Genomic DNA, 57,671 nt, shown 5'->3' with positions numbered 1-57,671 from the left:
AATTATGCTTTTCATTAATTTCATACCCTAAACCTATAAAATAATTTTGAGCCGAAAACTGAGTTCCATCAGCATACATACTACCTTGAGCATTTCCTAATAAAACTGAAGCTGAAAGACCATTTTTCATTTTACCAGTAGAGTAAGATCCAACAGTTTTAATGTAGTCGTTATTACCTAAAGTAGCTGTAAATGAACCCCCTTGTTTCATATCTGAAGTTCTAGTAATAACATTTATAGTACCTCCAACAGAAGATATCGCTAATTTAGAAGATCCTAAACCTCTTTGAACTTGCATTGCAGAAGTCACATCAGATAAACCTGCCCAGTTACTCCAATACACCGCGCTGTTTTCCATATCATTAACCGGCATACCATTTACCATTACGGCAATGTTTCTTTGGTCAAAACCACGAATATTAATCCTAGAATCTCCAAAACCTCCACCAGACTTAGTAGCATAAACTGATGGTGTATTTGCTAGCATTTCTGGAAACTCTTGATTACCTAATTTTTCTCTAATTTCTGCAGCCTTAATTGTTGACACTGCAACAGGAGTTTTTCTATCCTTAGCAACATCAATAATAGTTGAAGTAATAACAACTTCTCCTAATACATTCCCTTCGTCAGACAAAACAATAGTCCCAAGATCTGCTTGACCATCAACAATAGTAAAAGGGATAGTTTTAGATGTAAATCCTAAAAACGAAACAACAACATTACCCTTAGATGATGTTGAATTTAGCGTAAAAGAACCATCAAAACTAGTTGAAGTTCCTGTAGAAGTTCCTTCAATAACAACATTTGCACCAGGTAGTGCACCATTATTATCTTGAATAATTCCTGAAATTTTACCTTGAGCAAATACTGTTGTAATACTCAAGAAAAAGAAGGCTGTTAAAAGCCATTTTTTCATATTCCTCATTTGTGCTATTTAATTTTTTGTTTGGAGCAAAATTCAAACAAATTTTTCAGCTCAATGTTAATTTAATGTTAACATTATGCACGCATATGAAGAATCAAAAAACGACTTTATTGCGAAATTAACAACAATCAATGCCTTATATTTAATAAAATATTAAAAAAACAATTATCGCTGATTTTTTTGATAATAATTTAATAAATAACTTGTAGAAGAATCATGTTCTTTAATCAAGGAATTGTTAATTTCTTCTAAAATTGAATTGGCTAATTGCTTCCCTAATTCAACCCCCCATTGATCATAACTAAAAATATTCCAAATGATACCTTGAACAAAGATCTTATGTTCATATAAAGCGATAAGTGACCCCAAGGTTTCTGGCGTTAGAGATGTTATTAATAGTGTGTTTGTAGGTTTATCACCAGAAAAAACTTTGAAAGGCAATAAAAAAGCAGCTTTTTCTTTGTCAATTCCTTGCTTAGCAAATTCATCATTAACCTGTTCTTTTGCTTTTCCATTTAATAAAGCTTCAGTCTGAGCAAAGAAATTTGACATTAATTTATCATGATGGTCTTTATCTCCATATAATGGCTTAACAAAACCAATAAAGTCTGTAGGAATTAATTTTGTTCCTTGATGTATTAACTGAAAAAATGCATGCTGTGAATTTGTACCTGGTTCTCCCCAAATGATAGTTCCCGTTTGATAACCAATTAAATTACCGTTTCTATCAACACTTTTACCATTACTTTCCATAATTCCTTGTTGAAGATAAGGTGCAAATTTTTGCAAATACTGCGAATACGGGATTAAAGCTTCACTTTCTGCTCCAAAAAAATTATTGTACCAGATTGTTAACAATCCTAAAATTACAGGAATATTTTGATCAAAAGATGCTTCTTTAAAGTGTAAATCCATTTTATTAGCACCAGACAAAAGCTTATCAAAATTTTCAAAACCAATAGCCAAACTAATAGTCAGACCTACTGCACTCCATAACGAAAAACGACCTCCAACCCAATCCCACATAGGAAAAACATTAGCAGCATCAATTCCAAACTCTGTTACTTTAGCAATATTAGTTGAAACAGCAACGAAATGTTTAGCAACATCTTCTTGTTTTGCTGATTTTAAAAACCAAGACCTAATCGTTTCTGCATTTGTTAAAGTTTCCTGAGTTGTGAAAGTCTTTGAAACTACAACAAACAGAGTTGTCTCAGGATTAATTTTTTTTAGAACCTCATTTACATGGTCTCCATCAATATTTGACACGAAATGAACGTTTAAATCATTCTTGTAAAATTGTAAAGCTTCTACAACCATTGCAGGTCCTAAATCAGAGCCTCCAATACCAATATTAACTATATCTGTAAATTTTTTTCCTGTATATCCTTTTTTCTCTCCAGAAAGTACTTCGTTTGTAAATGATTGTATTTTAGCCTTAACCTCAAACACTTCAGGTATAACATTTTGCCCATCAACTAAAAAAACATCTGATTGTTTTGCTCTTAAAGCTGTGTGAAGTACAGCACGATTTTCAGTTTGGTTGATAGCATCTCCAGAAAAATAACTTTTAATTGCCTTTTCTAATCCTACTTCTTTTGCTAATTCAACTAATAAATTGATAGTTTTTGTATTGATTTTATTTTTAGAATAATCAATCAAAAAATCACCCCATTGTATATTGAATTTTTCTACTCTTACTGGATCATTAGCAAACATTTCCTGCATAGATAGATTAGCAATTTCTGAATAATGCTCTTCTAATTTTTTCCAAGCTGAAGTTTGAGTAGGATTTACAGATGGCAAAGACATATTTTTAGTGTTTATTAATTAAATCAATAACGAAGTTACAACTTTGATTTCTAAAAATCATCAATAAAACCAATATGTCAACGAGTTTTTTTACGAAAACGTTATAGTGTATAAGCAGAAAACCAGAACAAAACTATTGTTACGTTGCTATTAGAAATTATGGATTTTTACTTAATTCTTATTAAATCTCCATCATCAAAACCAACAGTAATTACTTCTGCATTTTTTAAAAAAGAATTTTCAAAACCTTTCGATTTTACATAATCACTTACTAGATCAGTAGATAATTTTAGAACTTCTTTCCAATCTTTATCTTTTATGATTGACTTATCCATTTCAAAATATTTATCAGTCGGTTCAAAATCTACTACTGTTGCCCAATCATCATCATTTTCTTTGTACTCCTTTGCTCCAATTAAGTACATCGTATATCCATTTTCGGTTTCAAATAATCCAAAATTGAAAGCCTTAATATTATTTTCAATTTTTTCGTTTGAATTGATATTCTTAACCCATTCTTCAAATTGATTATTTAAATTCATTGATAAATTGTTTTCTTGTCTAGAATTATTTTCTAAGCAACTAAGCATTAGTATATTTAAAAATAAAACAATTATTAAAGTTCTTATTTTCATATAAAAAAAGCACAACTATTTAATTGCTGCTATACTGTCCAGTTCTCTTTTTAATGGAGTCATAAAAGCAATAAACTTTGGCAAGTTCTTTTTATCCATAGGAGCAGAATTAGGAAGCTTTAGCTTTAAAGCATCAACTTGTTTGCCGTTTTTCCAAAACCTATAACACACATGAGGACCAGTTGCTAAACCTGTACTACCAACTTTACCAATTATCTGACCTTGTCTAACATGCTGCCCTTTTCTGACCAAAATTTTAGACATATGCAAATATTGAGTAGAGTAAGTTTTATCATGTTTTACCTTAACGTGATTCCCATTTCCAGCAGAATATCCAGCCAATTCGACTATTCCATTTGCGGTTGACATAATAGGTGTGCCATGAGGAGCAGCATAATCGGTTCCGTTATGTGGTTTGAAAAATTTTTGAACAGGATGATACCTTCTTTTAGAAAAACGTGAAGTGATGTTAATTGTTTTTAAAGGTGCTTTTAAAAAGAAATTCTTTAAGGCTTTTCCTTCTTCATCATAATAGTCAACTTTTCTATCTGATGGATTTTGTTTGAATGGAAAGGCATAAACTTTTTTCCCTTTGTATTCAAAGAAAGCACATTCAAGAGAATCTACACCATCATAAATAGTATCATTAATATATCTTTCTGTAAAAGTAACAGCGAACTTATCTCCTTTTTGAGATTTAAAAAAGTCTATAGACCACTTAAATACACTTGTTAATTTTGAAGATAAAGAAGCTGCCACACCTTCATTTTTCAGCGTTTCTGACAGGGAACCATTTAGCTCACCAGCCACTGTGCGTCTTTTAAATGTAACCGGTTTTAATTTTTTTTTAGCTTTAACAATAGAATCATTAAAATCAATTACATAATACGTTAACTGATCAGGCTGGTAGATAAAATATTGAAGTCGTTTTGATTTGTCTTTTGAAAGAAGCATGGTATAAGGTTTACCCAACCTCACTATCCTTACATTAAATGTATCTTTTACTTTAGCAATTACATCATAGATTTGCTTGCCGTTTAAATTTTGTTTTTGCAAAATACTTCCAAAAGTATCATCCTTTCTTATGGTATCAGATATAACACTGAAATCGTTTAACTTAAAACCAAAATCATATCTAATAGGTTCTACTTTTTTAACAGGTATTTTTTGCTCAACTTTGTCCTCTTTACAAGAAACAACAAATAATAAAACTAATAATAAGGCAATGTATTTTTTCAAAAGAAGCATTTTTATTCCCAAATTGCTGGGAAATTTGACAGAAATGCTAATATAATAATTTTTTAAACATTTTCACCCCAAGTAGCTAATTCATGTTCTGACCACAGCTCTGGAAAGAAAATCCTTCTTTGATATCTAGGATGCATATATTTTTTCCAATCGCTTCCTCCTGTTGCTTCGCCATCTCCTTTTCCATTATCAATATACTTTTTTGCAGCATTGTAGTGTCCCATTACCCAAGTGATATTCACAGTATAATCGTAATGACGCATAGCTTTTACCAATTCAGGATCTTTTTGATCTACTTCTGGCAACTCTTTAAACTTTCTCCAAAGATTAATAGTATTATATTCTTCCATGGTACGTAAAAACAAATCTTTGTATTTTTCTTCGAATTGTTTTAAGAAATAAGATTTTTCTCCAGTGTGATAATCTTTGCCCGCAGCTTGCCAATACAAATGCTCCAAAGCATGCTCATAAGGAGTATTTCTATCAATAGTTGCTCTAAATCTATAATCAATTAAGTTTATAAGGTCTGTCGAACAAAATTCAATTAATCGATATTGCGCACTTTGAAAACCGCTAGCTGGAGTCAAAGTATGTCTAAATTTCATGTACTGCTCTACTTCCATTCCGTCACCCATAATGGTAAAAGATGTAGTAAGCATATCAAAGTATCTACTAATTCTCATTAATCGTTCTGCAAAAAAAGCAGTGGTTAACTTCTCTGCATAAGAAACTTGTTTGATTTCCCACAATATCATTTTAAACAACAACTCATTGATTTGATGATACATAATAAATACATTTTCATCAGGCAAAGTAGTTCTTTGAATTTGCAAGCCTAAAAGCGCATCTGTTTGTATATAATCCCAATAAGTTATTGGTTTAGACCAAAGTAACCCTTCTAAATGAGCTTCGGTTTTTTGATTTATTGCTTTATATTTTTCGTCAATCTCGTTTACTAATGCAGAATAATCACTCATAATTTATTTTGAAATTACCATAAATGGATTTTTTAAACCTTTAAAAGCGTCCAAATCAGCTTTAAGTGAACCTACAGCTAAATCAGCTTTGATTCGTAAAGGCACTTTGTTTTCATCGTCTGATACCCAAACCGTCAGACTTTCTTCTTCTTTAAATACTCGGCCAGACTGAACTATTGGCTTAAATATCATTGTATTGACTTTACCAAATTTAGTTCTCAGCTTTTCTTTTCCAACGTATTTTAATTTGAATTTATAAATTTCATCATCAAAAAACATATCAATCATTATAGACTCACCTACTTTAAGTTTATCAATATTTGGATGATTTCTAAGATAATAAAATGAAGATACAATGTCCTGAACATTCTCGGTAACATTAAATGTCTTTTCAGTCTTATGCTTGTAATCTTTAACTAAAACAGTGTTTTTTTCTTGACTAAAAAATCCTTCTTGGTCTTTAGTATAACCTCCTTCATCAATTTTTCTTAGATATTGATATGGTTTTGTAGTTTCTTTATCAAATTGACTCTGATAATGATCATCTACTTTAAAAAAGAAACGTGACATACCTACCGTATAGCCATGACCTACAGCATAGAAAACCTTTTTACCACTTCTGTTAGCTTCTTTTAGTTCTAGTTCGGCATAACCCGCATTCACTAATCCGTAATGAATACGAAACTTAAACCATTCACCAACATCAAAAGCTTCTGGTTTTTGAGAAAAAACAGCTGTCGTAAATAATAGAGATAGAAATATTAATTTTAGTTTCATGTTCTTTGAATTTATATCCTTTTTAGGTAAAGAATACAATATCCATTCCAAAGTTAATAAAAAACAAAAAAACCCAGTCATTGCTGACTGAGTTTTTATGCTATTAACCAACCAAAAAACTATAAATTATGAAAATTTATCAATTAAGAGGGAACCACCCCTTTCAATTGCTCTGCAAAGATATAACAGGTTTTTAATTATTAATAGCAAAAAATCAACTTTAACATATTTTTATCAAAACAATAGTTACTACAACGTTTTCTTTTGACGATTATTCAATGAAAATGAATTTTTATTAATATAACATTAACAAAACTAAAAGTTAAAAATTAGAAAAAGACTAAAAATCAAGCCTTTATAAAAAGAAAAAATCCGAAAAAACTACATTTTTCGGATTTTGATAAATTTTATTGAATATTTTATAAAGTACCTCTAAGTTCTTGTTCTCTTTCTATAGATTCAAAAAGCGCTTTAAAATTTCCTGCTCCAAAACCACGAGCTCCCATTCTTTGAATAATTTCAAAGAAAAGTGTCGGACGATCTTCTACTGGTTTCGTAAAAATTTGAAGTAAATATCCTTCTTCATCAGCATCAATCATGATTCCTAATCTTTGAAGTTCATTGATATCTTCTTTAAATTTAGACATATGATCTTTCAATCTTTCTGGAATCGCATCGTAATACGCTTGTGGCGGTGTGCTTAAAAATTCAATTCCTCGAGCTTTCATTTCTGCCACAGTTGAAATAATATCATCAGTAGCGATAGCAATATGCTGCACTCCTTCATCTTCATAAAAATCTAAATATTCTTCTATTTGAGAACGCTTTTTCCCATTAGCTGGTTCATTGATAGGGAATTTTATACGCCCATTACCATTTGACATTACTTTAGACATTAGAGCAGAATATTCAGTAGTAATTTGTTTGTCATCAAACGAAAGAAAGTTTACAAATCCCATCACATCTTCAAACCATTTTACAGCTTCATTCATTCTATTCCATCCCGTATTGCCAACCATGTGGTCAATATATTTTAATCCAACTGGCTCTGGATTATAGTCTGATTTCCATTCACTATATCCAGGTAAAAAGATTCCATTGTAATTTTTGCGCTCAACAAAAATAAATACAGTTTCGCCATAAGCACCGTAAATACCGGCACGAACCACTTCACCATTTTCATCTTTTTCAACAACTGGCTCAAAATACGATTTTGCTCCACGTTTCGTAGTTTCTTCATAAGCTGAACGAGCATCTTCAACCCACAGTGCAATAACTTTTACACCATCTCCATGCTTTTTAACATGTTCTCCAATAGGTGAATTGCTATTTAAAGCGGTAGTTAAAACCAAACGGATTTTGTCTTGTTTTAACACATAAGAGGCTCTGTCTTTTACACCTGTTTCTAATCCTGCATAAGCCAGTGATTGAAAACCGAAAGCTGTTTTGTAGAAATGTGCGGCTTGTTTAGCATTACCCACATAAAATTCTACATAATCTGTTCCTAACAACGGAAGGAAATCTTGTGCTCCTTCAAATATTTTTTCTAATCCGTATTCTACTGATTTTATTTCTTGTGCCATATTTTTTACTTTTTAATTGAATCTACAAAAGTAGAATCAATGTAGATTGAATCATTTATATTATTTTCTTTAATTCTAAAAACAGAATCATTGATTTGTTGATTATTGTTTTCTTCTAGATTATTTTTAAAAACATCAAATAAACTAACTTGATAAATTATTACTACAACCAAAATAACTATAAAATATAAAGAGGATAAAATCGTCGCTATTATGCAAACAATTTTTGCTACATAAACATTTTGATAGCTTTGAGATGAATAATTAGTTGGATTTATTTCATATTCTTTAAGGCTTTTAATTGAAAGAACTAATCCTATAACCCCTAAAACCAACGAAACAAACACTAATAACCCACAACAAAAACCTAAAAATATTATTACTGAAGCAATTACTCCAAATATCAAAGCTGATGGGTCAGCAGGTAATTTATTATTCATTAGTCTAACCAAGATTGATAATACTTCTCATCTGCTATTTTCATAGCATCTTCGGTAACCATTAACGGTTTAAAAGTATCAACCATTACTGCTAATTCTTGTGTTTCTGTTTTTCCAATACTTCTTTCTGTCGCTCCAGGATGTGGACCATGAGGAATACCAGCTGGATGTAATGAAATATGCCCTGCTTCGATGTCATTTCTACTCATAAAATCCCCATCTACATAATATAGAACCTCATCACTATCAATATTGCTGTGATTATATGGTGCCGGAATAGACTCTGGATGATAATCGTACAAACGAGGTACAAATGAACAAATTACAAAAGCATCGGTCTCGAAAGTTTGGTGTACTGGAGGCGGTTGATGAATTCTACCAGTAATTGGTTCAAAATCATGAATTGAAAGTGCATACGGATAATTGAAACCATCATAACCAATCACATCAAAAGGATGTGTAGCATAAACCATTTCAAAGATTTCATCTTTCTTTTTAACCTTTATAACAAATTCACCTTTTTCATTATAAGTTTCTAATTCTTGTGGCTGACGTATGTCTCTTTCACAAAAAGGAGAATGTTCTAACAATTGACCAAACCAGTTACGATAACGTTTTGGGGTATAAACTGGACGATGTGATTCTACAATAAATAAACGATTATCTTCTGTATCAAAATCAATTTTATAAATCATTCCACGAGGAATAACTAAATAATCACCATACTTAAAATCTAAGTTACCAAGCATGGTTCTTAGTTTTCCAGTACCACGGTGAATAAAAATCACCTCATCAGAATCAGTGTTTTTGTAAAAATAATCAGTAGTAGATTTTTTTGGCGCTGCCAAAGCTATGTGACAGTCAGAGTTGGTAAGCACAATCTTTCTGCTTTCTAAAAAATCATCTGTTGGTTCTACTTGAAAACCACGAAGTCTATAGGATTGAATATTATTTGCTTTAGCAATTTTTGGCGCTACAGAATATTGTTTTCTGATTTCCTTAACCTGTGTAGGTCTATTTTCGTGATACATATTAGTTGACATTCCGTCAAAACCAATTGTTCCGAATAATTGTTCATAATACAAATCTCCATTCTCTTTTCGGAACTGTATATGACGCTTGTGAGGTATTTTTCCTAGTTTATGATAAAATGGCATTTCTTTTTAGTTTAAAAATTAGAATTAAAGTTTAAAGCATTGACTGTAAACTCTTGTTTTAAATCAAAAAAGACTAACGCTCATTCAGGATTTCTCTTGATGAGGAACTTTAAATGTGCTAATAAACCTTTGAAAGTGGTTTCCATAATACTACAAATATCGGAAAAATCTATTAGTTATTAAAACAAAAAATCCCAAATGAAAATTTGGGATTTAAATTATATTTAGGAACCTTATTATTGTTCTTTATTGATTTTACTATTCTTCTTACCATAAATAAAGTAAAATACAACACCTAAAGCCATCCAAACAACTAAACGCAACCAACTTTCTAGTGGCAGTGAATACATTAAATACAAACATACAACTACACCAGCAATTGGCACAAATGGAACTAAAGGCGTTTTGAAAGCTCTTGGAACATCTGGCATTTTTTTACGCATAACTAGGATACCTATACAAACTAGAACGAAAGCTAATAGTGTTCCAATACTCACCATGTGACCTAAATCTGATACAGGAACAAATCCCGCAAATAAACTCACAAACACTAAAAAGAAAAGGTTAGTTTTCCAAGGCGTTCTAAATTTAGGGTGGATTTCTCCAAAGAAAGGTGGCAATAAACCATCTCTACTCATAGTATAGAATACACGGCTTTGTCCCATTAACATTACCAACATTACCGAAGTATATCCTGCTAAAATTGCAATAATTAAACCATTTTGCAAGAAATCATATCCTGTTACTGCAAAAGCTGTTGCAGCAGGTTTAGCATCTCCAGCAAACTGATGATAAGGAACTAATCCTGTCATTACATGCGCAAATAATACATATAAAATTGTACAAACAACTAATGACCCTAAAATACCTATTGGCATACCTTTTTGAGGATTTTTAGCTTCCTGAGCTGCTGTAGACACAGCATCAAAACCAATAAATGCAAAGAAAACAGTTGCAGCACCAGCAGCGATACCTGACCAACCAAATTGCCCTTTTACACCAGTATTTTCTGGAATATATGGTGAATAATTAGCTTCATTGATGAATCCCCATCCTAAAACGATGAATAAAATAACTACAGATACTTTTAAAATTACAAGGAAATTATTTAAAGAAGCAGATTCTTTAGTACCTCTAATAAGCAAAAGCGACAATAAAGAAACTATAATTACCGCTGGTAAATTTATCATACCTCCTTCTATTACAGTACCATCACTTAATTTAAGTGTTTCCCAAGGAGAACAAATTAAATTTGGTGGCAAATGTATCCCGAATTTATTTAAAAGCTCTAAAAAATATCTAGACCAACTAACTCCTACAGTCGCAGCTCCCAAAGCATATTCTAAAACTAAATCCCATCCAATGATCCAAGCCATAAACTCTCCCATTGTAGCATAAGAATATGTATAAGCACTACCTGCTACAGGAATCATTGAAGCAAATTCTGCATAACACAATCCAGCAAATGCACAGCCAACAGCTGCTAAAACAAAAGATAATGTTACTGCAGGACCTGCATTTTCTGCTGCTGCAATACCTGTAAGTGAGAATAATCCTGCTCCGATAATAGCCCCTATTCCTAAGGCCACAAGAGCTTTCGAAGACAATGTTCTTTTTAATCCTTTTTCCGATTCGTCAGCTTCCGTAAGAAGTTGCGTAATCGATTTTCTTTTCCAAATTGACATAAAATTTAATTTTGGTTTAGTGCTCCCAAAAATAGGCTTTTTTGAAAACAATTGCACAAAAAAAAGGTTTTTCTGCTTTTTATTTAACAATATCCATTTTTAAAACCAAAAACCTACACTAACCCAAGTAAAATGTTTTTTAGTTTCTGGAGACCAACTATGCTTAATTTCTACTGGACCAATAAAAGTTTCTAGCCCATAACCAACAGCATAACCTGTATAGTTGGGTTTTGTAAGCCACTCTTGATTATCGAAAATTTTATTTCCAATGTTTGAAAAATTTGCTGTAAAATTCAAATGATTCTTTTTATAAAACTCATAATCAGCAGATGCACTTCCCTTTACATAGCTATTTCCACTTAAAGAAAGATAATCATAACCATAAAATGGTTTAAAATTTCCAAATCTATGAAAACCATATCCTCCCAGATTAAAATCAAAAATATTATTTACGTTTTCTCCAATAACAAATCCTCCCTCTGTTTGCAATTTAACCGAAACTGTTTTAAAGAAAGTTTCCACAATACCTATATCTGCTTTTAAAAGAGTGAACTTTTTAAAATCATTAGCATAATTTGAGGAGTACATATACACTTGAGCATCCCCTAAAAAATACCATCCTCTTTTAGGAAAAAACTTATTAGTAAAGGAATCAAACTTCATAAAACCAGCAGCAGATAAATAGTTACTTCTATCAATTCTTGGAACAAGATTTTCTGCTGTTTTTGAGTTAATTTCTATAAACTCATGCTTTAAACCAGCCCCAATAAGGAATTTTTGAAAAAAAATAGTTTGAACATAAGCTTGATTTGTTAGCTGATGATAATCAATATCAATCTCATCTAATCCTAATTTTGACTTTAACATACCGTTCTTAAAGTCATTTTTACTATTCTTTTTAAATTGATCGAAACTTGACTTTACTCCAAAACTCCAATGAAATCCATTATCTATATAATAATCTACATTATAGCGAATATTATCTCCGAGTATTATGTCTGCAGATGCAACATCATTTTTGAACATTAAATTTTTCTTACTGACATTTATTAAAGCAGCAGACTTGAATAAGTCATCATAATGTAACGCTAACTTGAGATATGTTCTAACGGGATTTTCACGAAGATTAATAATCAATGTTTCGGCCTCATTTCTTTTTTCTAACTTATAGCTAATAGAACTAAAATTTTGAGTAGCATTAAGATTATTCATTCCATTACTAAGGTCCTCATAACTTATTTTCTCGCCTGGTCTAAATCTTAATTTCCCTAAGACGTAGGATCTTGTATAATTTTTTAATCCGTTAACACCAATACCCTTTATGTCTAGACTATCAACTTTTGCTCTATTTTCTTTAATTGTTTTGTAATTAGTCCCTAAAGCCTCTAGTTTATCCTTTACTAATTGTGCAGCTTCAACCCCTTTTTGTATAATCGCTTCTCCATCTTCAAAAGAAATAACTGAGTAACCTTCTATATTTGGTTTAATGTAAACATCGGTTTGTGCAATTTTTTGTTTCATTCTTTCAATCATTTGAAAGTTAGATATCTGAACAACTACACCTGCAGCACCATTAATTTGGTTTATATTTTTAAGACCATCTTGAACATCGACACCAATAATTATATCTGCCCCCATTTTTTTAACTTCCTCTAATGGATAATTATTGGTTACACCTCCATCGATATAATAACTGCCGTAAATTTCTACAGGAGAAAATAATGATGGAAATGCTCCGCTTGCCGTAATGGCAAGAGGTAAAGAACCTTCTCTAAAAACTACTTCTTTACCATTTTCAACATTAGTTGCAATACATAAAAACGGAATTTTAAGTTTATTAAAGTCATTTTCATGTCTATACTTATAGGTAAGTCTACTTAATAAATTGTAATTGTAGAGTCCTTTTGACAATCCTTTAGGAACAGTTACTCTAAACTTTTGAAATGGCAAGGTTACCACATAGACTTCATCATTATATTTTTCATAGAATGTTTTATTTTTCCTTGGAATATTGTCTTGAATTAAAGCATCTGTGTTTACATCCCTAAAAATAGAGTCTAATTCATTAGCCGTGTATCCAGCAGCGTACAATCCTCCAATAATTGCCCCCATACTAGTCCCTCCTATGTAGTCAATTTTGATTCCTGCTTTTTCAATTTCTTTAAGCGCACCAATATGAGCCAATCCTTTTGCACCACCACCACTCAAAACCAAACCAATTTTAGGTTTTTTTTGTTCTTGGGAAAAAGCAGAAAAGATTAGAAAAAAGAATAAAACAAGTGTGAAAGATTTTTTCATTCTATTTTGATGAATTGGATTCCTTGTAAAATTCGATAATTTTTTTGGCTTTTGAAAGCCCAACAACCTCAGAAATCTCATTTTCAGTCGCTTTTGACAATCTTTTAACAGATTTAAAATGTTTGATTAACGTAATCATCGTTTTTTCGCCTATTCCAGGTATTAATTCGATAGAGGTTTGAATCGCTGCTTTACTGCGTTTGTCTCTATGAAAAGTAATTCCAAAACGATGTGCCTCGTTTCTTAAATGTTGAATTGTTTTTAATGTTTCCGATTTTTTATCCAAATACAATGGAACAGAATCTCCAGGATAAAAAATTTCTTCAAGACGTTTAGCAATTCCTATGATAGCTATTTTTCCTCGTAATCCTAACTCATCTAAACTTTTTAATGCCGATGACAATTGCCCTTTTCCTCCATCAATGATAATTAATTGCGGTAATGGTTCATTTTCATCGAGTAATCTTTTGTAGCGTCTATAAACCACTTCTTCCATAGAAGCAAAATCATTAGGACCTTCAACCGTTTTTATATTAAAATGACGATAGTCTTTTTTACTTGGTTTTCCATCTTTAAACACAACACAAGCCGAAACTGGATTTGTTCCTTGAATGTTAGAGTTGTCAAAGCACTCAATATGCCTTGGTTCTACCGACAAACGTAAATCTTTTTGCATTTGTGCCATGATGCGATTTGTATGTCGGTCTGGATCTACAATTTGAATTTGTTTTAATTGATCCAATCTATAATATTTCGCATTACGCTGAGACAATTCTAAAATTTGTTTTTTATCTCCTAATTGAGGCACGGTAACTTTTATTTTATCACCAAAATCCAATTCAAATGGCAAAATAATTTCTTTAGAATTAAGATGAAAACGCTCTCGTAATTCAACAACAGCTAACTCTAATAGTTCTTCATCTGTTTCTTCTAATTTCTTTTTAAGTTCCAAAGTATGTGAACGTACAATAGCTCCATATGATATTTGAAGAAAATTGACATAAGCCATACTTTCATCTGAAACAATTGAGAACACATCTATATTTGACATTTTAGGATTTAGGATTGTAGATTTAGCTTGGTAATTTTCAAGGACCTCTATCTTTTCTTTTATTTTTTGAGCTTCTTCAAACTTCATTTCCACGGCGAGATCAGTCATGAGTTTTTTGAACTCTTTTAAACTCTCCTTAAAATTTCCTTTTAAAATTTCACGAATAGCCTGAACCTGCTTTTCGTAATTAGTTATTGATTCATAGCCTTCACATGGGCCTTTACAATTTCCAATATGATACTCTAAACAAACTTTAAACTTCCCACTATCAATATTTGCTTTGCTTAAATCAAAATTACATGTTCGAAGAGGATACAATTCTTTTACTAAATCTAAAATTGTATGTACTGTTTTAAAACTTGTATAGGGACCAAAATATTCTGAGCCATCTTTGATCATTTTTCTAGTTGAAAAAATTCGAGGAAAACGCTCATTTTTAATACATATCCACGGATAGGTTTTATCATCTCTTAATAATACATTATAACGCGGCTGTAACGTTTTAATCAAATTGTTTTCTAACAAAAGTGCATCTGTTTCTGTTGGGACAACAATATGTTTAATACTTACAATTTTTTTTACCAAAACATTAGTCTTGGCATTATCATGCACTTTATTGAAATAAGAAGAAACTCTTTTCTTTAAATTTTTTGCTTTTCCTACATAGAGGATTTTTCCATCTTTATCATAATATTGATAGACTCCAGGATTATCAGGAAGAGTTTGAATTTGTAATTCTAAAGAAGAAAGCATCAGGTAAAGAATTTTAATTGTTGTTTTCTGATTTCAGAGACGAACAAAGTTAACTGAATTTTTCTTTTTACTTTTGCTCCCATGGATAAAAAAGAACTGCGCACTAAATACAAAAATTTAAGACAATCGCTCACTTTTGATGAAATCATGAATGAGAGTCTATTAATTGCAAATCATTGCATTGATTTACCTATATGGGATAAGACTTACTTTCATCTTTTTTTACCAATAGAAAAACAGAAAGAAATCAACACCGAATTCATTCTTCAAATTCTAGCAGGCAGAGATAAAGAAATAGTGATTTCTAAATCAAATTTTGAAGATTTATCTATGCAACATTATTTATTGACCGATAATACCAAAATAAAAGTCAATACTTTTGGAATACCAGAACCAGAAGATGGTATTGAAGTTCCAACAAGTAAAATTGATGTAGTTTTTGTACCTCTTTTAGCTTACGATAAAAAAGGAAATAGAGTTGGTTACGGAAAAGGTTTTTATGACAAATTTTTAAGTGAATGCAAGGCAGATGTTGTAAAAATAGGTCTTTCTTACTTTGATCCAGAAGATGTCATTGAAGATGTTTTAGAAACTGATATAAAATTAGATTATTGTATAACACCCTTTGGAGTTATAAAGTTTTAGTTATATTCGCAAAACCTAAAACTTAACCCATGAAAAATCTATTTTACAAAAGAAACCTAACTTTTGTCGCTTTTATTTTAGTAGCGACACTATTTTCAAGTTGTGTTCATGTTCATCACCCAAGACCTACAAGAACAGTAGTGGTAAAACACAAGAGAGTTCCTCCAGGGCAAGCTAAAAAAATATCTGGAGATAGAAGTGCCAGAAGACATGCACATGGAAATCATTAATAAAGAAAAAGACCTCATTTGAGGTCTTTTTCTTTATATACTATTATTTACCAAAAGCTCTTTTATTAAAGACTATCAAAATTCCAACACCTGTAGAAATAGCAACATCGGCTACATTAAAAATGGCATTAAAGAAAGTAAAGTTTTTACCTCCCAATAACGGAACCCATTCAGGCATAGGAAAATCTTTTATAATAGGAAAATAAAACATATCCACTACTTTTCCATAAAACCAGTTTCCATAAGGTTCTTTAGTAAACATTGTTGCTACTTCAAATGAACTTTCATTGAAAATACGTCCGTAAAAAACAGAATCTATAATATTTCCAAATGCACCTGCTAAAATTAAAGAAATAGCAATAACTAAAAGCTTTGATCCATTTTTTCTAACGGAGTCCCACAACCAATATCCTATTCCAAAAACTGCAAGAATACGAAATAAAGTTAAAGAAATTTTACCATAAGCTCCCGGTATCTCAGCACCCCAAGCCATTCCCTCATTTTCTATGAATAAGATTTTAAACCAACTAAGAACTTCAACCTCTTCATGAAGTATAAAGTGAGTTTTTACATATATTTTGCTAATCTGGTCAATTAATAAAACCAAAAAGACGATTAAATAGGCTTTCTTTAAATTCATTTGTAAATATTTATTGCTCTTTAGCTGTCAAATGTAATCGCTTATTTTTGATTATACTAAACCAACTAATAGCCAGAGCGATTTCATTATTGTTTATTTGAAGCACAAAAATAAACATTATTACATAAAAAACGCTCCAAAAAGGAGCGTTCAGTTCTTTTAATAAAAGATTAACGTTGCAAGTTCTTAGCTTCGATGCTCATTGTTGCATGAGGAACTAGCTTTAATCTTTCTTTATTTATAAGTTTTCCTGTCACTTTACAGATTCCGTACGTTTTATTCTCGATACGAATTAAAGCATTTTTCAAATCACGAATAAATTTTTCCTGACGAATTGCTAGTTGTGAATTGGCTTCTTTAGACATTGTCTCGCTTCCTTCTTCAAAGGCTTTGAATGTTGGTGATGTATCATCAGTCCCGTTGTTCAAGTCATTAAGGTAAGCACTTTTTATTAAGTCCAAATCCCCTTTAGCTTTTTCTAATTTTTTTTGGATCAATTCTTTGAATTCTGCTAAATCAGCATCAGAATATCTAATTTGTTCTTCCACCATAATTTCCTCTATTTTGAAATTAATATTTTAGTTCTTAGTTCATCAAACTCAATTTCTGTACCATTATCGATACTTTCTGCAAAAACTAGTTCTTCTGTTAAGGTTTCCGATTTAATGTAATCTGAATTAGCTTCTATCGCTTCTTGAATTATACCATCTTTAAGCATGGTAACCTTTATTTTATCAGTTACTTCAAAACCAGAATCTTTACGGATATTTTGAATTCTGTTTACTAATTCTCTAGCGATACCCTCTTTTCTTAATTCATCAGAAATTGTTATATCTAATGCTACTGTTATACCGTTTGAATTAGCAACCAACCAACCCTCAATATCTTGTGAAGAAATTTCCACATCTTGAGTTGTTAAATTAACATTATTTCCTGAAATAACAATAGAAATCTCGCCATTTCGCTCTATTTCTGCGATTTGTTCTTGCGAAAAACCTTGTATTTCTTTGGAAATCAGACCCATATCTTTTCCAAACTTTGGCCCTAAAGCTTTAAAATTTGGTTTAATTTGTTTCACTAATATACCAGAAGCATCATCTAAAAGCTCAACTTCTTTTACATTTACCTCTGCTTTAATCAAGTCAGAAACCGCTTCGATTTCAGCACGTTGAACTTTGTCAAGTACAGGAATCATAACCTTTTGCAAGGGTTGACGCACTTTTATCATCTCCTTTTTACGAAGTGATAAAACCAATGATGAAACTGTTTGTGCTTTCAACATTTTGCTTTCCAGTGATTTATCAACAAAGTTTTCAACCGAAACAGGGAAATCTGCTAAGTGAACACTTTCGAATTTTTCCTTAGTTGTAGCGGCATTCAAGTCCTTATACAATCTATCCATGAAGAATGGAGCGATTGGTGAAGATAATTTTGCTACGGTCACAAGACACGTATAAAGTGTCTGATATGCTGCAACTTTATCTGTTCCATACTCACCTTTCCAGAATCTTCTTCTACATAAACGAACGTACCAGTTACTCAAATTTTCTTGAACAAAGTCAGAAATAGCACGAGCAGCTTTTGTTGGCTCATAATCTGCATACGCCTCATCAACCAATTGGATTAATGTGTGTAATTCAGACAAAATCCAACGATCGATTTCAGGTCTTTCTGCCAAAGGCACTTCAGCCTCAGCATATTTAAATCCGTCTATGTTCGCATATAACGCAAAGAACGAATAGGTATTATATAATGTACCAAAGAATTTACGACGTACTTCCGCCACACCTTCAATGTCAAATTTCAAGTTATCCCAAGGGTTTGCGTTAGATATCATATACCAACGCGTAGCATCAGGACCATATTCTTCTAATGTTTTAAAAGGATCTACCGCATTACCTAAACGCTTTGACATTTTTTGTCCGTTTTTGTCTAACACCAATCCGTTTGACACAACATTTTTATAAGCTACTTGATCGAAAACCAAGGTTCCTATAGCATGCAATGTATAGAACCAACCTCTAGTTTGATCTACTCCTTCCGCAATGAAATCAGCTGGAAATGATTTATGACCATCGATTAAATCTTTATTTTCAAAAGGATAATGCCATTGTGCATAAGGCATCGCTCCTGAATCGAACCAAACGTCAATTAAATCTGTTTCACGCTTCATTGGTTTACCCGAAGCAGAAACCAACACGATGTTATCGACAACATTTTTATGTAAATCAACCAAATCGTAATTTGATTCATCCATGTTGCCTACTTGGAAACCTTTGTATGGGTTTTCAGTCATGAAACCAGCTGCAACCGCTTTTTCAATTTCATTATACAATTCTTCTACTGAACCAACACAAAGTGTTTCAGTTCCTTCTTCATTTCTCCATAACGGTAATGGAATACCCCAGTAACGTGAACGAGATAAATTCCAGTCGTTAGCATTTTTCAACCAATTCCCGAAACGACCTTCTCCTGTAGCTTTTGGCTTCCAGTTGATTGTTTCGTTCAAATCGAACATTCTATCTTTGATTTCAGTTACTTTGATGAACCAAGAATCTAATGGATAGTATAAAATTGGTTTGTCAGTTCTCCAACAATGCGGGTAACTGTGTACATATTTTTCTACTTTGAAAGCTTTGTTTTGCTCCTTTAATAAAATCGCGATTTCTACATCAACTGATTTTTCTGGTGCTTCACCGTCATTATAGTATTCGTTTTTAACATATTTGCCACCAAATTCACCTAATTGCGCAACAAATTTACCTTGTAAATCTACCAATGGCACTGGATTTCCGTTTTCATCCAATACTAGCATTGGCGGTACTTCAGGCGTAGCTTCTTTCGCTACTTTAGCATCATCTGCACCAAATGTTGGGGCTGTGTGTACGATACCTGTACCGTCTTCTGTCGTTACGAAATCACCAGAAATTACTCGGAAAGCATTTTCTGGCGTTTGATATGGTAATGCCCAAGGCAATAATTGTTCGTATTTGATTCCAACTAAATCAGCACCTTTACATTCAGCTACGATTTGATAAGGAATCTTTTTATCCTCAGATTTGTAATTAGTAAAATCTTCTTCCGTTTCTGCTACAAAATATTTTACACCAAATTGTTTTCCAACTAATGGCTTAGCAAGAATTACATTAATTGGTTCGAAAGTATATTGATTGAATGTCTTCACTAAAACATAATCTATTTTAGGCCCAACGGTTAATGCTGTATTCGAAGGTAATGTCCAAGGTGTAGTCGTCCAAGCCAAGAAATAAATAGTGCCAAAACCTTTCAAGAAAGCTGGTAATGTATTTTCGACAGCTTTAAACTGAGCTACAATTGTAGTATCAGTTACATCACGATACGAACCTGGCTGATTAACTTCATGAGAAGATAAACCAGTTCCTGCTTTTGGCGAATAAGGTTGTATTGTATAACCTTTGTATAACAATTCTTTATCATAGATTTGTTTAAGCAACCACCATACCGATTCCATATACTTAGATTTGTAAGTCACATATGGATCTTCCATATCTACCCAATACCCCATTTTTTCGGTAAGGTCATTCCAAACATCAGTATAACGCATCACGGTACGTTTACATGCTTCATTGTATTCAGTAACCGAGATTGTTTTTCCGATATCCTCTTTAGTGATACCCAATTCTTTTTCAGTACCCAATTCTACAGGCAAACCGTGAGTATCCCAACCTGCTTTACGCTTTACTTGGAATCCCTTTTGAGTTTTATAACGACAAAAAATATCTTTAATCGCACGAGCCATCACGTGGTGAATACCCGGCAATCCGTTTGCTGAAGGTGGCCCTTCAAAAAACACATACGGTGTAGCTCCCTCACGAGAAGTTATAGATTGGTCAAAGACGTTGTTTTTTTTCCAAAAATCAAGAACCTCAGATGCAACTGTTGGCAAGTCAAGTCCTTTATATTCATTGAATTTCATGCTAAATTGTCGTTTTGTAAAATCAATCCGCGAAAGTAGTGATTTATAAGGCAATAGCCAAAGAAAGAATGGTAAAAATTGGTTAAAAAACTAGGAATTCACTAAAAAAATGAATGATGTTATGAAAATACTTCTTTTAGCACCTCAAGAGACTTTGGTCTTTTAAATCCATCCAAGTGAATAGCATAATAATCTAAAAGTATTTTAAGCACTATTTGTCGTTCTGAAGAAGTAAAAAGTTTTAGATCTGAATCGAATTTAAGCTCCATTAATTTTTTGAGCAAAAGACTTTCATTTTGAGCAATCGAATTCATTCCTTGATGAAGCGAAAAATTACCTTCAACGATATCAAAAAAAGGAAAATCTACATCAGAATCATCAGGATAAAAACCTAAAAACTTGGTTACTTCTAACAATAAAATCAAATGAAAATTAGCTATTTCATCATGTGTATCTAACCAAATTAAAGCAGTTTCAAGAAAGGTAAAAAGTGATTCGTTTTTTTCTTCCTCTTTTATAGCATGATGCAAAACCTCTGAAAGAAAAATAACAATAGTGCTCTTAAAAATATTTGTTGTAATACTTGTGTATGGGAAAGAAATTTTGACCTCTTTAAAATATTCCAAAGACGCTTTATTTTTATGATTTGCCTCAATTTCAATGAGTGTTAATGGTTGAAAATAAGCTATTCTTTGATTCGATTTTTTTAAAGAAAAAGCACTTGGAACAAAGTAACTCTTTAAACCCTCTGAAAGAGTAAAACATTTAACTATCAACGATTTTTCTTGATACTTTAATGCACTCAAGACAATGGCTTTTGTTTTCACCAACATTAACGGACAATCATAACTTTTTTAACTTTGGTTTGCGCTCCATCTTCAGCTGAAACCATTACCATATAAACTCCAGAAGCTACTTTTTTACCACCAAAATTTTTAGTATCCCAAATTACTGTTCCCCCTTGAGATACAGCTTCAAAAACTAAATTCCCTTCTATATCAGTGATTTTGACATTTGACTTATCTATTAAGCCTGCGATAGAAACATTACCACTATATTCAGGTCTTACTGGATTAGGAAAAACAACAACATTTTCTAAATTTTCAGTTCCAGAGGTAGCATTACCTCTATAAGAAACCATCCCGCCTTCGGTAGCAATAAACACTTCTCCAGTGACTTTATTGATTTCTATATCGTTGATTGTATTATTAGGCAATGGAGAGTTTTCTTTTGTAAAAATATTGAACGTTTTTTGACCATCATCAGAAATATAAAAAACACCAGCACCGGCAGTTCCTATCCATTTATTATTAGCTCCATCAACAACAATATCAGTTATAAACTGATTATATAAAAGTTCTTGAGCTAATCCATCTTCTAATATAATTATTGAGTTTGAAGTCAATTGATCTTGATTTAAAAAAGAATCAACACTTGACATCACACGAAGTCCATAAGCGGTTCCTATCCAAAGTTTATTTTTATTATCAACAGCAACAGCCCTAACATCGCTTGTTGGTAAATTTCCAACGTCACTTCCTTCTGTTAATCTTAAACATCTATTATTGTAATTTTCATTAAATCCAATTATTCCTCCACTATTGGAACAAATCCATTTAGTTCCGTTTTTATCTATAGCCATTCTTCCATAGCTTACCACTGATGGGTTTTGTAATACTGGTAAGTTATATCCTTGCCACTGCCCATTAGACCTTAACACATGAAGTCCATTAGGAACTAAAGAGTTTGTCATCCATAGATTGTTGTTTTTATCAAAGGCAAGTCCATTTACTCTAATATTCTCCGTTGGTAGTTGAGGCAAAATTGTTTGTAAAGAACTATTATTTGCATTGTATATCAACGAAGGAACATTGTTTTGAAAGCTTAAAAGTCCCGAATGGTAAGAACTAAAAAAAACCTTTTTCTCATCATCAGGATGCGTTTCAATTCTAACAATAGATTTTGCACTAAATAAATCTGAATATGGTATTGAACTCCATCCAACTTTATCTTCAAAACGACTTACATTTAATGCATCCAAAGGGAATGGATTATAATAAATTGTATGATCTCCATATACTGTCCAAATTCCATTTGAAAAAGATTTCACTGCAAATATTCTATTTCTATCAGGACAATTAGGCGTAATATTTAGAAAAGAAGTACTATTGGACTGAGTTGTGGTTAAAACTCCTTTTTCTTGTGTTCCAATATAAACTTTATCATTTAGAACTGTCGCACAAGTAAACCTTGTTGCTGTATCAACTGAATTATCAACTCTAAAAATCTCATTTAACTGATTATTAAAAACATAAACATAGTTCTGTGTTGTTACCACAAAGTTATTTTCAGCAAATCTAGCATCAAGAGACATTTGATTAAAAGCAGTCAAAAACACAGGTGAATTTCCAACCAATTTATAAAGTTGATTGCTAACATTAATCAAAGCAATATCTGTATTTGTTGCCGTTACATTTAGCCAATTTCCTGAAGCCGTCATAGCCCACTGATTATAATCTACTAAATTGGGATTATTCACAGAAGCAGATAACAAACCATAACCATTAGCAACTGCATATATTGTATTATTAAAAACGGTTGTTTGAAATATTTGAATATTACTCCCGTTAGGACCTATAAAATAAGTATCCCCAAACTCTGATGTTGCCAAATCAAAAACACAGATCCCAAAATCTGTTGATATATATATCTTACCATTAAATTCATTAATATGATTAATTTTTTTCATATTAGGTGGTACAGAAGGCTTATTAACAATATCAACCACATTAAGCATTGAGCCATCTTTTTCATTAACAACAATTAAAAGTCCATCAACATGTCCAATAATTGTTTTTTTAAAAGCTTCGCTATGATAAATTTGGGATATTGTTTGACCAGAAAGACCTTCAACTGTAGTTATAGTTGATATCTCATTTGTAGCAACATTTCTTTTAAAATAAGAGTTTTCTGCAGCACCATAGAAACTTGTGGTACTTTGTGAAATATCTTTTATTGAATTGTATGAAAAATATCCTTTCCAAACATTATTCTGCTGGGAAATCATCAAATTAGAAAAGAAAAAAGAAAAAACTACTATTAAAAAATTTCTCATTCAAAAAGGGTTGATTACTCTACAAATATAGATAAAAACGACAGGTTTTGGATTTTAATATTTTAGACATAAAAAAAGTCCTGTTTAAAACAGGACTTTTCAAATCTTATGATTAATAGAGATTAAACAACCCCTTGAGCCAACATAGCATCGGCAACTTTTACGAAACCAGCAACATTTGCACCTTTAACATAGTCAACATATCCACTTCCGTCTGAACCATATTCAACACAAGATTCGTGAATATTATACATAATACGTTTTAAACGATCATCAACTTCTTCAGATGTCCAGCTTAAACGTAAAGAGTTTTGAGACATTTCAAGACCTGAAGTTGCAACACCACCTGCATTAGAAGCTTTTCCTGGTGCAAATAAAATTTTCGCATCTTGGAAAACAATAACTGCTTCTGGAGTTGAAGGCATATTTGCTCCTTCAGCCACACAAATACATCCGTTAGCCACTAACATTTTAGCGTCATCTCCGTTTAATTCATTTTGAGTAGCACATGGTAATGCGATATCACATTTAACTTCCCATGGCGTTTTACCTGCAACGAATTTAGCATTTGGATATTTATTTAAGTAATCAGAAATACGTCCGTAATTAACGTTTTTAATTTCCATTACATAAGCTAATTTTTCTTCATCAATACCTTCTGCATCATAAATATAACCCGAAGAATCAGATAAAGTCACTACTTTACCTCCTAATTGACGAGCTTTTTCTGCAGCATATTGAGCCACATTTCCAGAACCAGAAATTACAACAGTTTTTCCGTCGAAGCTTTCGCCACGAGTTTTTAACATATTATATGCAAAATATACGTCTCCGTATCCAGTAGCTTCAGGACGGATCAATGACCCTCCAAAAGTAATTCCTTTACCTGTTAAAACACCTGTAAATTCATTACGTAATTTTTTATACTGACCAAACATATATCCTACCTCACGTCCACCAACACCGATATCTCCAGCCGGAACGTCAGTATCAGCACCAATATGACGAGCTAACTCAGTCATGAATGCTTGACAAAAACGCATAATTTCAGTGTCCGATTTTCCTTTAGGATCAAAGTTAGACCCTCCTTTACCACCACCCATTGGTAATGTAGTTAATGAGTTTTTGAATACTTGCTCAAAAGCCAAGAATTTCAAAATGCTTAAATTTACAGAAGGATGAAAACGTAAACCTCCTTTGTAAGGACCAATCGCAGAGTTCATCTGAATACGATAACCTTTATTTACTTGTGTTTGTCCTTTATCATCAACCCAAGCCACACGGAACATCATTACTCTTTCTGGCTCAACCATACGCTCAAGCAACATTTTCCCTTGGTACTTAGGGTTTTTCTCAATAAATGGTATAACTGTTTCTGCAACCTCTCTTACAGCTTGTAAGAACTCAGGTTCATTAGGATTGTTTTTTGCTACCGATTCAACGAAAGCATCAATACTTTGTGACATAAATTTTAAATATTTAATACGTTTTAGAAAACGTTTTCGTTTGGAAGAGCAAATATACATTTTATAGAAATACACTCATACTTTTTTACTAACAAGTAGATACTCAAAATAAAAGAAAGATTAATTTTTTGTTTTTTTTAAGATTTTGTTTTGAGGTCATTGATGTTTTTATATATTTGTCGTATGATGAATTAAATATTCACTTATGACTAAATTTCTCAGCTTAACCGCCTTACTATTAATAGGATCTATCAACTCAATGCAAGCCCAGTTTGGGTTTTCGCATGAGATTGGCTTAATTGCGGGTCCTGTAGCTTTTCAATCGGATTATGGTGTTCGACATGATTTTGAAACCAATGCAGGTAATACTGGTATAGGTGTGGGTTTAATTCACTACCTAAATTTCTCGTATAGAGCAGACTGTAACTGTTATACACCTGAAAATTACTTCAATGATCACTTTAAATTAAGAACAGAGTTATCTTACAACAAAACCAAACTGAATCATTTTGGAGAATGGGTAACTCCGGAAAAGTTAGCTGTATCAGAAAATGCAAGAAAATTAAAACAAATGACAGGAAGCACTGCAGTAACTAATATTGGTATGCAGCTTGAATATTTTCCATTGAGCATTAGAGACTTTACAGCTAGCACAGGAAGTTACGCTCCATTTATCAGTTTAGGTGCACAATATAGTTTTTTCTCTCCCAAAGTTGAAACATCATATGGAGATGGAAACTTACTAAATCCAGACAATATCTACCCAAAATACTGGACCCCTTCTGAAGGAAAAAAACATGGCTTTTCTAACGACAAAGGAACAACATGGTCTGTTGTAGGTAGTGTTGGGACTAGATATAAATTAAATCCATTATCAGATTTAATTGTTGATTTAAGATGGCAATACTATTTTTCTAACTGGGTGGATGGTTTAAATCCAAATCCAAACTTATATCCTGAAAACAAATCTAATGATTGGAATGTTTGGTTAAATTTTGGATACATTTACTACTTAGATTAATCTAAAAAAACATAATAAAAAACCCCGAACTAATGTTCGGGGTTTTTTTATTTTAAGCTAAGGCTTGTTTTAAATCTTCAATCAAATCCTCTGCATCTTCTACACCCACACTTAAACGAACTAAATCGTCAGTAATACCTACTTCTTTGCGCTTATCTTCTGGAATAGAAGCATGCGTCATTAATGCAGGATGATTCGCTAAAGATTCTACCCCACCTAAAGATTCAGCTAACGTAAACACTTTTAATTTCTCCAAAAAGCTAATAGCATCTTGCTTTGCGCCCGATTTAAAAGTAAATGTGACCATTCCTCCAAAACCTCCAATCATTTGCTTTTTAGCAATTTCATGAAAAGGATGATTTTCTAAACCTGGATAATATACTCTTTCTACTTTAGGATGATTTTGAAGAAACTCAGCAACTTTCTCACCATTCTCACAATGACGTTGAACACGTAAGTGAAGTGTTTTTATTCCTCGTAATACTAAAAAGCTATCCATTGGCCCTAAAGTTCCACCTGTAGCAAATTGTTTGAAATGTAATTCATCCCCTAGAGTCTTATCTTTAATCACCAAAGCACCAGCAATAACATCGCTATGCCCTCCTAAATATTTTGTTGCTGAATGCATCACAATATCTGCTCCTAAATCTAAAGGCTTTTGAAGATATGGAGTAGCAAAAGTATTATCAACTGCAAATAAAATATTATGCTTTTTTGTGATTTGCGCAATAGCAGCTATATCAGCTAATTTCATAAGAGGGTTAGTAGGTGTTTCAACCCAAACTAACTTTGTGTTTTCGTTGATTAATTTCTGAAAACCTTCTAAATCATTCATATCTACGAAATGGAATTTTATGCCACTATCTTTATACAAACGAGTAAATAAACGGTAAGTACCACCGTACAAATCGTCCATAGCAATAATTTCGTCACCAGCCTTAAAAAGACGTAGTAAACAATCTGTAGCTGCTAATCCAGAAGCAAAAGCTAAACCTCTAACGCCATTTTCAATTGAAGCTAAAGCATCTTCAAGTGCTTGACGTGTAGGGTTTGCCGCTCGACTATATTCGTATTCTCCCACAGGTTGTCCTGGTGAAACCTGAGCAAAAGTAGAAGTTTGAAATACTGGTGGCATTACTGCTCCAGTTACTTTTTCATGGTGTTGACCACCGTGTATCGCTTTTGTATTAAATTTCATTGTTCATTATTTTTTACAAAGGTATTAACTTCGGAGTATTTTTTTTAACTTGCCTTACCATTTATAGATTTATTTGTCTTTAAATCTTCTTAATCGAATTAGCTTTAGATTTTATACATGAAAAAAATACTTTTGGTTGAAGATGAAGCACATGTTGTTTCGTTTATAAAAAAAGGACTTTCAGAAGAAGGATTTGAAGTTAGTGTAGCTTTTGACGGAAAAACAGGTTTGCAACTTGCTTTAGAAAACAATTTTGACATTATAATTCTTGATATCATGTTGCCCGAAATGAATGGTCTTGAGGTATGTAAAAACATTAGACTTAGAAATCAAATTGTTCCAATACTATTTCTAACCGCACTAGGCACCTCAGAAAATATTGTTTTAGGATTAGAAAATGGCGCTGATGATTATTTAGTTAAACCTTTTAAGTTTATAGAACTTATAGCCAGAATTAAAACCTTACTTCGTCGTACAACACGAATGACAAATTCCAATAAGGATAATTCAAACAACCAAGAGAATCTATTTACTTTCAATGATCTTAAAATAAATGATTATACGAAAACAGTAACACTAGCAAATGAAGAAGTGTCGCTAACCACAACGGAATACAAATTGCTACTTTTCTTTTTGAAAAATAAAAACAAAGTCCTTTCAAGAATGGATATTCTTGAAGCTGTTTGGGGAGTTGATTATGATTTAGGAACTAATGTTGTAGACGTTTATGTAAATTATTTAAGGAAAAAAGTAGATATAAAACCTGACTACAAAATTATTCAGACCGTAATAGGAATGGGTTATGTATTACGTGAGAACTAATAAGCTTTTGTCAAAGCAAAGGATTAAGTATGAAAAAACAATCTCGAATAATCTTACTATTTCTAGTTCCTTTCTTGATAGTAATTTTCCTCTTTAGCATCTTCATTTATTTTACAGTCTCTGATTATTCAGAAGACTATCTTTTTAAATTGCTAGAAGCAAGAGCAAACAAAGTTGCAAAAGAAAGATTTGAAGGACAAAAAAATTTAATTGACACTGAAGATCCCGACAAACTTCCTCATGAAAGAGACTTCTTTATACCTATAAACAATAAAAAAAGTTTTTTTGAGGAGTCCAAAGAAGTTGGCATACACGAAAGATTCTTTACAGATGTAATTAAACGAGGCGAAGCTCAATTTGTTACCAAAGATTATTTGTATAAAGGAATCAAATACAAAACAAATAAAGGTGACTATATAGTCATAACAGTTGCAGAAAATTATTTTGAAATTAACCAAGCAGAGAATCTAATTAAAACACTATTGTTTGCAATAGCAGCAGCATTCCTATTACTGCTATACATTGCTTTGTATTTTTCGAAGAATATTTTTAAACCCATATCTGCCATTACAGAAAAAGTTAAGGAAATTAGTTCAGAAAATCTTCATTTACGCCTTAATGAAGACAATGCTAACGAAGAATTATATGAATTGAGTAGTACATTTAACGATATGCTTGATAGAATAGAAACTTCATTTGAAACTCAAAATAATTTTATCAGCAATGCCTCACATGAACTAAGAACTCCATTAACAGCAATAATTGGTGAAACAGATGTTGTCTTGTCTAAACCCAGACAAACTAATGAATATATAGAATCCTTAAAGATTATTTTACAAGAAGCAGAAAAACTAGACAATAAAACAAAAGCACTATTATTTCTTGCTCAAACTGGATTTAATGGAAAAACTCAAAAATTTGAAAAAATTCGTATTGATCAGTTATTGTGGGATGTAAAAGAGAATTTAGACATCTTAAATAGCAAAAACAGAATTCACCTCGACATGGAGTTGTTACCTGAAAATCCATTAAAACTTAAAGTTAGTGGAAATACTCAATTACTTCACCTAGCCTTCAGCAACATTATTAGCAATGGATGTAAATATTCTAACTATGATCATGTAACTGTTTCGATAGGAGCGTCAGATGACAATGTTTATATAGTTATTAAAGACAAAGGAATAGGAATTCCTGAGAACGAAATAAAATACATCTATGATCCTTTCTTTAGAGCATCAAACACTAAAAATTATGAAGGATATGGAATTGGCTTACCACTTACAAGAAATATCATTCGAATGCACAATGGAAAACTTTTAGTCACTTCAATTGAAAACCAAGGAACTACTGTACAAATTACCCTACCATCAATTAAATCAGTAAACTAGAAAGATTTTTGACCTCTATTAACTTTTCTCTAAGACTTTCTAATCTCATTTTAATCTCAAGTAGTTATTTCTAATAACATTCTAATACAGGTTTAATAAGGTTCTAATACCGTGATTCTACATTTGCTTTGTAAACAACAAATAGTTAGAAGCATGAGAAAAACGATTTTAATACCCACAGACTTTACCGTTACATCTTTAAATACTTTAAAAGCTGTATTAAATAATAATCCATCAGATACTACTTTAGATATCATCCTGTTACATGGTATAACATCTAGTGATTCTATTAGAGATTTGCTATTCTTTTCTAAAATGAAACAAATCGAATCTTTAAGTAGTGACGAATTTGAAGAAGCCTATGAAGTACTTTGCAACAAATTTGATTCACAAATTAATTCATTTAAAATAGATTTATTTAGTGGATACAACCAAGCTGCTTTCAACAGTTACATAAAAACTAACAAGATTGAAAAGATTTTCATTTCTAACGGAAAACAAAAACTTTCAAACAGAAAAAGTTTTGACTTAGGCAGATTTATTAGAAAATCACCTGTAGAAGTTATTACAATAAACACTGACAAAACCTCTACTATAACAGAAAAAGGGGAAATTACCGAAGTTTTTCTAAAACAAGTATCAATAGGATAATTTTAAAGAATGAAGTCATTTTTAAAATATTTAATCCCAATAGCATCCATTATGATGCTTACTACTTTAATGAGTATAGCAGAAAACCCAGAAAAAAAATTAGAAGGGAGTTGGAAAGAGTCTGTTTGGGAATATGAGAAAGTAGATAAAAATGATACTAAAAACTCAGATTTTAAACATATTTCCAGCTACGTAAAGCAAATTGCAAGTCAGAATCTAATTATTCATAAAGCTGAGAAGTGGATTTTTCTCCCTAATCAAAAACTGATTCTAAAAGGAGAAAAAACTACTAAAGAAATATCATGGTCAATAAAAGGTCGTGGAAACATACTCGAACTTAAGTATGGCAATGACAACATTGAGCATTATAATTTAACTGAGTTGTCAAACGACAAACTTGTATTGAATTTCAATAGTGATACCGAACTAAGAGGTATAGCACGTTTAACATTCGAAAAAAATAAATAAAATGCTAAGAAAATATAGTAATAGTAGATCTCATTCAGACAACCTTAAGCTTGGTTCTTTGTCAGCCTTTTCTGCTGGAATGATAAACATAGGTTCGCTTCTACTGTTTTTTTCATTCTCTTCTAATGTAACTGGTCATTATGCCATTCTAGCCTCTGAAATTGTAAAAGGGAACGTATATCAAACCTTAGTTGTCTTTTCTTGGATATTTCTCTTTTTTATGGGAAGTTTTGTAGCAAATCTAACTGTTATACATCTTAACAATAAAAACAGTTATGTTGCTCATTCCATTCCTATTGTTCTTGAGATCATCTGTTTAGTTACAGTAAGTACATATGGTGATAATTTTTACAAAGAAACACTTTTTGAAACCGAAATACTTTTAAGCATTTTATTGTTTGCCATGGGACTACAAAACGGATTAACAGCAAGCATTTCGAATTTTTCAATAAAAACAACACATTTAACAGGTACTACAACAGATTTGGGTATTCTATTCTCAATGTTTACCAAAAAAGAATTTAGAAACAATAAGACATTAAAACAAAGGGCAAAGCTATTATCATCAATAACATTATTTTACCTATCAGGCGCTATAATAGCTGGATTTACCTATATCTCATTAGGATTTAAAATGTTTTATGTAGTAAGTATTGTACTTGTGTTTATTATTGTCTATGATTTATATAAAATACGATTAAAACAATATTGGCACAAAAAAAGATTATTCAAACTTAATCTAGTAGAATTAAAGGAAAACATTATCCCAGAAAAGGAAAAAAGAGTAGCATAAAAACTCCCCATTGTATGGGGAGTTTTTATTTTTTAAAGAAACTTTCTAATGTTCATCATAAAGCCTAAATGTAAACCTTCATGATAGTTATTAAATTCCATGGAATCTTTTAGTGATGCTAAATGAAAACCCGTTTGGGTTTGATATTCATTAAAATTTTGAAATTTTCCAGCTGCGTAATCTTGTTTTGTTTGTTCAACCAAAGAAAATAGCAATTTTTTGATTTCATCAACCTCTTCTTGAGTCACGTTTGATTCTGGTTTTGAACCATTTTTATACTTATTATTCATTTCATCAGAAACATTTATTGGAAGCCCAGAAAGACGATAAACCAATCCTTGTTGAGAAACTATAATGTGTCCAATATTCCAAATCAAATTATTACTAAATCCCTCTGGTATTTTATTAAGTTGTTCTAATGTATACCCATCAAGAAATTTCATGTAAATAGCACGATTTGTGTCTAAAATTTTAAAAGTTGCTTCCATAGTTATAAAAGTATAAAATCTTCTGTTTTAGGAAATCCATTCATTACGTCTTGTACAATTTCCGGTGTTGGCGTAGCTAGTTTTCTAAGTTTGGTATCCATCCATGCTCCATCAACAGAAATAACTGCACACAATTCATCTTTTTCATTTTTTAATTCATGTACAATTGTCCAACGAGAAGCATCTGGCTTCATTTTCCCTATTTTAGTACTAATGGTAATTTTATTACCTAAACGTATTTCTTTCCTAAAAATACATTCTTCTCTAAACAAAATTGGACCAATATGATTTTCCTGCATAGCTCTCATGGTCAAACCTTCTTGTTCTAGAACTTCTACACGGTGTTGTGCACCAAAATCATAGTAGGCACTATGACGCATATGAAAATTCGGATCTAAATCAGACCAACGAATTGAAATTTCTTTTGTAAAAATACCCATCTGTTAAAAAATTTACTCAAAAATAAACAGAATAATCGGCTTTATGATCGCTAACATTTAATTTAAATCTATTTTAACGAAAAGCTTATTTTTGCACAATAAACACTTCTGACTGATATGAGAAAAATATATTACTTAAAGACTTGCAGTACTTGCCAGCGTATTTTAAAATCGTTACCAAAACTTGACACTTTTGAACTTCAAGACATCAAAACAGAACCTATGACTGTTAAGCAAGTAGATGAAATGCAAGCAATGGCGGGAAGCTATGAAGTTCTTTTTAGCAAAAGAGCGACTTTATACAAAGAAATGGGTTTAAAAGATGAAAAACTCACTGAAGCCGATTTTAAAAGATATATTTTAGAACATTACACTTTTTTGTCTCGTCCAGTTATTATTGCTGATGGTAAAATATTTGTTGGAAACAGTGCCAAAGTAGTCGATACCGCTATTCAATTTTTAAGTAATGAGTAAAAGAACTTGGGCTCTTGTGGCCGCTACATTAGTATCAATAATTTACGGTGTCACTTTTACTATTGCTAAAGATGTAATGCCAAAGTATATAGATGCTTACGGATTCATTTTTTTACGAGTTGGCGGATCAATGCTTTTATTTTGGCTTTCAACACTATTTGTGAAAACCGAAAAAATAGAAAAAATAGATTTTCCTAGAATCACAGCAGCTTCATTTTTTGGAATTGCTTTCAATATGCTTACTTTTTTCAAAGGGTTAAGTTATACTTCTCCTATCATGGGAGCAGTATTGATGGTTACTACTCCTATGATTGTTTTGGTTCTATCAGCAATACTGATTAAGGAGCGAATGGAGAATCGAAAAATTACAGGAATACTTTTAGGACTTGCAGGTACTGTGACGTTGATTTTGTATGGAAAATCGATGGTTAATGCACCTAATGCAACTCTTGGAAATATTTTAGTCTTTGTTAATGCCGTCTCCTATGGTTTTTACCTCATCATTGTCAAAAAACTAATGGAAAAATACAAAGCTATTTCATTTGTAAAATGGATTTATTTTTTTGGGTTTATAATGGTCATTCCTTTTGGATGGGGCGAATTTCAGGCGGTTGATTGGGCCGTTGTTCCAGCAACTGCTTATTGGAAAATTGGATTTGTTGTTGTTTTTTCAACCTTCCTTACTTATCTCCTGAATTTACTTTCTATGAAAGAATTAAAACCTACAACAGTAGCTGTTTTTATCTATCTACAACCTCTTTTTGCATCTATTTTTGCCATTGGATTAGGAAAAGATGAATTGAGCTGGGTAAAAATTGGATCGGCATTGTTAATTTTCACTGGAGTATATTTAGTAACACAGAAAAAGCAATCAGTAAAAAATAAAAAGTAAAAAGTCTTATAAAGGGACATATCACTTGTCACTAATCACTATTTACTTGAAGTTTCATATCTTTACACCTTATTTTTCGCCTATGATACAATCAATGACAGGTTTTGGCAAATCATCTTTGCAATTGCCAACAAAAAAAATTACTGTTGAAATAAAATCTCTTAACAGCAAAGGTTTAGACCTCAACGTAAGAATGCCTTCTGTTTATAGAGAAATGGAATTAAGTTTGCGTAACCAAATTTCGCAACAATTAGAACGCGGAAAAATTGATTTTTCATTATATATCGAAGTAACTGGCGAAGAAACCTCAACCAAAGTTAATGCACCAATAGTACGAGCTTACATAGCTCAAATGCGGGATATTTTACCTGAAGCCGACGCAACAGAACTCATGAAAATGGCTGTTCGTATGCCTGATGCTTTAAAAACAGAGCGTGATGAAATAGATGAAAATGAATGGGCTGAAATTCAAAAAGTTATTACTGAAGCATTAGTAAATATCAATCAATTTAGAAAAGACGAAGGAGAATCACTTGAAAATGAGTTCCAAAGTCGCATTGCTAATATTCGCCAATTGATGAACGATGCAGTTTCATACGATGCTGAAAGAGTTGAAACCGTGAAAGGTCGATTAAGAACTGCTCTTGAGGAATTGCAAGCAAATGTTGACGAGAATCGTTTTGAGCAAGAATTGATTTTCTATCTAGAAAAATACGATATCACTGAAGAGAAAGTTCGCTTAGGGAATCACTTAGATTATTTCATAGAAACATTAAACGGAAAAGAGGCAAATGGACGTAAGTTAGGATTCATTACTCAGGAAATGGGGCGTGAAATAAACACCATGGGTTCTAAGTCAAACCACTCAGAAATGCAAAAACTGGTAGTGATGATGAAGGATGAATTGGAAAAAATTAAAGAACAAGTGTTGAATGTTTTGTAAAACTTTTTAAAAGTTTTTTTCTTAATGATAAGCGCCAATTCTTTGATAAAATATCTTAAAATAATTTTTTTTATATTATTTTTCCATACTGGCTTTTCTCAATGCTCATTCAATGTAGAAATATTAGATTGTTTTCAGAACAATGAAACAAACTTATTTGAATATTCTTTATTTAAAGAAGATTCTTTAATCGGAAAATATCATCAGAGTAAATATTTTGAAAAGTTCCCAAAAGGAAACTATCGAATTGTATTTGAAACTTTATATTCAGCCAATATCACTAAACATTTTACGTTAAATGATAAATTCCCAAAAACCATTAAACTTTGTATAGATGATATCCCAAAAACAATATCAGTTAAAGAAAAAGATTACTTAATTTCAAACATAAAAAACAATGAGAAAGTAACTTTAAAATTTTTATTTTCAGGATGTTTTAACGAAAAAGAATATATATTATCTTTTCAAAAAAAGAAAAATGATTTATTTTTAATTTATAACAACAAAAAAAGAAACATTACTTCAAAAGTAGGCATCATCAGAGAATTTGAAAAAGGACTTTTTAGTTTAAAAAAGACCAATATTATAAGCACATCAAATGCTTTATATTACATTGAAACAAAAAATTCAAAATTTAATTATAATGATCCTGGTATATGGAGTGGATTCAACAAAATGTTAATCAAATTAAATATTGAATAGAAAAACAATACCATGAACAAAGGCGGAAAGTTAATTGTATTCTCAGCGCCATCAGGATCTGGGAAAACCACTATAGTAAGACATTTATTAGGAATTGAAGAGTTAAATTTAGAATTCTCAATTTCGGCAGCTACTCGTGAACCTCGAGGACAAGAAGTTTCTGGAAAAGACTATTATTTCATGTCGATCCATGATTTCAAACAACACATCAAAGCTGAGGATTTTGTGGAATGGGAAGAAGTATACCGCGACAACTTCTACGGAACTTTAAAAAGCGAAGTGGAACGCATTTGGGCATTGGGCAAAAACGTGATTTTTGACATCGATGTAGCAGGCGGTTTACGTATTAAACATAAATTCCCTGAACAAACATTAGCTGTATTTGTAAAACCTCCAAGTGTTGACGAATTAAAACGTCGTTTAAAAGAACGCTCGACAGAAAGCGAAGACAAAATTAACATGCGTATTGCTAAAGCCCATGTCGAATTGGCTACGGCCCCTCAATTTGATACAATTATCAAAAATTATGATCTTTATGTGGCAAAGCAAGAAGCTTATGAATTGGTTAAGGAGTTTGTATCCAAATAGTGATTAGTAAAAAGTAATTAGTGATTAGTCGCAAAATGGGCGGTATAAATTCTTATAAAGATTTATTGATTTGGCAAAAAGGAATCACATTGGTTGTAAAAGTTTACAAATTAACAAGATCATTTCCACAAGAAGAACTTTACGCTTTAACCAATCAAATTAAAAGAGCCGCAATATCTATCCCTTCAAATATCGCAGAGGGTTATGGAAGAAATACTGATAAAGCTTTTAGCCATTTTATTGACATTTCAAGAGGCTCCTTAAATGAATTAGAGACACAGCTAATTATTGCTAAAGAACTACTGTTTATTACAGATATTGATTTATATAATGAAATTTTATTGCTAATTGAAGAAGAGTCAAAAATGATAAATGCTTTTTCTAAAACCCTTAAAGGCTAATTACTCTTCACTAATTACTTTTCACTAAAAAAATGAAAATAGGACTTTACTTCGGCACATTCAATCCCATCCATATTGGGCATTTAATTATTGCCAATCATATGGCAGAATACTCTGATTTGGACCAAATTTGGATGGTAGTCACACCTCATAATCCCCACAAACAAAAAAGCAGTCTGTTAGACGATTACCATCGTTTACACATGGTGCATTTAGCTACCGAAGATTTTCCTAAAATAAAACCCACTGATGTTGAGTTTAAACTACCACAACCCAATTATACTGTCAATACTTTAGCACATTTACAAGAAAAATACCCTGAATATGAATTTGCACTTATTATGGGAGAAGACAACCTTAACTCATTGCATAAGTGGAAAAATTACGAAGTAATTCTTCAAAATCATAACATCTATGTATATCCAAGGGTAAATTCGGGCGAGATGGATTCTCAGTTTTCTAATCACCCAAAAATCCACCGAGTAGGAGCTCCAGTAATTGAACTTTCTTCAACTTTTATCCGCGAAAGCATTAAAAACAAAAAGAATATAGTTCCTATGTTACCAAATAAGGTTTGGGAATACATTGATCATAATTTGTTTTATAAGAAGTAAATATGGGGCCAATATTTGCCATTGTAATTCATTTAGTACTAATTGCAATTTTAAGTGTTATTTTATCAATTCCTGCATCAATTCTAACGTATGTCTTAAGTAAACAAGGCAAAAAAAGAAAAGCCATTATTGCCTTTTGCTCTCCGTTTATTTGGCTTTACAGTATATATTTACTCGCCTTTATTGGTTCAATATTTGTATCTGAAATAAAAAACGTAGACGAAGGAATTGGAGATTATTGGTATGCACCAATAAATGAAAAATATAAAATATCATTTATTGATTTACCTGAACAGGCTTTCATTGAGAACGAAGAGACTGAAATAATTGCTGATATTGATGAAGTCCAATTAATTGAAAATAGCTTTATTGGAAACACATTTGATAATAAATTTTTTCACCTCAATCTCAAAACCAATAAAGTCACGAAAGTCAATACAGAAAAAGAACTTCAAGTTTTGGTGAAAAATCAAAAAATACAATTTATCAAAGCTTATGATTTTTACAATCAGAAAAGATGGGAAGTTGCTGGAACCAGTTATATTATAGTTGGTGTCATATCTTTACTATTTAGCTCATGTTTAGTTTTACTTTTTGTAAAATTGACTTTAAAAGGATTCTCTTATTTAAAAAAATATAATCCTTAACAAACCTTTACCATTTGTTCCCAAAATTCTTCCGTAATTTTATGACTCATAAAAAAAAGTAGTCATGACAAACTTCGAATTATACAATCCTACCAATTATGTTTTTGGTAAAGGACAAATCTCAAAACTAAAAGAATTAGCGCCAGCCAACACTAAAATACTACTAACCTATGGAGGCGGTAGTATTTTTAAAAATGGTGTTTATGAACAGGTTAAAACCGCATTAGCAGGCCATGAAATTATAGAATTTGGAGGAATAGAACCCAATCCTCGTTACGAAACGCTAATGAAAGCTGTTGAAATTATCAAAGAGCAAAATATAGGTTTCATTCTTGCTGTTGGTGGTGGAAGCGTAATTGATGGGACTAAATTTATTTCTGCAGCGGTAAAATACAATGGTAATCCAATAGAAATTTTACAAAAACGTATCTTAACCAAAGATATCAATGCTGTAATTCCCTTTGGAAGTATTTTGACTTTACCAGCAACTGGATCCGAAATGAATTCGGGAGGCGTAATCACTATCAACGAAACACAAGAGAAATTGGCCTTTGGTGGTAGTGCTTTATTTCCTAAATTTTCGATTTGTGATCCAACTGTGATTGAATCATTACCCAAACGTCAATTACAAAATGGTGTAGTAGATGCCTTTACTCACGTTTTAGAACAATACTTGACATATCCTCACGATGCTTTATTACAGGATAGAATTGCTGAAAGCATTTTACAGACTTTAGTCGAAATAGGCCCTTCGGTTGTAGAAGAACCAACTAATTACAAATTAGCCTCAAACTTTATGTGGTGTGCTACTATGGCTTTGAACGGATTGATTCAAAAAGGAGTCCCATCTGACTGGGCAACACATATGATTGGCCACGAATTAACAGCTTTATATGAAATTGATCATGCGAGAACTTTAGCCATCATTGGTCCTAATCTTTATCGTGTAATGTTTGACACTAAAAAAGAAAAACTAGCTCAATATGGTGAAAGAGTATTTGGTATTACTGGAAACTCAATTGAGGATAAAGCAGAAAAAGCTATTGAAAAAACCACCGAATTTTTACATAAAATGGGAATGCTAACTCGCTTGTCTGAAAACACGGATCAGTTTGAAAACACTGCCGATTTTATTGTAAAAAGATTCGAAGAAAGAGGTTGGTTAGCGCTTGGAGAAAAACAAAATATAACTCCTGAAAAAGTTCGTGCTATTGTAGAAATGAGTTATTAAAAGCGTTAGGGATGGAAGCGACATCCTTTTTACGTCAGTTCGAGTGCGAAGCATATCGAGAACAAGTAAAAAGATATAGTGTACAGCCCGACCCGAAGGGAAACGCCCAAAAAGTGTTTAAAATTTCAAAAGGCGTTCGGGTATACACCTGAACGCCTTTCTACTTAACACCAAAAACAAAACGTAACTTAACTTTATTTATATTTATTAACTTGCTAATTTTCCTGCAGTACTTTTAGCTCTAGCTCTAGGAGTTGTAACTCCTTTTTTCATGTACTGAATAAATCCTCTGCCCACAAACTCATAAGTAGTTCCTGATGCATTGTGGTATAATCGAATCCTACTATCATTTATAACGGTGAGTGTAAAAGATTCATTGCCCCAAAAATCATAATCTAATGTTAAAATTTTACTGTAGTAACTTGAAGTATTAGAAATACCATACAATCCTGTAAAATCCCAATAGATATTGTTTACTGGTGTACCAGGAGCATCTTGAGATGAACGGAAATTGTTATCACTTCCACCAGCAATAAACTGAATAAAATGCTCATTATCAAATTCATTCAATGCTCCATAATTACTTGTATACACTTTCTCCCAAGCTTTGTATTCTTGTAAAAAATAATGCAAGTTGTCATAAAACAATTTATTATAATCAAAAGAATTTCTTTGGTAACCGTTCAAATAATAGGTAACATTTTCACTTCTACTGTATAATTTGATTCGGTTAGAAGATAACTGATACACCTCAAGGTCATAAACCCCATAAATGTTATGGTACACTCTTATAGCATTAGTAAAGTAATCATAACCTCCTATTTGCACACCAAATCCTCCACCTGTAGAACCAATTCCTGCTAAATTATTATTAGCATACATAGTTCCATTAAGAAAAGACACTGTAAATGCTCTAGTTAAAAAAGGAACATCACCACTTCCAGTTGTTGCATCATAATCCACATACCATAAATCATAACCTTCCATAAGCTGTGGCAACGAAATTCCATTATCTACATATGTATCCTCAACATAAACATCGGTAACACACGCCGTAAAAAGCAACGGTGATAAAATGGCTATCAAAAGTATTTTTATCGTTTTCATAACTTCTGTTTTTTATAGTTTCATATATCATAAACCAATATGCGTGCCAAAAATTTTATACCTTTGATTTTTCTTTTATAAAATGTCGTTAAGACTTTTATTTTAGGAGCTTTTTCCCGCTATACGCTATATCTTTTTCTGGCAACTTCGAGCACCTCAGTCGCCATAAAAAGGATGTCGCTACTATTGGGACTAAAAAATTAATTATGACTGAAAAAGCAAAATTTGCCGTTATAGGTGGTGGCAGTTGGGCCACAGCCATTGTAAAAATGCTAACGATGAATGTTAGCCAAGTAAATTGGTACATGAGAAGTGTCTATGCCGTAGAACACTTAAAACTTCATAAGCATAATCCAAATTATTTAAGTTCGGTTGAATTTGACATCAAAAAATTAAACCTTACTAATGATATCAATCAGGCAGTAAAAGATGCTGATTATGTAATTTTTGCCATCCCTTCTGCTTTTTTAAATGGAGAGCTTCAAAATTTAACAGAAGATTTACAAGGAAAAGTGATTTTCTCTGCCATAAAAGGTATCGTTCCAGAAACAAGCATGATTGTTGGCGAACACTTTCACAAAAATTATAATATCGACTACGAAAACATAGGTGTCATAACAGGACCTTGTCATGCAGAAGAGGTAGCTCTTGAGCGTTTATCGTATCTAACCATTGCGTGTGGTGATGCTGCTAAGGCTAAAATAATGGCGAAAAACCTATCAAGCTATTTTATCAAAACCAAAACCACTGACGATATTATAGGTACCGAATATGCAGCTGTATTAAAAAATATTTATTCGATTGCTGCTGGTATTGCTCACGGATTGGGTTATGGTGATAACTTCCAAGCAGTTTTGATGAGTAATGCGATTCGAGAAATGAAACGTTTTATCAAACAAGTTCACAAAATGAAGCGTAACATCAACAATTCGGCTTATTTGGGTGACTTACTCGTAACTGGATATTCTGTGTTTTCACGAAACAGAATGTTCGGAAACATGATTGGAAAAGGTTATACTGTAAAATCGGCACAAATGGAAATGAGCATGGTAGCAGAAGGATATTATGCTGCAAAAAGTGCCTATAAACTCAATCAAGAGTACAAAGCCAAAACGCCAATTTTAGATGCAGTATATGAAGTTTTGTATGAAAACAAAGAAGCCAAACAGTCGTTCAAAAAACTAACGGATAAGTTGAATTAGTTTAAAAAACCATCAATTTTGACAAAAGAAGAGCTTATAACGCTAGTTAAAAATCTGGATGAAGATTCTTTGAAAGAGCAAGGAATTTTTGGAATTTATCAATATGGGGGTGGTCCTGATGAAAGTTCAATAAAAGCAAACAAGGAAGGTTTGCAACTATTCGCCTTAGAATTATTAAAAGCTTCAGAAAATTTTGAAAACAAGACTCTTGGTAACCATAAAAAAATCATTGACCTTAATTATGATGAAAATTGGATTGATAAAAATAGTCACATTTTTATTAATTTCATAGAACACTCCTCAAAAGAAGAAACAATTATTAATGAGGAACAAATTGAGAATTTTATAGATAAATTATTTCCTTATGGCTGCGGAGCCATTTTTATCCTTATTGGATTTTCAATTTTACTTGGCTTAATACAAATATTAGATTTTATAATAAGTTTATTTAAAACCTAAAATAATTAAACAAATAAAGAAGAGAGTTTAGAACTCTCTTCTTTATTTTACTACTACTCCATTCTTCCAAATGTGAGGGACTTCTTCCGTGGCATGTTCGTTGATGGTATTTTTGCGAAAAGTGAATTTCTTATCGTATAAAGTATTCCCTATGAAATAGGTTACCATAAACTCATTATTAAGTGCTAAAACGCTGTTTTCTAACATTTCTATCTTAACAGCAGACACAGCTGGCACTTTCATAAAAGCATGTCTTAAAAGCGATGTTTTGCGCATTTCTCCATCAATGGTTCCAAATGCTTTAGAAACCACCATTACACTATCTAAATCAAAGTCAGAATCATTGATTAAATACACATACCAAACTTTGTCCATGAAGTCGTCATTCCATTCCTGAATTGCAGCAAGGAACACATTTTCTACTTTGGGGATTTCTATATCTTTTTTCATTATTTTGAGAAAATAGAGAATTGACTAATAGAAAAAAGGCGGATACATTTTTCATCTATCCGCCTCTCATCTTTATTTTTTATATACTCGATTTAAACTGTTCTAAGAAACGAACATCATTTTCATAGAACATACGGATATCACTTATTTGGTACAACAGCATCGCCATACGTTCGATACCCATTCCAAAAGCGAAACCATTGTATTCATCAGGATTGATATCACAATTTTTCAAAACGTTTGGATCTACCATTCCGCAACCCATAATTTCTAACCAACCTGTACCTTTTGTTATACGATAATCAGTTTCAGTTTTTAATCCCCAATAAATATCTACTTCGGCACTTGGCTCTGTAAATGGGAAATAAGATGGACGTAATCTAATTTTAGATTTACCGAACATTTCTTTTGTGAAATATAAAAGTGTTTGCTTCAAATCGGCAAAGGAAACATCTTTATCAATGTACAAACCTTCGACTTGATGGAAAATACAGTGTGAACGTGACGATACCGCTTCGTTACGGAATACTCTTCCTGGAGAAATCGTACGAATTGGCGGTTTGTTATTTTCCATGTAACGCACCTGTACAGATGATGTATGTGTACGTAATAAAATATCTGGATTTGTTTGGATAAAAAATGTATCCTGCATGTCCCTAGCTGGATGATATTCAGGCAAGTTCAATGCGGTGAAGTTATGCCAGTCATCTTCGATTTCTGGCCCTTCAGAAACATTAAAACCAATGTTTGAGAAAATATCAATTACCTGATTTTTTACCAAAGAAATAGGATGACGCGAACCAATTTTAAAAGGTTCTGCTGGACGAGATAAATCGCCATAAATTCCTTTTACATCTTCCTTGCTCTCTAATTCCTCTTGGATTGCTTTTACTTTTTCTTCAGCAATCGTTTTTAGAGTATTGATAATTTGACCAAATTCTTTTTTCTGATCATTAGGTACATTCTTGAATTCGGCAAAAATATCTTTTACCAAACCTTTGCTCCCAAGGAATTTGATTCGGAATTCTTCTAATTTTTCTTTATTCTGTGTTGTAAAAGCCTTAGCTTCTTCAATATATTCTTTAATCTTATCAGTCATCGTTCTTCGCAATAAGGTGCAAATTTAATGAATTTGTTTGAGGTTACAAGTTCAAAGTTTAGACAATAATCCCTTAATTAATCACTCCTTTTTCTAAAAAATAATTTACAATGGCTTCTTTCATTAAAACCGATTGCTCTCCAGCTTTAAGTGGTGGTAATTGTTCTTTGACTTTATAATGTGGCCATCTTTCATTGTCAAAATAATCGAATTCATAATACCCATAAGGCTCTAGCAAACGGCAAATGGCTATATGCATTAAATTAATTTTTTCATCTTTTTTGTAAGTTCTATTAAACTGTCCCAGTTCCTGAACCCCAATTAAATATATTATGGCATCAAGATCTAGCTCATCGCCTTCAGCAAATTTTTCCGAAAGAAATTTAACTATAGAGTCCCAACGCTCTTTAAGTTGTATATCGCGTGACATTTTTTAAATTATAGGTTATGAGTTATGAGTTTTAAATTCATAATCACAAAATTAGTCTGCAAAGATACACATCTAACTTTTAGAATTGGATCAAAAACAGTTAACCACTAATAAAGTATCTCAATTTTTGACAGTTGAGCGTTTGACTCAGTTAAATACTTTATAACCTCTGTTGGGTAATTGTTAGAGTTATATGTATTAACAAAGTTTCTGTTTGATTCAGGAGTCGTAGAAGAAACTGTAGCGTAATATCTTGCAGATGTACTATTGTTTAAATTACCAACTTCTATTGTTTCATATTCTAACAATAACTTCAAATACTTGTTTAAATTTTTAAAAGGATTATTTTTTGTATCAAAATCATATTCAATTTTGATTGCTGATGCACTTGGATAATAAGTTGTATGGTATTTTTTTATTAAATTTGAATTGCTGAAAAAATATTTATCTGTAGAAGTTGTGATCCAACTCCCTCCCGAAGATTGAGAATGTGTTATTAAATCCAACACTTCGTTTGTATAATAGAATTCCGTTTTTTCAAGATTTTGACTATCAATCACAGATAATAACTTATCTCCTTGATAATTGATGTTTTGCTCTTTTACTAAGACTCCATTATTGTATATACTAAACTTTACAGGTTTATCTCCATTATAGGTTATTAAAGTTTTTCTAGGCTCGTTAAGCTTTTCTAAACTTATCAACTTGCCTCCTGCATAATTAAATTTTGTTGTTGTTACATCAGAGGAACTTCCAAAATAAATCGTCTCTGTAATTTTAAGAGGTACATTTTGCAACTGTACATCAGAATTACTATCTTCATTACTTCCATCACTAGAACAGCCATTTAAAAAAGGTAATATTAAAAGAAATAAAATTTTCTTGAACATTTATTTATATATTTGATTTACATGCAAAAATAAGTATTTTATTTATGAGTTTTTTAGATATAATTTTAATCATTGCCATATTGATTGGCTTTTTTAAGGGTTACAAGAATGGGTTGTTTGTAGAATTAGCTTCATTGTTAGCCTTTTTTATTGGAATATTTATTGCTGTAAAATTCTCATATATAACTCAAGGCATATTAGAAGACCATGTTTCTTGGTCGCCAAAAACCATTACAGTAGCTTCTTTTTTAATTACTCTTTTTGCTTTTGTAGTTGGAATCCACTTATTAGCTAAAACACTTTCTGGGATAGCCGATTTTGCTTTTTTAGGTTGGGCAAATTCATTATTAGGAGGAGCTTTTGGTGCAGTAAAAACGGCTTTGTTTTTCGGAATACTTTTAAACTTGTTCCAAAAAGTAGATATTGGTTTTGTTAGTGTTGATAAAGATCTTCAAGAGAAAACATTGCTTGTTGGACCATGTATGAAAACAGCAGAAGTTTTACTACCTGTTTTGGGTGACTGGTTTCAAGATGTAAAAAAAGAAGTTAAAGAATTTGACAAAGCTGAAGATGGTGAGTTTGATAAAGATACTGTTCAGTAATTATTTAATTTCCTTAATCGCAGTTTTCTCTATCCATCCCTCTTTTAAATCAGAAAGTTGAATTTTTTTATAGTTACCTAAATCTTCTAAAACAGTTACTTTAGTTCCCGCATGCAATGTAAAAGCATCTTGTGCCGAAGCATTGGGCTCACTTTTTACAGCAATTACATCTGCAAAAACTATTGCTGGTCTGTCATTATTAATTCGGCTCTTTTCGTAGAATCCTGAAAAAACACTTACCACAACAAACAATAAAAATAAAATCATTCCTGAAAAAAAAACACGTTTTAAACCTGTCGAAGAAGAAAAATAATACGCCACAAATCCTATCAAAAACAAAACAGAAAACACTATTGCTATCCATGCCCAAGTGTCATAATGAAAACTTGAGGTGAAATCTGAAATAAGTTTAGAAAATCCAACTTTAGGTGTTTCTGCGATTTCATCAATTGCCATTTTTTTTGCAAAAGACAGATTGTTTTGTATTTCAGAATCACATGGACTTAATAACAATGCTTTTTCAAAATTATATACTGCTGGAGCAACTTTATTGAGCTTGTAATAACAGTTCCCTAAATTAAAATATACTTCCGCCGATTCTTTTCCTGACTTAACAATGCTTTCATAAGCATTGATTGCTTCTTGATAATTTCCTTTTTGATACAACGAATTTCCTTTTTCGAAATCATTTTGTGCCCAAAAAACTTGAGTAAAAAGTAAGAATATGTAAACTATTTTTTTAATATCTTTCATAACTACATTTCTTAAATTAAGCCATTTGCTTTTCTAAATCGGAAATAATACTTACCGCCAAATTATAGTCGTTTTGTATACTTGTACTGGTTGAAGGCGCATAACGAGCAAACTCACAACTTTCTACTAATGAAATGAATTGATTTACAGTTTCTGTGTCAGCCCTTTTATCCAATAACAATTGAGTAATTTTATCTTTACTCATTTCTGACGTTTCAATATGTAATTTTGCTTTCAAAAAGTTGTGTAAAGCTCTTTCTAATGCAATATAAAAAGGCTCTTTGTTTGCCAATTGTTTTTGTGCCTCAGAAAGGTATTTTTTAGCCAATTTGTTTGAAAGTTTAATTCGATTTCCAGTAACATCCGCATCCATTTCTTCTTTCTTTCTTCTAAATGCTACAATTGCTGGAATAATTAAGAAAGGAGCCATTAAAAGTCCATAAAACATTCCTGATCCCAAAAAGTCAGTTTTATCTTGAGATACTAATTGAGTTTTTGATTTGATAAATGCGAAAGTTGCACTTGATGTCACTTGTTTTTTATTTGTGTTTTCAGCCACAGTTGGCCCTTCTACTCCGTCTAGTACATTAATAGTGATTTCCTGAGACGTTACAGTTTTGTAGCTTTTTGTTGATAAATCAAAATAAGTAAATATTAAAGGCTTTATTGGGTACTGGCCTTTTGATTGAGGTATAATCGTATAAGTATCTGAAATACTACCTGTCATTCCTGTTAATGGCGTTTGAACATTTTCTTTATGAGCAGGATCATACATTTCTAGAGAGGCTGGCACAATAGGTTTAGGTAATGTAAATAACTTTAAGTTCCCTTTGCCAGACACCACTACTTTTAAATCCAAAGACTCACCTGCTTTAAGTTCAGTTTTTGATGGCAATACTTGAAATGTAAAATCTCCCACCGCACCACTAAAATCTTCAGGTTTTCCAGCTTCTGGAAGTGGTTTAACGTTAATTACTTTAGAACCAGCTGAAACTTTTTTGTTACCCATTTTCATAATTGGTCTGCCAAAAAAATCAACTTGTCCCGAAGGCACTTCAACTTCAACATCTAATGAAAGGGGCTCTATTTCAAGTTTACCTGATTTTTGTGGATATAAAACCGTTTTACGTAAAATTGCATAACGATATGGCTCTCCATTAAAGCTACCTTCTTGAACTTGCAGCTGTTTTACATCGATGTTTTGGCTCCAAAAATTAGAATATTTAGGGCTTGCCAACTCGCGCCATCCGCCCACTCCAGAACGATGACTTACATAAATTTTATAAACTACTGTAATAGGTTCGTTCAAATATGGATTCGAATTTGAAATTTCGGCAACCAAGTGTACTCCATCTTTTCCTGCCGTAACAGGCACTTGTTGTCTTTGAGGTTGATTGTATGGATTGTACTGCTCGTAAGGATCTCTTTCCTCTGCCACTGCGTTTCCAACTGTTACTTTCAATGGAGAAGTTTTATACACTTGTCCGTTAATTTCTATCGTTGCCTGTTTGATTACAAACGTTCCTTTTTTTAAAGGCTGTAAAAAATACGAATAGGTTTTCTCGAATGATTTTCGTCCATTAACCCATGAATAACTTACCGATTGATTAGGACCTCCAACAATGCGAAAGCCTTCAAAAGAAGGAGGGCTAAAATTATCGCCATCCTCATTCATAGCAAAATCAACTCGTAATCGTTCATTAATTCCCAAAGAGCTCTTACTCACACTAGCCACAAATTGGGTTTGTGCAAATAAGCTCACGTGAAACAAAACTGTTATTACAAAAAGTAGCTTCTTCATTTTCATACATTCATTAGTTACCAATCTTTTTGATTTTCGACCGGTTTACCTTTTACTTTTCTTGCGTTTACTTTATCTTGAATTTTCTTTTCTTCGTTATTTACTGCGTCAAGCAAATTTTCCAATCGATCTTTTGGAACATTTCCTGGCTTAGGCTCTGGATTGTTTTGATTTCGATCTTTTGGTTCAGGTTTATCTTTGTTGTCTTTTTTATCCTGATCTTTTTGCTGATCCTTATTATCTTCTTTTTTATCTTTATTTTGATCCTTTTTCTGATCTTGATTTTTGTCTTTTTTATCGTCCTTCTTATCGTCTTTAGGTGGATTATCTTTAAGCATTTTTTTTGCTAAAGCATAATTATACCTTGTTTGATCGTCATTAGGATTATTTCGTAAAGCATTTTTATAAGCTTCGACCGCTTTATCATATGCTTTTTCTTTCATAAAAACATTTCCAATATTATGGAAAGCTCTATGTTTTTGCTGTTTTCCCTTCGCTGTTTCTATTGCCTTAGCGTATGCAAATTTTGCTTCACTTGGCTGATTTTGCTTGTAAATTGCATTTCCTAAATTATATGATGCTGTAGCTCTTTTAGCATTAATACCTTTCGAAATTCTGTAATTTACTTCAGCATCTGCATATTGTTTTTTAGCAAAATCTTCATTCCCACTAGGCAATGCAAAATCTTTTTTCTGCTGGGCAAATGTACTAACAGAAAGCAATATAAATACTATTTTAAAAATGCTTTTCATGTTACTTCTCCTTCTTTTCATTAAACAAGTCTAATCTTTGAACCCATTTGGTTTTTCTTTCTAGTAAAAAAACATCTAAAATCAATAAGAAAAATCCAAAACCTAAAAACCATTGAAACTGTGATTGGAAGTTAGCCATCTCTGTTGCTTCAAATTCAGTTTTTTGAATATTGTTTAGCGATTTACGCATAAAATCCAATACTTCTTTTGTGTTGTTTCCGTTGATATAACCTCCTTTAGCAGCTTTCGCAATTGATTGTAATGCTTCAGGACGTAACTTGGTAATTACTTTTTCACCAGTTGATTTATCGATATGATAACTTTCAGTGACTCCATTGTTTTTAATTGGAATTGGCCCTCCCGAAGTCGTTCCTACTCCAATTGTTATGATTTTGATTCCTTTTTTTCTAGCTTGCTCTGCAGCAGATTCGGCTGCTTCTGAATGGTCTTCCCCATCGGTAACCATTATTAATAGTTTGCTAGTGTTTCCGCTCCCTTCAAAATACTTTTCTGTTAATTCAATCGCTTCGTCCAAATTACTTCCTTGAGAGGAAATCATTCCTGGATTCATTGATTGCAAAAACATTTTAGCAATATTATAATCGGTCGTAATCGGTAATACTGGAAAAGCACTTCCAGAATAGGCAATTATTCCTATTCGGTCACTACCTAAATTATTGATGATTTGAGATACTAATTGTTTACTTTTTTCTAATCGGTTAGGTGCAACATCTTCTGCCAACATACTTTTTGAAACATCGACAGCAAAAACGATATCAATCCCTTCGCGTTTTACTTTTTCGACTTTAGTTCCAATCTTTGGATTTACCAATCCTAAAATCAGCATGGCTAAACCCAATAACAATATCCCGAATTTAAGCGATGGTTTAAATCTAGATTTCTCAGGACTTAACACATTAAGTAATTCTGTATCTCCAAATTCGCGTTGTTTTTTTCTTTTCCAAACTTGTATCCAAAGAAAAATCAATACCAAAATTGGTAGTAAAATGAATAAATACAAATATTTTGATTCGTCTAACTCGTACATGCTTAATTATTAGTTTTGAGTTATGAATTATGAGTTGATTATGGCACTAAGTTCAAAACAGCCATCAAAAAAACTCATAACTTATAATTCATACTTTTTAATTCAATTATATAAAACTTCTAAAAATTGTATTTCTCAATACTATTTCAATTACTAACAACAAACCTGCCAACCACACAAAAGGTCTAAATTTTTCGTCATAATTAACAAATTTTAACTCTTCAATTTTTGTGGTTTCTAACTTGTTTATTTCTTTATAAATATTTTCTAACCCTGTGTTGTCTTGTGCTCTAAAATACTTTCCTCCTGTTTTTTGAGCGATTTGTTTCATCAATTTTTCATCGATTTGAACTGGCATCATCTTAAACAAAAAACCGCCATTAGGAGCAATGGCATAAGGAAACATAGCGTTACCATTGGTACCAATCCCGATAGTGTAAACTTTAATTCCTAAATCGGCAGCAATTTCAGCAGAAGTTTGAGGATCTAAAAATCCCGAATTATTAACTCCGTCTGTCATAAGGATAATAACCTTGCTTTTCGCTTTACTTTCTTTCAATCGGTTAACAGCAGTAGCAAGTCCCATTCCTATTCCAGTTCCGTCTTGCAAAACATTATCGTATTTTATGTCATTAATAGCTTGAAGCACTACAGCTTTATCACTTGTAACAGGTGTTTTTGTGTAAGCCTCTGCAGCATAAACTACTATACCGATTCGGTCGTTTACTCTTTCCTCAACGAAATCTGAAGCTACTCTTTTTAGAGCTTCCATTCGGTTTGGCTTTAAATCTTTTGCTAACATACTTCCAGAAACGTCTGAAGCAATTACAATATCGATTCCGTTTGTGCTATTACTTTTGTTACTTACATCAACACTACGAGGTCTTGCCAAAGCAATAATTAATGAACTTAACGCTAGTAATCTAAAAACAAATAATAATGGTTTTAGCTTTGGTAAAATGGAAGTTGTTCCTTTAAAACCTTGTAATGAACTTATTTTTAGCGTTGGCTTTTCTTCATTTCTTTTAAAAAAATACCAAACAATCACTGCTGGCAGTAACAAAAACAACCAAAAAAACTCCGGATTTAAAAAAGTCACATTAGTCATTAGTTTGCTAATTTAAGTTCGACAGAGTTTAACATTCGTTCACTAATCTTTTGGGCATTTTTATCGCCTTCTTTGTGCGCAATCATAATTTGTTGCAAACCTCCAGCTTGACTAAACAACAAAATTTGATAATACATTTCTTGTCCATTAGCTTTAAGAGTTCCGTAACCTTTAATTCCTTTTATACCTTGTTCTGTACTGAATTCTTCTTGCTTTACAATCATATTTTGGCAACCTTGTGCTTCCATTGTTTGAATCGTACCGTTTAATGCTTGGCTTAAATCCAACTCTGTTTCTTTTTTGAATTGTGTTGTAGATACTACAATTGTAAAGTGATCCATAATGCTTCCAAATGCAAACATTTGCATGTCTTTTATTAATGCCATAGCATCTTTTGGTACTACTTTTTTAGCATCTAAACGCTTTAACACTTCTGGTGTTTCTATAAATACTGATGGATTTCCGTACTCTGATTTTATCCAATCTTGGTTTAACAATTCTTTGGTTGAGTAACCCGAAAAACCTCCTTTTACATAATCAAATCCTTTAGTAATAATAATGAATGTAAGTACAAACAGTAACAAAAACCCACTAATTCCAGCAACATTTACAAGCTGAGCTTTTCTCTTTTTCTTTTTTAAGAATTCTTGTTGTTCTTTTTGCCATTTTAAACTGCTTTCATCCACTACTACTGGAATTGCTTTATCAAGAGTTAAAATAGTTGTTTCTATTTTTTTTCTATCATCAGCAATTTCAAAATCTAATGGCTTTGATTTAGCAAACTTTACTAAATCGGCTTGCTTTAAAACTTTTTCAAGACCTTCTAGCGTTTCTCTAGAAAGTTTCATTTTTTTCTTATTTGATGCAGCACGTAAAGCTACTATAAGCTCTGACGTTGTACTTTCTTTGGCAGGAATCTCAATTGCTTCTTCAATATAATCACGAGCAATATCTGTTAGTTCCGAATAATATTCTTTTACCTCTCCTTTTTCTAATAATTCTTTCTTTTCTAAAAGCTGCAGCAAACTTGTCGCTTTTTCAATAGGAGAATTATAAACAATTTCCTCTTGTTTTGGTTTTCTTCTTTTTCTCCAAAGGAAATAACCTAAATACACTAATCCTGCTAAAAGTAAAATTCCTAAAAGGTATTTCCACCAATTACCAAATGGTTTTTCAACCGCAATAATTGGTTTAATGTCATACATTTTTTGCTTCAATGTATCAACTTTTACGTTGAAAACCTCAACTTTAATACTATCAGAGAAAATTGGTTTTTTGTCAAATAAAACTGGAAGTCTTGGAATAACATACGTACCCGAGTCAAACTGCGTCAAACCATATTTTTTGATCAACTCATAATTAGCATCTCCTTTTACTGTATCGATAGGATAAGATTCAATTACTTCAAGTGCTCCAAAATTATTACCTCTAGGAAAAGTAATTAATGTGCTAGGTTTAGCCTTTACTTTTAAGGTTAATGTAAATTGGGCACCAATTTTGTTTTTTGTAGTATCAATTTTAGTTTCCAATGATTGTGCAAAAACAACCGATTGAAAAACTAATAGTAATAAAAAACAATACTTTTTAATCATCATCATAAAATCCTATCTCGATTTAAAATATCCTAAAAGTTTCATTACATAACTTTCATCGACTCTAGTGTTAACAGTTCCTGAGCCGCATTTTGAAAAAATTTCTTTAAAGTAGTTTACCTTGTCTGTATAATACTTTTCATACTGAAGGCGAACACTTTTAGAACCAGTATTTATCCATTTAGTTGTTCCTGTTTCTGCATCTTGCATAGCAACTAAACCAACATTGATCATCTTCTCTTCACGAATATCATATACTCTAACCCCAGTTATGTCGTGCTTTTTGCTAGCTATTTTGAGTGTTTTCTCATAATCGTCATCAGCAATAAAATCAGATATCATAAAAACAATAGCTTTCTTTTTTTGTGTTGCCGATAAAAACTGTAAGGCTTGAGAAATATTGGTTTTATTGCTTTTTGGCGAAAATTCAATCAATTCACGAATGATTCTCAACACATGCGATTTTCCTTTTTTGGGAGGAATGTATAATTCGATTTGATCTGAAAATAAAATCAACCCAATTTTATCATTGTTTTGAGTCGCAGAAAAGGCCAGAGTTGCAGCAATTTCGGTTACGATTTCACTTTTTAATTGACTTTTAGTACCAAAACTTTCGGAACCTGAAATATCAACCATGAGCATCATGGTTAATTCACGTTCTTCTTCAAAAACTTTTACATATGGTTCGTTATAGCGAGCAGTAACGTTCCAATCGATTGCACGCACATCATCACCAAACTGGTACTGGCGCACTTCCGAAAAAGTCATTCCTCGTCCTTTAAAGGATGTATGATATTCTCCCGAGAAGATATGATCGCTCAGTCTTCGGGTCTTTATCTCTATTTTACGAACTTTTTTAAGTAAATCTTTGGTTTCCATATTCTAAGGGCAATAGGCAATAGGTAATAGGCAATAGCACTCGTGGCTAATGGCCTTTGACTAATCACTTTCTATGGTACTTCGATTTCGTTTACAATCTTATTAATGATTTCTACAGAAGTGATATTTTCTGCCTCAGCTTCGTAAGTAATTCCAATACGGTGACGTAATACATCATGTACAACAGCACGAACATCTTCAGGAATTACATAACCACGACGCTTGATGAATGCATAACATTTAGCTGCATTTGCTAAGTTGATACTTCCACGTGGTGATGCACCAAAACTGATTAATGGTTTTAAAGAATCCAATTTATATTTTTCCGGATAACGTGTAGCGAAAATAATATCAAGAATATATTTTTCAATTTTCTCGTCCATGTAAACCTCTCGAACTGCTTCCTGAGCACGCAAAATTTGCTCGATTGATACAACAGGCTTTACTTTTTCAAAACCTCCATTTAAATTTTGGCGAATTACTAAACGCTCGTCTTCCATTTTAGGATAATCGATAACTGTTTTAAGCATAAAACGGTCAACCTGAGCTTCTGGTAACGGATATGTTCCTTCTTGCTCAACTGGATTTTGAGTAGCCAATACTAGGAAAGGTTTTTCTAGCTTAAAAGTGGTGTCACCAATGGTAACTTGTTTTTCCTGCATCGCCTCCAAAAGTGCTGATTGTACTTTTGCAGGAGCACGGTTAATCTCATCAGCAAGAACGAAATTAGCAAAGATTGGTCCCTTTTTTATCGTGAATTCGTTTTGCTTAATATTATAAATCATAGTACCCACAACGTCTGCAGGTAATAAATCTGGTGTAAACTGAATACGGCTAAAACTACCATGAACTGCTTGCGACAAAGTATTGATGGCTAAAGTTTTTGCTAATCCTGGTACTCCTTCAAGTAAAATATGACCTTGACCTAGGAGACCAATAAGTAAACGTTCAATCATGTGTTTTTGACCCACAATTACTTTGTTCATCTCCATTGTAAGAAGATCTATAAAAGCACTCTCGCGTTCAATTTTTTCATTAATGGCTCTAATATCTAAAGTCGCTGTATTTTCTTCCATCGTTGTTTTTTTTAAGGTCGTGAAATTAATATTTCAAATAATACAATGCAAATTGAAAATTAAATTAGTGCTATGCTGTTAATAATGCGTTAAATGTTAAAGAAATAGGCTATTTTTAAGCTTTGTTTAGGATTATATTTGACAAATTTTAAGAACTACTAATTCAAATCGCTTTGAAACCTAAATTATCACCTATTATTGCCGGCACCATGACATGGGGAAAATGGGGCAAAAATCTTGACACTAAAGGATTTATTTCACTAATAGAAAGTTGTTTACAAGAACACATTTCAACTTTTGATCATGCAGATATTTATGGCGGACATACAACGGAAGAAGAATTTGGAAAAGCTTTTTCTGAAAGCAAAATTAATCGTTCTGACATTCAATTAATTTCGAAGTGTGGTATAAAATATCTTTCTGAAAAAAGAGATTATGGCATTAAACATTATGATTATTCTGAAGAACACATTGTTTGGAGTGTCGAAAATTCATTAAAAAATCTTCGAACCGATTATCTTGATGTTCTTCTCTTACACAGACCAAGTCCTTTGATGGTTGTAGATGAAATTGCTAGCGCCATTGACAAACTTAAAGCACAAGGGAAAATAAAAAGCTTTGGACTTTCAAATTTTACTCCTTCACAAACCGAATTAATTCAAAAAAGTATCAATATAGATTTTAATCAAATACAATTTTCGGCAACACACCATGAAGCAATGAGCGATGGAAGTTTAGATTTCATGCAATTACACAATATCATACCAATGAGCTGGAATCCATTAGGAACCGTTTTTAGAGAAGAAAACAATCAAACCCAAAGACTAAGACTTTGTTTAAAAAAACTTTCTGAAAAATACAATGTAGATAACGATGTAATTCTTTTATCATGGATTTTAAAACATCCTTCAGGCATACTCCCAGTTATTGGAACCACTAATCCAGACAGAATAAAAAATGCTTTGAAAGCCGTAAGTCTACAAATGGATTTAGAAGATTGGTTTACCATTTGGACTGAAAGTATGGGAACAAAAGTTCCATAAAAAAAGCCTTGAATGTTTCAAGGCTTTTTTTGTCTCTATTTTTTAATTACGGTAAAACTTGTGGTGAGACAACTGTAGCTTGACCATTTACAACTACTACGTTATCTATAATTTTAGGTGAAAGTCCAGATGTTGCGTCTGGAGTTAATGTTACGCTGTAGGTACCTGCTGGTATTCCATTAATTTGGAAATTACCTGTAGCATCTGCATAAGCCGAAACAACATTTCCATTTACTAATACCGAAGCTAAAACTTGAACTCCTTCTGGTGTTGTAGTAACATTTCCTTTTACACTACCAGAATTAGCCACAGAAGAAACCCTAATCACTGGACTTAAATTAAAATTACCGGAGCCTCCAGCTTCTACTACAATAGATTTTTCAACGTCAAAATCTAATAAAAAATCGTAGGTAAAATCAGGTTGGAGATTTGTGTTGACTAAAAGTTTAAGTCCTGATTGCTGAGCACTTGGAGTTTTTAATGGATAAGTAACCCCGCCTTTCTCTACAGTATTGTCATCACCCAAGATTAAGCGTATTTGTCCTAAATTCCCTGAAGGAATAACTGCACCATCAGCCAATAAAACATTAACTCCTCCAGTTAAATCTAATAAATTATATACTTGAGGAATTGCTGTACCAATACTTATCCAGCCGTTATCATCTGTATTAGAATCAGATTTAACCATAACATCTAAAACCTCAACATTTACAGCATCATAATCACCAGGAGCATCTGTCATTCTTACATTAATTGTAGAAGTTCTGTTTTCATCATCATTGTCATTACAACTTATTGAAAAGATAGTTGATAAAAATAACAATGATAAACCAATCCATTTTAGCTTATTCATTTTCATAGTTTTGGGATTAAAAATTAATGGTATATTAACGTCAAAAACTGTAATTTAGTGCACAAACCTATACCTAATGATTAATAAACGTCTTCTTATCAAAAACTTACTTGCTCATAATGATGAGAATAGTTTTTATGACAAGAAGCGTCAATTAAACCTACACACAAGGGAAGGTAAAGGGAAATTTTTAAAACATATTTGTGCGCTTTCAAACTCAAACCCAAACAACAATTCATACATAGTAGTGGGTGTCGAAGATGAAACAAACGAAATTGTAGGTGATGACTTTTTTGATGATAGTAGAATTCAAAACTTAGTTAATGCTTTTCTCGAAAATCCTCCTAAAATTCAATATGAGAATATTCCTTTCCCAAATTTACCCAAAGACAAAGTGGTAGGTTTAGTAACCATTAAGCCCAATCATAAAACTGCTTATTTCAAAAAAGGAATACATACCATTATAGCTAACAGTACTTTTGTAAGAGTTGGTAGCAATACAATACCTACTGAAGATAAAATCCCTTATTCTAAACAAAATATTGAAGCCGTTATAAGTATCGAAAATAATTCTAGAAACAGCATAGCTCATACTCTAGACGGCGTATTGGATTTTATCAATGTTCGTCATAAAGATATGGACACAAAATACAAGGTCTTTAAAGAACTTTTTGTCGTTTGCTGGGCAGGAAACAAAAAAAAGGTTCGTGATATTACCTATTTTTCCAGAGTAGATATTGAATTAGTAAATGAACAAATTAAGCTTTTTTATTCGGCTCAAGATGAAGTTACTATAGAATATAATGACAATAATTTTATTATTACGGAATATATTCTGTTAGGGTTAAATGACAAAACCAGTTACTATCCGTTAGAAAAAGTAACAATTACTTTTTTTGATAATGGATATTATAAAATTGAGAACCAAATGCTTTTTGAACCCCCTCAATTCAACAAAAAAATGCTACATCATATTTACAATTCAAATAAAACTCTAATTTCAAAAATGGAAAAAGGAATCGAGTTATCTGAAAGAGAATTTAAAGATTTACATCATTTACCTTCTTCATTTATGTTGTGTTACTTAAACGGTTTCGATAATGCTAAACAAAGACTTATTGATGCAAAATTACATCTTAAACCTTATCCTCAAGTTTATGAGGGTTTTAAAGAAGCCCTAAGAGTTTTAAGAAAAATGAAATATGACAACTAATCGTTTGAACTATATACATTATTAATGCTATCATAATAAAAAACTAGCTATTGTTTTATTTACAGTTTTGAGCGTATGCCATAGCATAACAACCCATAAAAAAATCACTCCAACAAAATTGAATGCAATAGATGCTTCAATCTTATATTCATTAACATAAT

58 protein-coding genes (2 of these 58 running past the window's edge) are annotated in these 57,671 nt (G+C 32.0%); 22 read left to right on the top strand and 36 right to left on the bottom strand.

Annotated features, from left to right (window positions below; all coding sequences use genetic code 11):
• From BUC09_RS02625 to uvrC, 12 genes are all read right to left on the bottom strand, one after another.
• On the bottom strand, positions 1-916 hold the 5' portion of the coding sequence (locus BUC09_RS02625) for a TonB-dependent receptor (RefSeq protein ID WP_073308413.1). It extends 1,955 nt beyond the left edge of the window; only the first 916 of its 2,871 coding nucleotides appear in the window; its start codon is at positions 914-916; its stop codon lies off the left edge, out of view.
• A gap of 174 nt (positions 917-1,090) precedes the next feature.
• Positions 1,091-2,737: a glucose-6-phosphate isomerase gene (gene pgi / locus BUC09_RS02620; RefSeq protein ID WP_073308411.1), complete on the bottom strand. Its 1,647-nt coding sequence runs from the start codon at positions 2,735-2,737 to the stop codon at positions 1,091-1,093.
• A 167-nt stretch (positions 2,738-2,904) separates the two neighbouring features.
• Complete coding sequence (locus BUC09_RS02615; RefSeq protein ID WP_073309029.1) at positions 2,905-3,279, bottom strand: hypothetical protein; 375 nt, start codon at positions 3,277-3,279, stop codon at positions 2,905-2,907.
• Positions 3,280-3,387: 108 nt separating this feature from the next.
• Positions 3,388-4,611 carry a M23 family metallopeptidase gene (locus BUC09_RS02610; protein WP_073309027.1) on the bottom strand — a complete coding sequence of 408 codons (1,224 nt, stop codon included), beginning with the start codon at positions 4,609-4,611 and terminating at the stop codon, positions 3,388-3,390.
• Between the two features lie 62 nt (positions 4,612-4,673).
• The gene (locus tag BUC09_RS02605) at positions 4,674-5,597 is read right to left on the bottom strand and encodes a tryptophan 2,3-dioxygenase family protein (protein WP_073308409.1); all 924 of its coding nucleotides are present in this window, start codon (positions 5,595-5,597) and stop codon (positions 4,674-4,676) included.
• Between the two features lie 3 nt (positions 5,598-5,600).
• Positions 5,601-6,374 (bottom strand): DUF3108 domain-containing protein, encoded by a 774-nt coding sequence (locus tag BUC09_RS02600; protein ID WP_073309025.1) that lies wholly within the window; start codon positions 6,372-6,374, stop codon positions 5,601-5,603.
• Between the two features lie 419 nt (positions 6,375-6,793).
• Positions 6,794-7,957, bottom strand: coding sequence for a 4-hydroxyphenylpyruvate dioxygenase (hppD, locus tag BUC09_RS02595; protein ID WP_073308407.1), 1,164 nt, complete (start codon positions 7,955-7,957; stop codon positions 6,794-6,796).
• Between the two features lie 5 nt (positions 7,958-7,962).
• Complete coding sequence (locus BUC09_RS02590) at positions 7,963-8,397, bottom strand: hypothetical protein (protein ID WP_073308405.1); 435 nt, start codon at positions 8,395-8,397, stop codon at positions 7,963-7,965.
• Positions 8,397-9,554 carry a homogentisate 1,2-dioxygenase gene (locus tag BUC09_RS02585; protein ID WP_073308403.1) on the bottom strand — a complete coding sequence of 386 codons (1,158 nt, stop codon included), beginning with the start codon at positions 9,552-9,554 and terminating at the stop codon, positions 8,397-8,399. Before BUC09_RS02585 ends, BUC09_RS02590 begins: the two co-directional genes overlap by 1 nt.
• Before the next feature lie 236 nt (positions 9,555-9,790).
• Positions 9,791-11,239, bottom strand: a complete 1,449-nt coding sequence (locus BUC09_RS02580; RefSeq protein ID WP_073309023.1) for an amino acid permease — start codon at positions 11,237-11,239, stop codon at positions 9,791-9,793.
• Between the two features lie 99 nt (positions 11,240-11,338).
• Complete coding sequence (locus tag BUC09_RS02575; RefSeq protein WP_073308401.1) at positions 11,339-13,537, bottom strand: patatin-like phospholipase family protein; 2,199 nt, start codon at positions 13,535-13,537, stop codon at positions 11,339-11,341.
• Between the two features lies 1 nt (position 13,538).
• Complete coding sequence (gene uvrC / locus BUC09_RS02570; RefSeq protein ID WP_073308399.1) at positions 13,539-15,341, bottom strand: excinuclease ABC subunit UvrC; 1,803 nt, start codon at positions 15,339-15,341, stop codon at positions 13,539-13,541.
• Positions 15,342-15,422: 81 nt separating this feature from the next.
• Here uvrC and BUC09_RS02565 point away from each other — a divergent pair, with 81 nt between their 5' ends.
• Positions 15,423-15,986, top strand: a complete 564-nt coding sequence (locus BUC09_RS02565; protein WP_073308397.1) for a 5-formyltetrahydrofolate cyclo-ligase — start codon at positions 15,423-15,425, stop codon at positions 15,984-15,986.
• A gap of 29 nt (positions 15,987-16,015) precedes the next feature.
• Positions 16,016-16,216 carry a hypothetical protein gene (locus tag BUC09_RS02560; RefSeq protein ID WP_073308395.1) on the top strand — a complete coding sequence of 67 codons (201 nt, stop codon included), beginning with the start codon at positions 16,016-16,018 and terminating at the stop codon, positions 16,214-16,216.
• Positions 16,217-16,259: 43 nt separating this feature from the next.
• On the opposite strand, the gene BUC09_RS02555 is transcribed toward BUC09_RS02560, so the two are convergent.
• The 6 genes from BUC09_RS02555 to gdhA all read right to left on the bottom strand — a co-directional run bounded on the left by BUC09_RS02555 (position 16,260) and on the right by gdhA (position 25,392).
• Positions 16,260-16,856, bottom strand: coding sequence for a lipoprotein signal peptidase (locus BUC09_RS02555; protein ID WP_073308394.1), 597 nt, complete (start codon positions 16,854-16,856; stop codon positions 16,260-16,262).
• Between the two features lie 170 nt (positions 16,857-17,026).
• Positions 17,027-17,407, bottom strand: a complete 381-nt coding sequence (locus BUC09_RS02550) for a TraR/DksA family transcriptional regulator (RefSeq protein ID WP_073308392.1) — start codon at positions 17,405-17,407, stop codon at positions 17,027-17,029.
• A gap of 8 nt (positions 17,408-17,415) precedes the next feature.
• Entirely contained in the window at positions 17,416-20,811 is a 3,396-nt protein-coding gene (gene ileS, locus BUC09_RS02545; protein WP_073308390.1) for an isoleucine--tRNA ligase, read from the bottom strand.
• A gap of 119 nt (positions 20,812-20,930) precedes the next feature.
• The gene (gene recO / locus BUC09_RS02540) at positions 20,931-21,644 is read right to left on the bottom strand and encodes a DNA repair protein RecO (RefSeq protein ID WP_073308388.1); all 714 of its coding nucleotides are present in this window, start codon (positions 21,642-21,644) and stop codon (positions 20,931-20,933) included.
• Positions 21,644-23,926: a type IX secretion system anionic LPS delivery protein PorZ gene (gene porZ / locus BUC09_RS02535; RefSeq protein WP_073308386.1), complete on the bottom strand. Its 2,283-nt coding sequence runs from the start codon at positions 23,924-23,926 to the stop codon at positions 21,644-21,646. The genes recO and porZ overlap by 1 nt, the downstream gene beginning before the upstream one ends.
• A 122-nt stretch (positions 23,927-24,048) precedes the next feature.
• Entirely contained in the window at positions 24,049-25,392 is a 1,344-nt protein-coding gene (gdhA, locus tag BUC09_RS02530) for an NADP-specific glutamate dehydrogenase (protein WP_073308384.1), read from the bottom strand.
• A gap of 205 nt (positions 25,393-25,597) precedes the next feature.
• Between gdhA and BUC09_RS02525 the strand changes: the two genes are divergently transcribed.
• Entirely contained in the window at positions 25,598-26,413 is an 816-nt protein-coding gene (locus BUC09_RS02525) for a THC0290_0291 family protein (RefSeq protein ID WP_073308382.1), read from the top strand.
• A 52-nt stretch (positions 26,414-26,465) separates the two neighbouring features.
• Here the strand turns inward: BUC09_RS02525 and BUC09_RS02520 are convergent, their stop codons facing one another.
• Entirely contained in the window at positions 26,466-27,611 is a 1,146-nt protein-coding gene (locus BUC09_RS02520; protein WP_073308380.1) for a cystathionine gamma-synthase, read from the bottom strand.
• A 117-nt stretch (positions 27,612-27,728) separates the two neighbouring features.
• On the opposite strand from BUC09_RS02520, the gene BUC09_RS02515 reads away from it, so the two are divergent.
• The 5 genes from BUC09_RS02515 (at position 27,729) to BUC09_RS02495 (ending at position 31,733) form a co-directional block, all read left to right on the top strand.
• The gene (locus BUC09_RS02515) at positions 27,729-28,433 is read left to right on the top strand and encodes a response regulator transcription factor (protein WP_073308378.1); all 705 of its coding nucleotides are present in this window, start codon (positions 27,729-27,731) and stop codon (positions 28,431-28,433) included.
• Between the two features lie 29 nt (positions 28,434-28,462).
• Positions 28,463-29,821, top strand: coding sequence for a HAMP domain-containing sensor histidine kinase (locus tag BUC09_RS02510; protein WP_073308376.1), 1,359 nt, complete (start codon positions 28,463-28,465; stop codon positions 29,819-29,821).
• 153 nt (positions 29,822-29,974) lie between these two features.
• The gene (locus tag BUC09_RS02505) at positions 29,975-30,472 is read left to right on the top strand and encodes a hypothetical protein (protein WP_073308374.1); all 498 of its coding nucleotides are present in this window, start codon (positions 29,975-29,977) and stop codon (positions 30,470-30,472) included.
• Between the two features lie 9 nt (positions 30,473-30,481).
• The gene (locus BUC09_RS02500) at positions 30,482-30,940 is read left to right on the top strand and encodes a hypothetical protein (protein WP_073308372.1); all 459 of its coding nucleotides are present in this window, start codon (positions 30,482-30,484) and stop codon (positions 30,938-30,940) included.
• 1 nt (position 30,941) lies between these two features.
• On the top strand, positions 30,942-31,733 hold the full coding sequence (locus BUC09_RS02495) for a YoaK family protein (RefSeq protein WP_073308370.1): 792 nt from the start codon (positions 30,942-30,944) through the stop codon (positions 31,731-31,733).
• A gap of 32 nt (positions 31,734-31,765) precedes the next feature.
• Here BUC09_RS02495 and BUC09_RS02490 read toward each other — a convergent pair whose 3' ends face one another.
• A complete protein-coding gene (locus BUC09_RS02490; protein ID WP_073308368.1) occupies positions 31,766-32,221 on the bottom strand; it encodes a DinB family protein in 456 nt (151 codons plus the stop codon).
• A gap of 2 nt (positions 32,222-32,223) precedes the next feature.
• Entirely contained in the window at positions 32,224-32,661 is a 438-nt protein-coding gene (locus BUC09_RS02485) for an acyl-CoA thioesterase (protein WP_073308367.1), read from the bottom strand.
• A 117-nt stretch (positions 32,662-32,778) separates the two neighbouring features.
• Between BUC09_RS02485 and BUC09_RS02480 the strand changes: the two genes are divergently transcribed.
• The 9 genes from BUC09_RS02480 to BUC09_RS02440 all read left to right on the top strand — a co-directional run bounded on the left by BUC09_RS02480 (position 32,779) and on the right by BUC09_RS02440 (position 39,153).
• Entirely contained in the window at positions 32,779-33,135 is a 357-nt protein-coding gene (locus BUC09_RS02480) for an arsenate reductase family protein (protein ID WP_073308365.1), read from the top strand.
• Positions 33,128-34,027, top strand: a complete 900-nt coding sequence (locus tag BUC09_RS02475; RefSeq protein WP_073308363.1) for a DMT family transporter — start codon at positions 33,128-33,130, stop codon at positions 34,025-34,027. The genes BUC09_RS02480 and BUC09_RS02475 overlap by 8 nt, the downstream gene beginning before the upstream one ends.
• An 82-nt stretch (positions 34,028-34,109) precedes the next feature.
• Entirely contained in the window at positions 34,110-34,970 is an 861-nt protein-coding gene (locus BUC09_RS02470) for a YicC/YloC family endoribonuclease (protein WP_073308361.1), read from the top strand.
• A gap of 24 nt (positions 34,971-34,994) precedes the next feature.
• Positions 34,995-35,672: a hypothetical protein gene (locus BUC09_RS02465; protein WP_073308359.1), complete on the top strand. Its 678-nt coding sequence runs from the start codon at positions 34,995-34,997 to the stop codon at positions 35,670-35,672.
• A 12-nt stretch (positions 35,673-35,684) separates the two neighbouring features.
• The gene (gmk, locus tag BUC09_RS02460; RefSeq protein WP_073308358.1) at positions 35,685-36,260 is read left to right on the top strand and encodes a guanylate kinase; all 576 of its coding nucleotides are present in this window, start codon (positions 35,685-35,687) and stop codon (positions 36,258-36,260) included.
• A gap of 35 nt (positions 36,261-36,295) precedes the next feature.
• Positions 36,296-36,661, top strand: a complete 366-nt coding sequence (locus BUC09_RS02455; RefSeq protein WP_073308356.1) for a four helix bundle protein — start codon at positions 36,296-36,298, stop codon at positions 36,659-36,661.
• A 32-nt stretch (positions 36,662-36,693) separates the two neighbouring features.
• Positions 36,694-37,275, top strand: coding sequence for a nicotinate (nicotinamide) nucleotide adenylyltransferase (gene nadD / locus BUC09_RS02450; protein WP_073308354.1), 582 nt, complete (start codon positions 36,694-36,696; stop codon positions 37,273-37,275).
• Positions 37,276-37,277: 2 nt separating this feature from the next.
• Entirely contained in the window at positions 37,278-37,922 is a 645-nt protein-coding gene (locus BUC09_RS02445) for a hypothetical protein (RefSeq protein ID WP_073308352.1), read from the top strand.
• A 64-nt stretch (positions 37,923-37,986) separates the two neighbouring features.
• A complete protein-coding gene (locus tag BUC09_RS02440) occupies positions 37,987-39,153 on the top strand; it encodes an iron-containing alcohol dehydrogenase (RefSeq protein ID WP_073308350.1) in 1,167 nt (388 codons plus the stop codon).
• A 207-nt stretch (positions 39,154-39,360) separates the two neighbouring features.
• Here BUC09_RS02440 and BUC09_RS02435 read toward each other — a convergent pair whose 3' ends face one another.
• Positions 39,361-40,260, bottom strand: a complete 900-nt coding sequence (locus BUC09_RS02435; RefSeq protein WP_073308348.1) for a nicotinic acid mononucleotide adenyltransferase — start codon at positions 40,258-40,260, stop codon at positions 39,361-39,363.
• Between the two features lie 206 nt (positions 40,261-40,466).
• On the opposite strand from BUC09_RS02435, the gene BUC09_RS02430 reads away from it, so the two are divergent.
• Positions 40,467-41,462 carry an NAD(P)H-dependent glycerol-3-phosphate dehydrogenase gene (locus BUC09_RS02430; protein ID WP_073308347.1) on the top strand — a complete coding sequence of 332 codons (996 nt, stop codon included), beginning with the start codon at positions 40,467-40,469 and terminating at the stop codon, positions 41,460-41,462.
• Between the two features lie 18 nt (positions 41,463-41,480).
• Positions 41,481-41,921, top strand: coding sequence for a hypothetical protein (locus BUC09_RS02425; protein ID WP_073308345.1), 441 nt, complete (start codon positions 41,481-41,483; stop codon positions 41,919-41,921).
• A 42-nt stretch (positions 41,922-41,963) separates the two neighbouring features.
• On the opposite strand, the gene BUC09_RS02420 is transcribed toward BUC09_RS02425, so the two are convergent.
• The 4 genes from BUC09_RS02420 to BUC09_RS02405 form a co-directional block, all read right to left on the bottom strand.
• Positions 41,964-42,371, bottom strand: coding sequence for a hypothetical protein (locus BUC09_RS02420; protein WP_073308343.1), 408 nt, complete (start codon positions 42,369-42,371; stop codon positions 41,964-41,966).
• A 79-nt stretch (positions 42,372-42,450) separates the two neighbouring features.
• Positions 42,451-43,470 carry a phenylalanine--tRNA ligase subunit alpha gene (gene pheS, locus BUC09_RS02415; RefSeq protein WP_073308340.1) on the bottom strand — a complete coding sequence of 340 codons (1,020 nt, stop codon included), beginning with the start codon at positions 43,468-43,470 and terminating at the stop codon, positions 42,451-42,453.
• A 73-nt stretch (positions 43,471-43,543) separates the two neighbouring features.
• The gene (locus tag BUC09_RS02410) at positions 43,544-43,900 is read right to left on the bottom strand and encodes a hypothetical protein (protein WP_073308338.1); all 357 of its coding nucleotides are present in this window, start codon (positions 43,898-43,900) and stop codon (positions 43,544-43,546) included.
• A gap of 107 nt (positions 43,901-44,007) precedes the next feature.
• Positions 44,008-44,790 (bottom strand): hypothetical protein, encoded by a 783-nt coding sequence (locus tag BUC09_RS02405; RefSeq protein WP_073308336.1) that lies wholly within the window; start codon positions 44,788-44,790, stop codon positions 44,008-44,010.
• Between the two features lie 44 nt (positions 44,791-44,834).
• On the opposite strand from BUC09_RS02405, the gene BUC09_RS02400 reads away from it, so the two are divergent.
• Complete coding sequence (locus tag BUC09_RS02400) at positions 44,835-45,392, top strand: CvpA family protein (RefSeq protein ID WP_073308334.1); 558 nt, start codon at positions 44,835-44,837, stop codon at positions 45,390-45,392.
• Here BUC09_RS02400 and BUC09_RS02395 read toward each other — a convergent pair whose 3' ends face one another.
• The 8 genes from BUC09_RS02395 to BUC09_RS02360 all read right to left on the bottom strand — a co-directional run bounded on the left by BUC09_RS02395 (position 45,393) and on the right by BUC09_RS02360 (position 54,401).
• Positions 45,393-46,145: a tetratricopeptide repeat protein gene (locus BUC09_RS02395; RefSeq protein WP_317041188.1), complete on the bottom strand. Its 753-nt coding sequence runs from the start codon at positions 46,143-46,145 to the stop codon at positions 45,393-45,395. It abuts the gene before it with no gap.
• 16 nt (positions 46,146-46,161) lie between these two features.
• Positions 46,162-47,946, bottom strand: coding sequence for a BatD family protein (locus BUC09_RS02390; protein ID WP_073309019.1), 1,785 nt, complete (start codon positions 47,944-47,946; stop codon positions 46,162-46,164).
• 17 nt (positions 47,947-47,963) lie between these two features.
• Positions 47,964-48,698, bottom strand: a complete 735-nt coding sequence (locus BUC09_RS02385; RefSeq protein ID WP_073308332.1) for a tetratricopeptide repeat protein — start codon at positions 48,696-48,698, stop codon at positions 47,964-47,966.
• A gap of 1 nt (position 48,699) precedes the next feature.
• Positions 48,700-49,746, bottom strand: coding sequence for a VWA domain-containing protein (locus tag BUC09_RS02380; RefSeq protein ID WP_073308330.1), 1,047 nt, complete (start codon positions 49,744-49,746; stop codon positions 48,700-48,702).
• 106 nt (positions 49,747-49,852) lie between these two features.
• Positions 49,853-50,854, bottom strand: a complete 1,002-nt coding sequence (locus tag BUC09_RS02375; protein WP_073308328.1) for a vWA domain-containing protein — start codon at positions 50,852-50,854, stop codon at positions 49,853-49,855.
• Entirely contained in the window at positions 50,854-52,449 is a 1,596-nt protein-coding gene (locus BUC09_RS02370; RefSeq protein WP_073308327.1) for a BatD family protein, read from the bottom strand. The genes BUC09_RS02375 and BUC09_RS02370 overlap by 1 nt, the downstream gene beginning before the upstream one ends.
• 9 nt (positions 52,450-52,458) lie before the next feature.
• Entirely contained in the window at positions 52,459-53,325 is an 867-nt protein-coding gene (locus BUC09_RS02365; RefSeq protein ID WP_073308325.1) for a DUF58 domain-containing protein, read from the bottom strand.
• A gap of 71 nt (positions 53,326-53,396) precedes the next feature.
• Positions 53,397-54,401 (bottom strand): AAA family ATPase, encoded by a 1,005-nt coding sequence (locus BUC09_RS02360; RefSeq protein WP_073308324.1) that lies wholly within the window; start codon positions 54,399-54,401, stop codon positions 53,397-53,399.
• A 173-nt stretch (positions 54,402-54,574) separates the two neighbouring features.
• Between BUC09_RS02360 and BUC09_RS02355 the strand changes: the two genes are divergently transcribed.
• Complete coding sequence (locus tag BUC09_RS02355) at positions 54,575-55,444, top strand: aldo/keto reductase (protein WP_073308322.1); 870 nt, start codon at positions 54,575-54,577, stop codon at positions 55,442-55,444.
• A gap of 46 nt (positions 55,445-55,490) precedes the next feature.
• Here BUC09_RS02355 and BUC09_RS02350 read toward each other — a convergent pair whose 3' ends face one another.
• On the bottom strand, positions 55,491-56,297 hold the full coding sequence (locus BUC09_RS02350; RefSeq protein WP_143161851.1) for a DUF4382 domain-containing protein: 807 nt from the start codon (positions 56,295-56,297) through the stop codon (positions 55,491-55,493).
• 76 nt (positions 56,298-56,373) lie between these two features.
• On the opposite strand from BUC09_RS02350, the gene BUC09_RS02345 reads away from it, so the two are divergent.
• A complete protein-coding gene (locus BUC09_RS02345) occupies positions 56,374-57,510 on the top strand; it encodes an ATP-binding protein (RefSeq protein ID WP_073308318.1) in 1,137 nt (378 codons plus the stop codon).
• Positions 57,511-57,540: 30 nt separating this feature from the next.
• Here BUC09_RS02345 and BUC09_RS02340 read toward each other — a convergent pair whose 3' ends face one another.
• Positions 57,541-57,671, bottom strand: the final stretch of a protein-coding gene (locus tag BUC09_RS02340) for a hypothetical protein (RefSeq protein ID WP_073308316.1). Its footprint extends 181 nt past the window's final position; only the last 131 of its 312 coding nucleotides appear in the window; the start codon falls outside the window, past its right edge; the stop codon is at positions 57,541-57,543.

This window comes from Flavobacterium terrae (assembly GCF_900142035.1).
Taxonomy (GTDB): Bacteria; Bacteroidota; Bacteroidia; order Flavobacteriales; family Flavobacteriaceae; genus Flavobacterium; species Flavobacterium terrae.
The sequence above is the reverse complement of the archived record's forward strand: the minus strand, read 5'-3'. Positions and strand labels throughout refer to the sequence as shown.

Excerpts from the sequence above, each read along its gene's own strand:
- BUC09_RS02565 (WP_073308397.1), top strand. The coding sequence starts at position 15,423 with ATGGATAAAAAAGAACTGCGCACTAAATACAAAAATTTAAGACAATCG.
- BUC09_RS02370 (WP_073308327.1), bottom strand. The coding sequence starts at position 52,449 with ATGATGATTAAAAAGTATTGTTTTTTATTACTATTAGTTTTTCAATCG.
- BUC09_RS02505 (WP_073308374.1), top strand. The coding sequence starts at position 29,975 with ATGAGAAAAACGATTTTAATACCCACAGACTTTACCGTTACATCTTTA.
- BUC09_RS02550 (WP_073308392.1), bottom strand. The coding sequence starts at position 17,407 with ATGGTGGAAGAACAAATTAGATATTCTGATGCTGATTTAGCAGAATTC.
- hppD (WP_073308407.1), bottom strand. The coding sequence starts at position 7,957 with ATGGCACAAGAAATAAAATCAGTAGAATACGGATTAGAAAAAATATTT.
- BUC09_RS02615 (WP_073309029.1), bottom strand. The coding sequence starts at position 3,279 with ATGAATTTAAATAATCAATTTGAAGAATGGGTTAAGAATATCAATTCA.
- BUC09_RS02470 (WP_073308361.1), top strand. The coding sequence starts at position 34,110 with ATGATACAATCAATGACAGGTTTTGGCAAATCATCTTTGCAATTGCCA.
- BUC09_RS02375 (WP_073308328.1), bottom strand. The coding sequence starts at position 50,854 with ATGACTAATGTGACTTTTTTAAATCCGGAGTTTTTTTGGTTGTTTTTG.
- BUC09_RS02400 (WP_073308334.1), top strand. The coding sequence starts at position 44,835 with ATGAGTTTTTTAGATATAATTTTAATCATTGCCATATTGATTGGCTTT.
- BUC09_RS02405 (WP_073308336.1), bottom strand. The coding sequence starts at position 44,790 with ATGTTCAAGAAAATTTTATTTCTTTTAATATTACCTTTTTTAAATGGC.
- BUC09_RS02575 (WP_073308401.1), bottom strand. The coding sequence starts at position 13,537 with ATGAAAAAATCTTTCACACTTGTTTTATTCTTTTTTCTAATCTTTTCT.
- BUC09_RS02560 (WP_073308395.1), top strand. The coding sequence starts at position 16,016 with ATGAAAAATCTATTTTACAAAAGAAACCTAACTTTTGTCGCTTTTATT.
- BUC09_RS02435 (WP_073308348.1), bottom strand. The coding sequence starts at position 40,260 with ATGAAAACGATAAAAATACTTTTGATAGCCATTTTATCACCGTTGCTT.
- ileS (WP_073308390.1), bottom strand. The coding sequence starts at position 20,811 with ATGAAATTCAATGAATATAAAGGACTTGACTTGCCAACAGTTGCATCT.
- BUC09_RS02605 (WP_073308409.1), bottom strand. The coding sequence starts at position 5,597 with ATGAGTGATTATTCTGCATTAGTAAACGAGATTGACGAAAAATATAAA.
- pheS (WP_073308340.1), bottom strand. The coding sequence starts at position 43,470 with ATGACTGATAAGATTAAAGAATATATTGAAGAAGCTAAGGCTTTTACA.
- BUC09_RS02380 (WP_073308330.1), bottom strand. The coding sequence starts at position 49,746 with ATGTACGAGTTAGACGAATCAAAATATTTGTATTTATTCATTTTACTA.
- BUC09_RS02385 (WP_073308332.1), bottom strand. The coding sequence starts at position 48,698 with ATGAAAAGCATTTTTAAAATAGTATTTATATTGCTTTCTGTTAGTACA.
- BUC09_RS02475 (WP_073308363.1), top strand. The coding sequence starts at position 33,128 with ATGAGTAAAAGAACTTGGGCTCTTGTGGCCGCTACATTAGTATCAATA.
- BUC09_RS02420 (WP_073308343.1), bottom strand. The coding sequence starts at position 42,371 with ATGAAAAAAGATATAGAAATCCCCAAAGTAGAAAATGTGTTCCTTGCT.
- BUC09_RS02495 (WP_073308370.1), top strand. The coding sequence starts at position 30,942 with ATGCTAAGAAAATATAGTAATAGTAGATCTCATTCAGACAACCTTAAG.
- BUC09_RS02345 (WP_073308318.1), top strand. The coding sequence starts at position 56,374 with ATGATTAATAAACGTCTTCTTATCAAAAACTTACTTGCTCATAATGAT.
- BUC09_RS02585 (WP_073308403.1), bottom strand. The coding sequence starts at position 9,554 with ATGCCATTTTATCATAAACTAGGAAAAATACCTCACAAGCGTCATATA.
- BUC09_RS02365 (WP_073308325.1), bottom strand. The coding sequence starts at position 53,325 with ATGGAAACCAAAGATTTACTTAAAAAAGTTCGTAAAATAGAGATAAAG.
- BUC09_RS02525 (WP_073308382.1), top strand. The coding sequence starts at position 25,598 with ATGACTAAATTTCTCAGCTTAACCGCCTTACTATTAATAGGATCTATC.
- BUC09_RS02580 (WP_073309023.1), bottom strand. The coding sequence starts at position 11,239 with ATGTCAATTTGGAAAAGAAAATCGATTACGCAACTTCTTACGGAAGCT.
- BUC09_RS02515 (WP_073308378.1), top strand. The coding sequence starts at position 27,729 with ATGAAAAAAATACTTTTGGTTGAAGATGAAGCACATGTTGTTTCGTTT.
- porZ (WP_073308386.1), bottom strand. The coding sequence starts at position 23,926 with ATGAGAAATTTTTTAATAGTAGTTTTTTCTTTTTTCTTTTCTAATTTG.
- nadD (WP_073308354.1), top strand. The coding sequence starts at position 36,694 with ATGAAAATAGGACTTTACTTCGGCACATTCAATCCCATCCATATTGGG.
- BUC09_RS02555 (WP_073308394.1), bottom strand. The coding sequence starts at position 16,856 with ATGAATTTAAAGAAAGCCTATTTAATCGTCTTTTTGGTTTTATTAATT.
- BUC09_RS02440 (WP_073308350.1), top strand. The coding sequence starts at position 37,987 with ATGACAAACTTCGAATTATACAATCCTACCAATTATGTTTTTGGTAAA.
- BUC09_RS02500 (WP_073308372.1), top strand. The coding sequence starts at position 30,482 with ATGAAGTCATTTTTAAAATATTTAATCCCAATAGCATCCATTATGATG.
- BUC09_RS02430 (WP_073308347.1), top strand. The coding sequence starts at position 40,467 with ATGACTGAAAAAGCAAAATTTGCCGTTATAGGTGGTGGCAGTTGGGCC.
- BUC09_RS02520 (WP_073308380.1), bottom strand. The coding sequence starts at position 27,611 with ATGAAATTTAATACAAAAGCGATACACGGTGGTCAACACCATGAAAAA.
- uvrC (WP_073308399.1), bottom strand. The coding sequence starts at position 15,341 with ATGCTTTCTTCTTTAGAATTACAAATTCAAACTCTTCCTGATAATCCT.
- BUC09_RS02410 (WP_073308338.1), bottom strand. The coding sequence starts at position 43,900 with ATGTCACGCGATATACAACTTAAAGAGCGTTGGGACTCTATAGTTAAA.
- BUC09_RS02350 (WP_143161851.1), bottom strand. The coding sequence starts at position 56,297 with ATGAATAAGCTAAAATGGATTGGTTTATCATTGTTATTTTTATCAACT.
- BUC09_RS02600 (WP_073309025.1), bottom strand. The coding sequence starts at position 6,374 with ATGAAACTAAAATTAATATTTCTATCTCTATTATTTACGACAGCTGTT.
- BUC09_RS02490 (WP_073308368.1), bottom strand. The coding sequence starts at position 32,221 with ATGGAAGCAACTTTTAAAATTTTAGACACAAATCGTGCTATTTACATG.
- BUC09_RS02360 (WP_073308324.1), bottom strand. The coding sequence starts at position 54,401 with ATGGAAGAAAATACAGCGACTTTAGATATTAGAGCCATTAATGAAAAA.
- BUC09_RS02480 (WP_073308365.1), top strand. The coding sequence starts at position 32,779 with ATGAGAAAAATATATTACTTAAAGACTTGCAGTACTTGCCAGCGTATT.
- BUC09_RS02510 (WP_073308376.1), top strand. The coding sequence starts at position 28,463 with ATGAAAAAACAATCTCGAATAATCTTACTATTTCTAGTTCCTTTCTTG.
- BUC09_RS02395 (WP_317041188.1), bottom strand. The coding sequence starts at position 46,145 with ATGAAAGATATTAAAAAAATAGTTTACATATTCTTACTTTTTACTCAA.
- BUC09_RS02390 (WP_073309019.1), bottom strand. The coding sequence starts at position 47,946 with ATGAAGAAGCTACTTTTTGTAATAACAGTTTTGTTTCACGTGAGCTTA.
- BUC09_RS02590 (WP_073308405.1), bottom strand. The coding sequence starts at position 8,397 with ATGAATAATAAATTACCTGCTGACCCATCAGCTTTGATATTTGGAGTA.
- gmk (WP_073308358.1), top strand. The coding sequence starts at position 35,685 with ATGAACAAAGGCGGAAAGTTAATTGTATTCTCAGCGCCATCAGGATCT.
- recO (WP_073308388.1), bottom strand. The coding sequence starts at position 21,644 with ATGTTGGTGAAAACAAAAGCCATTGTCTTGAGTGCATTAAAGTATCAA.
- BUC09_RS02455 (WP_073308356.1), top strand. The coding sequence starts at position 36,296 with ATGGGCGGTATAAATTCTTATAAAGATTTATTGATTTGGCAAAAAGGA.
- BUC09_RS02465 (WP_073308359.1), top strand. The coding sequence starts at position 34,995 with ATGATAAGCGCCAATTCTTTGATAAAATATCTTAAAATAATTTTTTTT.
- BUC09_RS02485 (WP_073308367.1), bottom strand. The coding sequence starts at position 32,661 with ATGGGTATTTTTACAAAAGAAATTTCAATTCGTTGGTCTGATTTAGAT.
- BUC09_RS02445 (WP_073308352.1), top strand. The coding sequence starts at position 37,278 with ATGGGGCCAATATTTGCCATTGTAATTCATTTAGTACTAATTGCAATT.
- gdhA (WP_073308384.1), bottom strand. The coding sequence starts at position 25,392 with ATGTCACAAAGTATTGATGCTTTCGTTGAATCGGTAGCAAAAAACAAT.
- pgi (WP_073308411.1), bottom strand. The coding sequence starts at position 2,737 with ATGTCTTTGCCATCTGTAAATCCTACTCAAACTTCAGCTTGGAAAAAA.